Source organism: Paenibacillus sp. J31P190, from assembly GCF_059692075.1.
This window is the reverse complement of the sequence record NZ_JCAUAS010000038.1, coordinates 1-50,212: the sequence shown is the minus strand read 5'-3', so window position 1 is coordinate 50,212 and position 50,212 is coordinate 1. Positions and strand designations below refer to the sequence as shown.

Annotated in this window: 47 protein-coding genes, 1 other RNA gene and 2 riboswitches; of the genes, 32 read left to right on the top strand and 16 right to left on the bottom strand. The window is 46.0% G+C overall.

Features of this window, described 5'->3' with window-relative positions:
• Window positions 1-330 precede the first annotated feature (330 nt).
• The 3 genes from AC58U0_RS34755 to AC58U0_RS34745 are packed head-to-tail and all read left to right on the top strand — an operon-like array spanning window position 331 to window position 3,906.
• Window positions 331-1,002, top strand: coding sequence for an ArsR/SmtB family transcription factor (locus tag AC58U0_RS34755; RefSeq protein WP_497383272.1), 672 nt, complete (start codon window positions 331-333; stop codon window positions 1,000-1,002).
• Complete coding sequence (locus AC58U0_RS34750; RefSeq protein WP_497383271.1) at window positions 981-2,285, top strand: MFS transporter; 1,305 nt, start codon at window positions 981-983, stop codon at window positions 2,283-2,285. Before AC58U0_RS34755 ends, AC58U0_RS34750 begins: the two co-directional genes overlap by 22 nt.
• 49 nt (window positions 2,286-2,334) lie before the next feature.
• Window positions 2,335-3,906, top strand: a complete 1,572-nt coding sequence (locus tag AC58U0_RS34745) for an ABC-F family ATP-binding cassette domain-containing protein (RefSeq protein ID WP_497383270.1) — start codon at window positions 2,335-2,337, stop codon at window positions 3,904-3,906.
• 164 nt (window positions 3,907-4,070) lie between these two features.
• On the opposite strand, the gene AC58U0_RS34740 is transcribed toward AC58U0_RS34745, so the two are convergent.
• Window positions 4,071-4,727 (bottom strand): DUF2306 domain-containing protein, encoded by a 657-nt coding sequence (locus AC58U0_RS34740; RefSeq protein WP_497383269.1) that lies wholly within the window; start codon window positions 4,725-4,727, stop codon window positions 4,071-4,073.
• 229 nt (window positions 4,728-4,956) lie between these two features.
• Between AC58U0_RS34740 and AC58U0_RS34735 the strand changes: the two genes are divergently transcribed.
• From AC58U0_RS34735 to AC58U0_RS34725, 3 genes are all read left to right on the top strand, one after another.
• Window positions 4,957-5,592 (top strand): TetR/AcrR family transcriptional regulator, encoded by a 636-nt coding sequence (locus AC58U0_RS34735; protein ID WP_497383268.1) that lies wholly within the window; start codon window positions 4,957-4,959, stop codon window positions 5,590-5,592.
• Between the two features lie 16 nt (window positions 5,593-5,608).
• The gene (locus tag AC58U0_RS34730; protein WP_497383267.1) at window positions 5,609-6,118 is read left to right on the top strand and encodes a DUF4188 domain-containing protein; all 510 of its coding nucleotides are present in this window, start codon (window positions 5,609-5,611) and stop codon (window positions 6,116-6,118) included.
• Between the two features lie 105 nt (window positions 6,119-6,223).
• Window positions 6,224-6,586 carry a hypothetical protein gene (locus tag AC58U0_RS34725; RefSeq protein WP_497383266.1) on the top strand — a complete coding sequence of 121 codons (363 nt, stop codon included), beginning with the start codon at window positions 6,224-6,226 and terminating at the stop codon, window positions 6,584-6,586.
• A gap of 179 nt (window positions 6,587-6,765) precedes the next feature.
• Here AC58U0_RS34725 and AC58U0_RS34720 read toward each other — a convergent pair whose 3' ends face one another.
• The 3 genes from AC58U0_RS34720 to AC58U0_RS34710 all read right to left on the bottom strand — a co-directional run bounded on the left by AC58U0_RS34720 (window position 6,766) and on the right by AC58U0_RS34710 (window position 10,334).
• Window positions 6,766-7,140 (bottom strand): DUF3817 domain-containing protein, encoded by a 375-nt coding sequence (locus AC58U0_RS34720; protein ID WP_497383264.1) that lies wholly within the window; start codon window positions 7,138-7,140, stop codon window positions 6,766-6,768.
• Between the two features lie 3 nt (window positions 7,141-7,143).
• Window positions 7,144-7,902 carry an exodeoxyribonuclease III gene (locus AC58U0_RS34715; RefSeq protein WP_497383263.1) on the bottom strand — a complete coding sequence of 253 codons (759 nt, stop codon included), beginning with the start codon at window positions 7,900-7,902 and terminating at the stop codon, window positions 7,144-7,146.
• A 1,757-nt stretch (window positions 7,903-9,659) separates the two neighbouring features.
• On the bottom strand, window positions 9,660-10,334 hold the full coding sequence (locus AC58U0_RS34710; RefSeq protein WP_497383261.1) for a putative endonuclease domain-containing protein: 675 nt from the start codon (window positions 10,332-10,334) through the stop codon (window positions 9,660-9,662).
• A gap of 220 nt (window positions 10,335-10,554) precedes the next feature.
• Here AC58U0_RS34710 and cysK point away from each other — a divergent pair, with 220 nt between their 5' ends.
• Window positions 10,555-11,487: a cysteine synthase A gene (cysK, locus tag AC58U0_RS34705; RefSeq protein ID WP_497383260.1), complete on the top strand. Its 933-nt coding sequence runs from the start codon at window positions 10,555-10,557 to the stop codon at window positions 11,485-11,487.
• A gap of 77 nt (window positions 11,488-11,564) precedes the next feature.
• On the opposite strand, the gene AC58U0_RS34700 is transcribed toward cysK, so the two are convergent.
• From AC58U0_RS34700 to AC58U0_RS34690, 3 genes are all read right to left on the bottom strand, one after another.
• Complete coding sequence (locus AC58U0_RS34700; RefSeq protein WP_497383259.1) at window positions 11,565-13,100, bottom strand: MDR family MFS transporter; 1,536 nt, start codon at window positions 13,098-13,100, stop codon at window positions 11,565-11,567.
• A 118-nt stretch (window positions 13,101-13,218) separates the two neighbouring features.
• Window positions 13,219-13,725 carry a hypothetical protein gene (locus AC58U0_RS34695; RefSeq protein WP_497383257.1) on the bottom strand — a complete coding sequence of 169 codons (507 nt, stop codon included), beginning with the start codon at window positions 13,723-13,725 and terminating at the stop codon, window positions 13,219-13,221.
• A gap of 648 nt (window positions 13,726-14,373) precedes the next feature.
• Window positions 14,374-15,156, bottom strand: a complete 783-nt coding sequence (locus AC58U0_RS34690) for a lipase family protein (protein WP_497383255.1) — start codon at window positions 15,154-15,156, stop codon at window positions 14,374-14,376.
• A 149-nt stretch (window positions 15,157-15,305) separates the two neighbouring features.
• Here AC58U0_RS34690 and AC58U0_RS34685 point away from each other — a divergent pair, with 149 nt between their 5' ends.
• The 3 genes from AC58U0_RS34685 to AC58U0_RS34675 all read left to right on the top strand — a co-directional run bounded on the left by AC58U0_RS34685 (window position 15,306) and on the right by AC58U0_RS34675 (window position 19,195).
• Window positions 15,306-17,021, top strand: a complete 1,716-nt coding sequence (locus AC58U0_RS34685; RefSeq protein WP_497383254.1) for an ABC transporter ATP-binding protein — start codon at window positions 15,306-15,308, stop codon at window positions 17,019-17,021.
• Window positions 17,022-17,165: 144 nt separating this feature from the next.
• Window positions 17,166-18,236 carry an ABC transporter permease subunit gene (locus AC58U0_RS34680; RefSeq protein WP_497383253.1) on the top strand — a complete coding sequence of 357 codons (1,071 nt, stop codon included), beginning with the start codon at window positions 17,166-17,168 and terminating at the stop codon, window positions 18,234-18,236.
• A gap of 2 nt (window positions 18,237-18,238) precedes the next feature.
• The gene (locus AC58U0_RS34675) at window positions 18,239-19,195 is read left to right on the top strand and encodes a hypothetical protein (RefSeq protein WP_497383252.1); all 957 of its coding nucleotides are present in this window, start codon (window positions 18,239-18,241) and stop codon (window positions 19,193-19,195) included.
• 57 nt (window positions 19,196-19,252) lie between these two features.
• Here AC58U0_RS34675 and AC58U0_RS34670 read toward each other — a convergent pair whose 3' ends face one another.
• Window positions 19,253-19,831 carry a hypothetical protein gene (locus AC58U0_RS34670; RefSeq protein WP_497383251.1) on the bottom strand — a complete coding sequence of 193 codons (579 nt, stop codon included), beginning with the start codon at window positions 19,829-19,831 and terminating at the stop codon, window positions 19,253-19,255.
• Window positions 19,832-20,028: 197 nt separating this feature from the next.
• On the opposite strand from AC58U0_RS34670, the gene AC58U0_RS34665 reads away from it, so the two are divergent.
• Window positions 20,029-20,922, top strand: coding sequence for a methyltransferase domain-containing protein (locus tag AC58U0_RS34665; RefSeq protein ID WP_497383250.1), 894 nt, complete (start codon window positions 20,029-20,031; stop codon window positions 20,920-20,922).
• Window positions 20,923-21,054: 132 nt separating this feature from the next.
• On the opposite strand, the gene AC58U0_RS34660 is transcribed toward AC58U0_RS34665, so the two are convergent.
• The 6 genes from AC58U0_RS34660 to AC58U0_RS34635 all read right to left on the bottom strand — a co-directional run bounded on the left by AC58U0_RS34660 (window position 21,055) and on the right by AC58U0_RS34635 (window position 26,227).
• Window positions 21,055-21,240, bottom strand: coding sequence for a hypothetical protein (locus AC58U0_RS34660; RefSeq protein ID WP_497383249.1), 186 nt, complete (start codon window positions 21,238-21,240; stop codon window positions 21,055-21,057).
• A 64-nt stretch (window positions 21,241-21,304) separates the two neighbouring features.
• Window positions 21,305-21,538, bottom strand: a complete 234-nt coding sequence (locus AC58U0_RS34655) for a hypothetical protein (RefSeq protein WP_497383248.1) — start codon at window positions 21,536-21,538, stop codon at window positions 21,305-21,307.
• A 304-nt stretch (window positions 21,539-21,842) separates the two neighbouring features.
• Window positions 21,843-22,163 (bottom strand): DMT family transporter, encoded by a 321-nt coding sequence (locus AC58U0_RS34650; protein WP_057304472.1) that lies wholly within the window; start codon window positions 22,161-22,163, stop codon window positions 21,843-21,845.
• An 89-nt stretch (window positions 22,164-22,252) separates the two neighbouring features.
• Window positions 22,253-22,355, bottom strand: a riboswitch (guanidine-I (ykkC/yxkD leader).
• A gap of 123 nt (window positions 22,356-22,478) precedes the next feature.
• Entirely contained in the window at window positions 22,479-22,955 is a 477-nt protein-coding gene (locus AC58U0_RS34645) for a C40 family peptidase (protein WP_047682778.1), read from the bottom strand.
• Between the two features lie 3 nt (window positions 22,956-22,958).
• Window positions 22,959-23,097, bottom strand: a riboswitch (cyclic di-AMP (ydaO/yuaA leader).
• A 165-nt stretch (window positions 23,098-23,262) separates the two neighbouring features.
• Entirely contained in the window at window positions 23,263-24,081 is an 819-nt protein-coding gene (locus AC58U0_RS34640; protein ID WP_497383247.1) for a hypothetical protein, read from the bottom strand.
• A gap of 145 nt (window positions 24,082-24,226) precedes the next feature.
• Window positions 24,227-26,227: a M1 family metallopeptidase gene (locus AC58U0_RS34635; RefSeq protein WP_497383246.1), complete on the bottom strand. Its 2,001-nt coding sequence runs from the start codon at window positions 26,225-26,227 to the stop codon at window positions 24,227-24,229.
• A 146-nt stretch (window positions 26,228-26,373) separates the two neighbouring features.
• Between AC58U0_RS34635 and AC58U0_RS34630 the strand changes: the two genes are divergently transcribed.
• Entirely contained in the window at window positions 26,374-26,901 is a 528-nt protein-coding gene (locus AC58U0_RS34630) for a DUF4871 domain-containing protein (RefSeq protein ID WP_497383245.1), read from the top strand.
• Window positions 26,902-27,025: 124 nt separating this feature from the next.
• Entirely contained in the window at window positions 27,026-27,517 is a 492-nt protein-coding gene (locus AC58U0_RS34625; RefSeq protein ID WP_057304467.1) for a YwhD family protein, read from the top strand.
• Window positions 27,518-27,689: 172 nt separating this feature from the next.
• Here AC58U0_RS34625 and AC58U0_RS34620 read toward each other — a convergent pair whose 3' ends face one another.
• Window positions 27,690-29,792 (bottom strand): transglycosylase domain-containing protein, encoded by a 2,103-nt coding sequence (locus AC58U0_RS34620; RefSeq protein ID WP_497383244.1) that lies wholly within the window; start codon window positions 29,790-29,792, stop codon window positions 27,690-27,692.
• Between the two features lie 284 nt (window positions 29,793-30,076).
• Between AC58U0_RS34620 and speE the strand changes: the two genes are divergently transcribed.
• The 3 genes from speE to argS all read left to right on the top strand — a co-directional run bounded on the left by speE (window position 30,077) and on the right by argS (window position 33,295).
• The gene (gene speE / locus AC58U0_RS34615; protein ID WP_307437700.1) at window positions 30,077-30,904 is read left to right on the top strand and encodes a polyamine aminopropyltransferase; all 828 of its coding nucleotides are present in this window, start codon (window positions 30,077-30,079) and stop codon (window positions 30,902-30,904) included.
• Window positions 30,905-31,205: 301 nt separating this feature from the next.
• Entirely contained in the window at window positions 31,206-31,616 is a 411-nt protein-coding gene (locus tag AC58U0_RS34610) for a YwiB family protein (protein ID WP_497383243.1), read from the top strand.
• Window positions 31,617-31,621: 5 nt separating this feature from the next.
• On the top strand, window positions 31,622-33,295 hold the full coding sequence (gene argS / locus AC58U0_RS34605; RefSeq protein WP_497383242.1) for an arginine--tRNA ligase: 1,674 nt from the start codon (window positions 31,622-31,624) through the stop codon (window positions 33,293-33,295).
• A gap of 372 nt (window positions 33,296-33,667) precedes the next feature.
• On the opposite strand, the gene AC58U0_RS34600 is transcribed toward argS, so the two are convergent.
• Complete coding sequence (locus AC58U0_RS34600; RefSeq protein ID WP_497383241.1) at window positions 33,668-34,831, bottom strand: S8 family peptidase; 1,164 nt, start codon at window positions 34,829-34,831, stop codon at window positions 33,668-33,670.
• 518 nt (window positions 34,832-35,349) lie between these two features.
• Between AC58U0_RS34600 and rpoE the strand changes: the two genes are divergently transcribed.
• The 16 genes from rpoE to AC58U0_RS34520 all read left to right on the top strand — a co-directional run bounded on the left by rpoE (window position 35,350) and on the right by AC58U0_RS34520 (window position 49,920).
• Complete coding sequence (gene rpoE / locus AC58U0_RS34595) at window positions 35,350-35,931, top strand: DNA-directed RNA polymerase subunit delta (RefSeq protein WP_057304463.1); 582 nt, start codon at window positions 35,350-35,352, stop codon at window positions 35,929-35,931.
• 256 nt (window positions 35,932-36,187) lie between these two features.
• The gene (pyrG, locus tag AC58U0_RS34590) at window positions 36,188-37,789 is read left to right on the top strand and encodes a CTP synthase (protein ID WP_497383239.1); all 1,602 of its coding nucleotides are present in this window, start codon (window positions 36,188-36,190) and stop codon (window positions 37,787-37,789) included.
• A 157-nt stretch (window positions 37,790-37,946) separates the two neighbouring features.
• Complete coding sequence (locus tag AC58U0_RS34585) at window positions 37,947-38,339, top strand: response regulator (protein ID WP_057304461.1); 393 nt, start codon at window positions 37,947-37,949, stop codon at window positions 38,337-38,339.
• 130 nt (window positions 38,340-38,469) lie between these two features.
• Complete coding sequence (gene fba, locus AC58U0_RS34580; RefSeq protein ID WP_056831204.1) at window positions 38,470-39,324, top strand: class II fructose-1,6-bisphosphate aldolase; 855 nt, start codon at window positions 38,470-38,472, stop codon at window positions 39,322-39,324.
• Window positions 39,325-39,674: 350 nt separating this feature from the next.
• On the top strand, window positions 39,675-40,934 hold the full coding sequence (gene murA, locus AC58U0_RS34575) for a UDP-N-acetylglucosamine 1-carboxyvinyltransferase (RefSeq protein WP_057304515.1): 1,260 nt from the start codon (window positions 39,675-39,677) through the stop codon (window positions 40,932-40,934).
• A 62-nt stretch (window positions 40,935-40,996) separates the two neighbouring features.
• Window positions 40,997-42,292: a transcription termination factor Rho gene (rho, locus tag AC58U0_RS34570; RefSeq protein WP_060647390.1), complete on the top strand. Its 1,296-nt coding sequence runs from the start codon at window positions 40,997-40,999 to the stop codon at window positions 42,290-42,292.
• A 101-nt stretch (window positions 42,293-42,393) separates the two neighbouring features.
• A complete protein-coding gene (locus AC58U0_RS34565) occupies window positions 42,394-43,668 on the top strand; it encodes a radical SAM family protein (protein WP_497383238.1) in 1,275 nt (424 codons plus the stop codon).
• Between the two features lie 120 nt (window positions 43,669-43,788).
• On the top strand, window positions 43,789-43,986 hold the full coding sequence (rpmE, locus tag AC58U0_RS34560; protein ID WP_029197218.1) for a 50S ribosomal protein L31: 198 nt from the start codon (window positions 43,789-43,791) through the stop codon (window positions 43,984-43,986).
• A 91-nt stretch (window positions 43,987-44,077) separates the two neighbouring features.
• On the top strand, window positions 44,078-44,488 hold the full coding sequence (locus AC58U0_RS34555; RefSeq protein WP_497383237.1) for a hypothetical protein: 411 nt from the start codon (window positions 44,078-44,080) through the stop codon (window positions 44,486-44,488).
• A 56-nt stretch (window positions 44,489-44,544) separates the two neighbouring features.
• Window positions 44,545-44,808, top strand: an RNA gene (ffs, locus tag AC58U0_RS34550) — signal recognition particle sRNA large type.
• Between the two features lie 184 nt (window positions 44,809-44,992).
• Window positions 44,993-46,426 (top strand): ATP-binding protein, encoded by a 1,434-nt coding sequence (locus AC58U0_RS34545; protein ID WP_497383236.1) that lies wholly within the window; start codon window positions 44,993-44,995, stop codon window positions 46,424-46,426.
• A 78-nt stretch (window positions 46,427-46,504) separates the two neighbouring features.
• A complete protein-coding gene (gene dnaX, locus AC58U0_RS34540) occupies window positions 46,505-48,256 on the top strand; it encodes a DNA polymerase III subunit gamma/tau (protein WP_497383235.1) in 1,752 nt (583 codons plus the stop codon).
• A 20-nt stretch (window positions 48,257-48,276) separates the two neighbouring features.
• Window positions 48,277-48,588, top strand: coding sequence for a YbaB/EbfC family nucleoid-associated protein (locus AC58U0_RS34535; RefSeq protein WP_057304513.1), 312 nt, complete (start codon window positions 48,277-48,279; stop codon window positions 48,586-48,588).
• A 43-nt stretch (window positions 48,589-48,631) separates the two neighbouring features.
• Window positions 48,632-49,228, top strand: a complete 597-nt coding sequence (gene recR / locus AC58U0_RS34530) for a recombination mediator RecR (RefSeq protein WP_497383234.1) — start codon at window positions 48,632-48,634, stop codon at window positions 49,226-49,228.
• Window positions 49,229-49,362: 134 nt separating this feature from the next.
• Complete coding sequence (locus tag AC58U0_RS34525) at window positions 49,363-49,650, top strand: DUF2508 family protein (RefSeq protein ID WP_235549288.1); 288 nt, start codon at window positions 49,363-49,365, stop codon at window positions 49,648-49,650.
• 48 nt (window positions 49,651-49,698) lie between these two features.
• Window positions 49,699-49,920: a pro-sigmaK processing inhibitor BofA family protein gene (locus AC58U0_RS34520; protein ID WP_497383273.1), complete on the top strand. Its 222-nt coding sequence runs from the start codon at window positions 49,699-49,701 to the stop codon at window positions 49,918-49,920.
• Window positions 49,921-50,212: the final 292 nt, after the last annotated feature.

Below are 50,212 nucleotides of genomic sequence, written 5' to 3'. Positions count from 1 at the left end.
CTCATTGTAATGTTGTCTCTTCACACTCATGGCGCCGGCACCTCTTCGATTTATTAGATTTATTATCTGCCTGAATCTAAGAGGTGTCCACTTTTTATTCTAAGTCCATTTTCGCGCTTATTTGTTCGAGGCTGTGCGATTAAGCGCGTTTACCGCGCTTACACAGTGCGGACGCGCAGGACGGTCAGCTGAGAAATCGATTTCTGACTTATCAGCCACTATCGACGAGCTTCGGCTCGCGGAATTTTTTAGGATGATTATTTCTTGACGAACACCCTACTCCCATTCTAATATTCAATTAATGAATTGAATATGAAAGGACGAACGATTATGGAATCTGTACCCATCGCAAATACTTCTGCAAAAGAATTTAAGAATGAACTGTTTCAACAATTAGCCCGGGTGGGGAAATGTCTATCAAGCGACAAGCGGCTTGAAGTCTTGAGCTTGCTTGCTCAGGGGCCTAAGTCAGTAGAAAAGATGGCTCAAGTCACGGAGATGAGTGTGGCTAATGTATCCCGCCATCTGCAGGTTTTGCTCGATGCCAGACTAGTGAAGTTCAGCAAGAAAGGTACATATGTCATCTATTCGTTGGCTGACCCTTCCATTGGCGCGTTTTTGTTTGCTTTGTGGCAGATAGGCGAGAGTCAACTTGCGGAGGTTGCGCGGATTAGACAGGAATTTTTACACGAGTACGAGGATATTCGGACGCTATCTTTGGAGGAAGCAAGGACGAAAATGGAAGCCGGAGAGATCATCTTACTCGATGTACGACCGAGAGACGAATATGAGGCCGGTCATCTCTCGGGGGCTATCTCCATACCGATGGAGGAGTTGGAACCTTTTCTTAACAATCTTCCTAGGCTCGTTGAAGTTGTGGTGTATTGCAGAGGCCCCTATTGCATCAGTTCAACACAGGCCGTTGCCAAGTTGCAGCGGGAGGGAATCACGGCATACAAGCTGGAGGGGGGAGAGCATGAATGGCTGAAGGAAGCGAATTGATTAGAGAATACTTTCATTCTCCTGAGAGACAGCAGCAGCTCTATCGGAGATCGCTTATGATCGTGATCATCGCCCAGCTATTCGGCGGAGCGGGGCTCGCGGCAGGGGTCACGGTCGGAGCGCTGCTTGCTCAGGGAATGCTCGGGACGGATAGCTTAGCAGGGGTCCCTTCGGCGCTATTGACGCTGGGCGCGGCCTCGTCGTCACTGTTTGTCGGAAGGCTGTCTCAACGCCTGGGCCGTCGGGTAGGCCTAACCGCGGGTTTTCTTGCTGGAGGGATCGGCGCGATTGGCGTCGTATTCGCAGCCATCGCTGATGACCTTCCGCTTTTGTTCGCTTCAATGCTGATCTATGGCGCCGGCACATCGACTAACTTGCAGGCGCGTTATGCGGGAACTGACTTAGCTCAGCCTAAGCAGCGTGCGAGAGCTGTCAGCCTAGCCATGGTATTCACGACGTTTGGTGCAGTTGCGGGTCCGAACCTGGTGGGGGTCATGGGACGATTCGCGACATCAATTGGCGCCCCTGCTCTGGCGGGTCCGTTTATGCTAGCGGCAGTCGCTTTTATCCTGGCGGGTCTGGTTATATGGGCATTTCTCCGCCCAGATCCGTATATCGTCTCTAAAGCTATCGCTGAAGCGCAACAAGCGAATCCATCTCAAGCGACGGTTAATGCGAATCCATTGGCGACAGCTTCCCGTAACCGGGGAATTATCGTTGGGACGACCGTAATGGTTTTGACGCAGGTCGTGATGGTCGCCATCATGACGATGACGCCGATCCATATGAAGCACCACGGACATGGGTTGAGCGCGGTCGGCATGGTGATCGGCATTCATGTCGCGGCGATGTTTCTGCCTTCCTTGATAACGGGGGTTCTCGTAGACAAGGTCGGGCGTACGTTCATGTCCTGCGCAGCAGGGTTCACGCTGTTGTTGGCGGGACTGCTTGCCGCATGGGCGCCGGCTGATTCGATAAGCTGGCTCATCGTCGCTCTGGCACTGCTTGGACTCGGCTGGAACTTCGGCCTGATCAGCGGCACCGCGCAGATCATCGATGCGACATCCCCGGGCACACGTGCCAAGACACAAGGAACCGTGGATGTCCTGGTATCATTGGCCGGTGCATCTGGCGGAGCATTGTCGGGCATGGTCGTTGCCAATTCCAGCTTTGCCATCCTCTCTCTGGCGGGTGGGTTCCTGTCTCTGCTGCTGATCCCGGTTATGATCTGGTTGCGCAGGGATCGGTCGATAGATCAAAACGAGAAGAGATTAACACAGTGATCTAGTGTTATAATCACGCTAGACTGACGGAGTTAGAAGGGTGATAGACATGAGTGTAATTCGTTTGGAGAACGTTACTAAGAAGTATGAGGAGTCCCTGATCTTTCGCGATATCTATTTTCGCGTGACCCAAGGAGAGCGTATCGGCCTAATCGGGCGGAACGGTGCCGGTAAGTCGACGGTTTTTAAGCTGATTATGGGTAAAGAAGAGCCAACGTCCGGGAAAGTGGAAATAGATCCGCAGGTTAAAGTGGGGTACTTCTCCCAATTCTCGGAAATGCGCGGAAGCCTGTCCGTTCAGCAAGAGCTGGAAATGTGCTTCGAGCAGGTTGTTCTTATTGAACGGGAGCTGCAGGAAGTTGGAGAAAAGCTGGGATTGGTCACCGAAGACAATGAAATGGATCGGCTGTTGACGCGACAGGCGGAGCTATTCGAACAAATGGAGCATTTGGATGGCTGGAACGTATCCGTCGAGATTAATACAGTTCTTACGAAACTGGGGTTCAACGAGAGATCGCGCCATCAACCTATCGATGAATTGTCCGGAGGGTGGAGAAACCGTGCCGCGCTCGCCAAGATGCTAATCGAGCTGCCCGATGTCGTCTTGCTCGACGAACCGACAAATTACTTGGATATGGAAGGTATAGCGTGGTTGGAGCAGTGGTTGTATCGCTTCAAAGGCGCTATGATTCTGGTGTCACATGACAGGCAATTTATTGACAAAGTAGTCACGCGAACGATCGAGATCGAGAACTATCATTTTCAGGAATATGAAGGGAATTACACCGACTATATCCGCAAAAAGAAGATGCGCAAGAAGGAATTGGACCGCCAGTTCGAGTGGGAGGAAGAGCTTCTTCTCATGGAGTCAGAAGCCATTGACAGCCGTGCAAGCAAGAAATCTTCAAAAGACCGTCTGTCCCGCCAATTGGCGGATAACAAAAAGCGGATAGAGCCGCACCCCGTAAATGTTCTAATCACTGATATTTATGAGAAACTGCGCTTTCCGGACAAGCTATGCGAAGTCAAGAAAATCGGGCAGACCTACGAAGATCGGCTGATCTTTCAGAACGTCAGCTTCGACATTCAGAAGGAAGACCGCTTAGTCATCGTTGGCCCCAACGGAAGCGGGAAGTCCACGCTCATTAAGGTGCTTACGGGTCAGGAGAAGCCAGAATCCGGCGAGGTAATCTGGGAGAAGGGCGTCAGCTACGCTTACTTCAACCGGATGTGGGAGGAGCTTAATCCTAAGGATACCGTTAGCCACGCGGTGAATACGTACGGTCTGGGATTGGATGCCCCGCGGAAAAAGGTGAACAAATTTCTAGCCATGCTGCAATTCTCGGAGATGGATCTAAGCAAGTTCATCGGCAACCTATCCGGCGGACAGAAGGCTCGGGTGGCGCTAGCGAAATGCCTTCTCTCCGGTGCCGCTGTCATCATATTGGATGAGCCAACCAACCATCTGGATTTAACGAGCATTCAGGTTATGGAGCAGGCGTTGATCCATTTTCCTGGCGCCGTTATTACGGTAAGCCATGATCGGTTCTTTATTGACAAAATCGGGACGAAAATGCTAACCTTCGACCCGGAATTGGGGATAAGCGAGCAGAATTTATAGGAAAGAGGCTTCTCAATTGGAGCTGGGTCGTAATGAGAAGAAAGACCGCGTCGGTCGCGGGTTTAAGGGTTGTAGCAGGTTGCGATGAGTAGCCTGCTATGGCCCTTTTTGGTTTCTTTGCAAACAAATCTAGTGGGTTGGCTCTTATTGATGTCCGCTCATAACTATCGTACAAACGTCCTGTTGTTCGTACGTTTCTTTTCACCAATGATAAGCTCTGCTAGCAACAAATTAGGTATCCAGGCAATCCATGCGATAACGATAAAAGAATCGTTGGTATCGGTCAATCCTAGAAATACTGCAGCCAGCGGGGTATATATCCGGAGTGTGATTGCCGCGCAACTGAGCGCATAATTACGTACCATCCAGCGGCCGTGGTCGGCCTTGTCGCGATCGACGATGATGCTCTTTAGACTGCGGAAAAGCGTGTAAAGCCATAGGACTGACAGCGATCCGAAGCCAAGTTGCGCGAACCAACCGCCATTCGCATAGAAAGCTAAGTACAAGCCGGTTAGGCCTGCGATTGTAATCATTGTGGAGTACATATAGCCGATCAAACGGTGAATGTTCGGAGCATGGTGGCGAAGCTTTTTGATAAACTGAAGCCAGCCAATTGCAAGTGCTACTCCAGCCGAGATGGCATGAGCCCAGAGGATGTTGTACCACAAATCTGGCAAACTGCCTTTTCCTGTAACGAACGACTGCTTATGGAGCTGATCTGGTGTTCCGTACATGACCAAAGCATAAGCTCCAATTGCCAAAGCAAAAAAAACCAATAGTCCAAATGCCCAAGCGCGAATCGTACTTCGTCGTACTCCCATTATTCATCCCTCGCATTCGGTCTTTTTTATCATTGAGTTGATTCTATCATCAAGGTGATCACCTTCAAAAGCGACTTCAGACGGAGTGAAGACCCCACCCAAGGTCGGGGATGGAGCTGCCGTAAAGCCTTTCTTAGGGGGCATTATACAAATTACTTTACCTTGACAAAATAACTTAACTTATGTTAATTTATTTACTAAAGTTAACTATGGTTACAGGAGATTACTCATGGATCGGTCAGCTATTTCTCTAAGGGAATTAAAAAAGGCTAGAACCAAAGTAGCATTGTATGAAGCCAGTTTGTCACTAATCGGAGACAGGATGTTTCGAGACATGATGCTTGACGATGTTTGCCGAAAAGCGGAAATATCCCGAGTTACGTTCTTTAAGTTTTTTCAGAAAAAGGAAGATTTGCTCGTTTATTTCATGCGTGTTTGGTTAACGGAACGTATCATTGAAATCGAGGCGGAGGGTAAACGCGGATTTTCGGTTATCCAGCATGTGCTCCATAAAGTGGCGGAAGAGGCCCAGGAAAGAGCGGGATTGATGCCAAGCTTGATATCTTTTCTGGCAGAAATGAACATGCATCCTTGCATGCCGGAATTGAGTGAAGCCGAGGTTCATTTGCTGTTTCCCGATCATGAGGAAGTTGGCGCGCAGACACCTGACATGTACAAACTTTTTCATCGTTGCATGACTGAGGCGGAGGCTGAAGGAAAGTTAAGAAAAGAATTTACGGTAGAAACAGCGGTTAAGGTTTTGTTTACGGTGTTTTACGGGGCATTTTTGACCGCTCAACTATATGGTTCCAAGGATATTAAGGGCTTTTATAACACCCATCTACAATTGCTTGAAAATAGGTAAAAGGAGCGATGAATTCATGAGTAAAGTGATTCCAGGCAGATTTACGGCGCAGATGGATGGTTCTTTCGTTGTTTTTATCATTGGGATGAGAGTGAACAAATTGTGGGCTCTACATAAGTGGCTCCCTGTGGCCAAGGCAATGAATCCGATGCTTCAAGAATTGTATCGCAACCCTGAATTAGGTTTTGTAGATGCCAGTTTTCATCTCTCTTGGCGAGGCGTAACCCTTATCCAGTATTGGAAATCGTTTGAGCAATTAGAACACTATGCTAGACATGGTGCAACCCATTTAGAAGCGTGGCGTAATTTTAATAAAAAGGTTGGAACGGACGGCGTTGTCGGGATCTACCATGAAACCTATCTGATTCCTGAAGGAAATTACGAATGTGTGTATAACAACATGCCTATCTCTGGACTTGCAAAAGCTGGACGTCACGTCCCCGCTGTCGGTAAACGAGAAACGGCAAGCAGAAGGCTTGGGCGGGATGGAGAGCCTGCCGTGCCAACGCCTTCTAATCCGGCATAAGTGATTGCAGCTGTGGATGAGTTAAGGTCGCGATCTCTCCAAATAGGTTGGACTTTAAGGATTGTGATAGCTGCCTTCAGGCAGGTTGTTGCAGTTCTTTTTGTCATGGAGGAAATGCTGGGGATATGCACAACGGATAGCAACGGTCGTAAGAACTGCACCAAGGAGCGCGGGCATTGGGAGCACCATGAGGCGATAAACAAAATTAGAACCTCAGACGATGGTTGGCTCTCAGTGAGCGAATCACTGGATGGGGAAATTCGTTTTAACGATCGGTATCCGAACACAACGACGGAGCTTTCCAAATTATTTGGGTTCTCGAGCTTCTCCTGCTTAGCATTTATGGCTATAAATCCGTCAGATCTTATATTCGAAGTCGAAATTCACATCGTAGAACATATGACTATTAGTTTACATCTCTATGTAACAAGTGGGTTCCGTACGAGGATAATCGGTTGCGAATCGTGATGAGAAAAGACCGCTAGCAATTATGGCGCACGGGTTTACGGGCTGTGACAGTTTGCCTTTGGGTAGGCTGCTGCAGCTTTTTTGTTTTATAAATGTCTTGAATTTCAAGACTTGCTGAATAGCAAAAGAACCCCATAAGAGGGGTTCAAAGAAGTGCTATTAAGCAGCTTGAGCATCGTCTAAACCTTCTTTTTCGGGCCAATTGGAAGGCCCTTTTTTAGCTCTAACTCCTCATTATGGATCATTCGATCTTGCTTGATGAAGAGGAACGGGATGAAAATACAGCCAATAATTAGGAGTGCACGGTTCAAGTTCCAACGTCTTTGCACAAAAGCGTGTACCGACGTTAAGATGTAAAGCACGAACATTACGCCGTGAAACATACCGCCGACAGAAACGAGTTGAGGCTGGTCCAAGAAGTATTTAAACGGCATGGCTATAAACAGTAGGAAAAGATAAGAAATACCTTCAATATAGCTTGTTAGACGCAAACGCCCTAAGGAAGAGGTTAGTATAATAATCGCTCCAATCTCGTTTTCAACGTTTGAATTCATTTATCAGGTCAGATCGAGCTCCAATACGACAGGACAATGATCGCTGCCCAATATATCGCAGTCAATTTGTGCATCAATGATTTTAGGACCAAGTCTCGTAGAAGCAAGGAAATAGTCGATTCTCCATCCCACATTCCGCGCTCTTACGCCTGGCATATTAGACCACCACGAATAGACATCAGTTCGATCTGGGTAGAGGTGGCGGAACGTATCAATAAACCCTGCATCCAACAATTCCGTCATTTTGCCGCGTTCCTGGGGGGTAAAGCCTGAATTATTGAGATTCCCTTTCGCATTCTTGATGTCAATTTCATGGTGGGCAACATTCAAATCGCCGCAAACGACAACAGGCTTTTGGGCGTCTAATTGCAAGAGGTAGCTGCGAAAGCGATCTTCCCACTCCACACGATAATCCAGCCTAGAGAGATCACGTTTTGCATTAGGGGTATAGACGGTCACGAGGTAGAAATTATCGAATTCCAACGTAAGTATCCGACCTTCCGGCTCTTCGTTCTCCTCCATACCATATCTCACCGAGAGGGGTTGCATTCTTGTGAAAACGGCGGTGCCGGAATACCCTTTTTTAACCGCATAATTCCAATATTGTGTATAGGCTTCGCCCAGTTCTAGGTTAATTTGCCCTTCCTGCAGCTTCGTCTCTTGAAGACAGAATATATCTGCCTCTTTTTGCCCGAAATAATCAATAAACCCTTTATTAACACATGCTCTCAACCCATTAACGTTCCAGGATACTAGTTTCATGTTCATCATTTCCCCTTGCTGCTTACAGTCATATATAGTTCAGTGTACCATAAGTTCATCCTTGTCTGCGAAGTATGAAGTTCTGGGGAACTTTACTACTCTCACTACCCATGCACACAACTCATACTCACAACTCATGCTCACAACTCATGCTCACAACTCATGCTCACAACTCATGCTCACAACTCACACTCACTACTCAGACTCACAACTCATGCACACTACTCAGACTCACAACTCATGCTCACAACTCATGCACACTACTCATGATCATAACTCATGCACACAACTCATGCTCACAACTCATACTCACAACTCATGCTCATAACTCATACTCACTACTTATACTCACAACTCATACTCACTACTTATACTCACAACTCATGCACACAACTCATACTCATAACTCATACTCACAACTCATACTCACTACTTATACTCACAACTCATGCACACAACTCATACTCATACTCATACTCTTACTCTTACTCATACCCATACCCATACCCATACCCATACTCATATCTACTCACTCTTACTTACTATTTTTACTTACAACTCTTACTATCTCAATTCATTTTCCACATCTCCTTCCATTCACTCTTCCACTTCCGCCATTGGATTAAATACAACAGGTATCTGGTCTCTACACGGAATCTTCCATTTGATTGGACGAAATCCACTCAAATGTTCAGAAATCGAGGTTTTGAGTCAAACTCAGACGTTTCCATTGGAAATCATCCAATGCAACAGCCCATCCCACTCTCAATATTGGAAAAACACTGTATTTAATCCAATGGGAATGAGGATTGTGATGAAAAATGAGGAGTTGAGGAATGAGGAAGGTGGGAGTGAGGACTGGAAAGAAGTTATGCATGAGGAAGTGAGGACGACTTACAACTATTACCAAGTCAATTCATCTCCCACATCTCCCTTCATTCGCCGCCTCCACATCCACCATTGGATTAAATACAACAGAAATCCAATCCCTAATCGGAATCTTCCATTTGATTGGACGAAATCCACTCAAATGTTCAGAAATCGAGGTTTTGAGTCAAACTCAGACGTTTCCATTGGAAATCATCCAATGCAACAGCCCATCCCACTCTCAATATTGGAAAAACGCTGTATTTAATCCAATGGGAATGAGGATTGTGATGAAAAATGAGGAGTTGAGGAATGAGGATCGTGGGAGTGGGGACTGGAATGAAGTTATGCATGAGGAAGTGAGGATGACTTACAACTATTACCAAGTCAATTCATCTCCCACATCTCCCTTCATTCGCTCCTCCACATCCGCCATTGGATAAAATACAACAGAAATCTGATCCCTACACGGAATCTTCCATTTGATTGGACGAAATCCACTCAAATGTTCAGAAATCGAGGTTTTAAGGCATCTACAGACGTTTCTATTGGAAATCATCCAATGCAACAGCCCATCCCACTCTCAATTTTGGAAAACCACTGTATTTAATCCAACGGGAATGAGGTTTGTGATGATGTAGTGTATGAGGAGTTGAGGAATGAAGGTGGGAATGAGGGTTGTGATAAATAAGTGTATGAGGAAGCGTGGAATGAAGATGGGAATGAGAATCGGAATAAAGATGTGTATGAAGAAGTGAGAAATCTAGATGTGTAAGAGAAAGTGGGGATATAGGTAGCTATGAGAAGCATTGAAATCAGAAGTCAAAAGTCAAAAGTCAAAAGTCAGGGAACGGGAGAGAAGGACGGCCATGAATTGCCAAGTCACCCCCCTACATGTGCTCCAAGGAACCCTCTTTCAGTTCATAAAAACGAATGTCCTTCCCTCTAGCGATAGGAGACAGACATCCCTTCTCCACCAGGGAGCGCAACCACTTGCGCGCTGTTCGAAAGTCGACGTCCATATGGTCGATGACATCCTTAGGGCGAATCCACCTGTTTAGCCTCCAAGCTAACCGCAGCACTTCTTTCTCCATGCTAGCGGCTAAAATAGCAGCCGAATTCGTTGTTCCATTTCGGATCATGCAAGGTCCGATAACCATTTGCAGGAGCATCCGGCATACCTCGGGACGATTCTGTATATCATCGAAGGAGAAATGCATCATTTTCCACCCCATAGCGGTTAGAAACGTTTCGCGATTCAGTGAATAACTAAACTTCTCGCGATCCATATCTTTGACATGACTCTGGAAACCGTCACATTCAATACCAAAACGACCAAAGGGTGTTATATAGGCGAAATCGATAAATTGGGATTTGCGATTCCAATCATAAATTTCATACTCCGGATGCAGGTGTTCGAGATGACCAAACAGCGGAAACCAGACATTCTGGAGAAAAAGCTTTTCTGCGTATAAATGTCCCCTAATGAGACGCCCCTTTCTTTCTCCGCTACGGAGAGCAGCATGACAGTCAACGAACGTTTGATGCATAAATTCAAAATTCAATAGCGAAAACCTCCCTTGAAAAAATAAAAAACGCCCTTCGCCAAAAGGCTAAAGGACGTTCTTCGTCTACAGTTATTATACCAAATAAGCATAATATAAGAAAATAGCATACCTAACTATCAGCTTTATTGATTTATTTTTTCGCTCGCCTGCGTGATATACTGTATTTATCCGATTAAGTTCATAGGTTTAATAATAGATGGGAAGGCGAGGTTTTCTTATGACGAAAATTTATAGCAATTTGACAGAGTTAATCGGTAATACGCCGCTGCTAGAGCTCTGGAATTATAATAATCGGCATGGACTTGATGCCAAAGTTGTCGCGAAGTTGGAGTATTTTAACCCGGCTGGCAGTGTAAAAGATCGTATCGGATTCGCTATGATTAAAGATGCTGAAAACTCAGGAAAGATCAATAAAGACACTGTCATTATTGAACCTACCAGCGGAAATACAGGAATCGCTCTTGCTTTTGCGGCAGCTGCACTAGGGTATCGGTTAATCATTATATTGCCTGATTCTTTTAGTATTGAACGTAGGAAATTATTAAAAGCCCTTGGTGCAGAACTCGTTCTCACGCCAGCCTCTGAAGGAATGTTAGGTGCAATTAAAAAAGCAGAGGAATTAGCTGCAAAAATGCCAAACTCATTTATACCGCAGCAATTTAGTAATCCAGCCAATCCGGAGATTCACAGAAGTACCACTGCCGAAGAAATATGGAATGATACAGACGGTAAAGTCGATATTTTCATCGCGGGAGTTGGTACGGGAGGGACGATCACAGGTGTAGGTGAGATACTGAAACGGAGAAATCCATCCGTCCAAGTGATAGCCGTCGAGCCAGCCGATTCACCCGTCTTGTCAGGTGGCAGTCGTGGCGTGCATCATATCCAGGGTATCGGTGCAGGGTTTGTTCCAGATAATTTCCATAGATCAATTGTAGATGAAATATTTATAGTAACCAATGAGGATGCTGTAACGACGGCCCGTGAACTGGCCAAAACGGAAGGTCTGCTGGTCGGCATTTCATCTGGCGCGGCAGCTTACGCAGCAAGAGAAATTGCTAAACGGCCTGAGAATAAAGGGAAGACCATTGTTGTTATTCTGCCAGATACCGGTGAGCGGTACTTGTCTACGAATCTATTTGATGAGTGAAAAGTTAAAACGCAAAAGAAAGGCCAGAAATCCGCGATGGATCTCTGGTCTTTCTGTGCTACACTCGGAGCTTGCTCTTAATGCGATACCGCCGCGAACGTTTCTTTATCTGTTTCTATCACGAGTTTCTCTTTACTCATAGCAAAAGCGGCAGCTAAAGCTAGTACTGCAGGGATAAGTCCCCACGCAAATGTGGCCACGATGGAGGAGGAGAGTCCTTCAGATATTTTCCCAAGCACTTGCTCCGGAATTTGAGTGCGAGTCGCCGGGTCAAGCAGAGCGTGCGGGTCCTTAAAGTCTAGACCCTGCGGCATCGCGGATTGACCACTCCCTGTAAAGGCATCCGATAAATGCCGGGTTAACGAATGGCTTTGAATAATGCCGAAAATGGTGATTCCGATCGTCATGCCGAGTGAGCGAAGGAAATTCAGTGTAGAGCTCGCTGCCCCTCGTTGACTGACAGGTACGGAATGTATAGCAGCGTTACTTAGCACAGAAAATGAAGCGCCAATTCCCAAGCCTACTAATATCATGTAGATAGTGATAAGCAAACGCGATGAATCTGGTGTCAACGTAATTAACAGTGCCATACCTGCCACAAGCAGAATGAGGGTGGAGATGAGGATGGCTCGATATGAAAATTTACTAATGAGGAAGCCCCCAGCGGTAGCTGTAACTACAGTGCCGAGCATCATAGGCAGAAGTACGAGGCCTGAGTTCGTTGCACTTCCTCCAAGAACACCTTGAATGAAGATCGGAATATAGACAGATGCCGTAATGAAGGCGGCTCCACTTAACATCGCGATCGCATTGCTTGCCGAATAGAGGCGATCCCGGAACATCCGGAAGGAGATAATTGGTTCCTCTGCCCGCGTCTCCACATAGAGGAAAATAACCGTGAGAAGCGCAAATCCAGTGAATAAGCTAATGATCTGAACGGAGTTCCACGCGAATTGTTTACCGCCAAGCTCCATGGCGAACATTAGGCAGACGATGGCACCTACAAGCGAGAATGCACCGGCCCAGTCGATACGTTGTTTAGCATGCTGGAGGGATTCCTTATAGAAGATGGCAATCATCAGGAAAGCAATCAGTCCAAGTGGTAAGTTGATATAGAAAATCCATTCCCATTTAATATAGTCCGTCATGTAAGCGCCTAGGAGTGGCCCGAAGATGCTGGACATACCGAAAACTGCTCCAAACAATCCCATTAGCTTGCCTCTGCTTTCCGGCTTAACCGCATCGAACATGATTGTGAAAGCGATGGGTACCAAAGCACCGCCGCCAATGCCTTGTATGGCCCGGTACAAGCTTAACTGGACGATCGAAGTGGCTGTTCCACAAAGGGCGGATCCAAGCATAAACACCAAGATACCAAAGATGAAAAAGCGTTTGCGCCCATACATATCCGATAATTTACCGAAAATCGGCATCCCTGCCATTTCAGCGACCATGTAAGCCGAAGTGACCCAAACGAATTTATCGAGTCCTCCAAGGTCTGCGATAATGGAGCCCATAGCTGTCGCAACGATGGTATTGTCCATCGAAGCCATTAGAATGGCTAGCAGTAATCCAGCTAAAACAATGCCGGTTTGATTGGTTGATTTCGTCATGTGATCATTTCCCTTCTTCAATCATTAATTTGTATAAACCGATTATAAACAAACAACCCTGACAAGAGTCTGTCAGGGTTGAAACCGTGTGAGGAAAAGAATGTTCGCTAGAAGTTGTCTATGAAATCGTCTTATGCTCCGGAAAAAATATTCGGTAAAGTAATATATGAATAGATTGTATAAATAAATAGATTGGTATGGAATAAGTGAGCTGATACCCATGTTTGTAATGAAAAATACCAACGAGTACGCTAAGCCACTCGACACCTATGCCCATAGACGTCCAGAGTAAGATGTAGGGTATCGTGTAAAAACCACGAACACCCCATTTTTTGTAAAAATAAATAAATATATAACCAAATGGTGCATACATCGTATAGGAGAAAATATCAAACAGCTGATAACGGGATTCGTCACCTACATCGTACAAATCAAAAGGTGGGACAGCGATGGTGTGATCAAACATGAGACCAAAAACGACCCCAATCAATAAATTAAACAAGCTCTGAGTTAAGGTGAACTTTTTTGGCAATATCCAAATCGCAAGGGTCCCTACGACAATCATCGCAATGACGAACCATTCATTTCCGTTAAATCGATTATCGTAAATGGTTATGTCGTTCATAGAGTCCTCTCCATTTGCATTAGATGAATTAATAAGCGGCCAAACCAATAAGTTATAATCATTAGTGAGATGATTAGTAGGCAATCATAGAAGATATTCCATCTCTCATAGGTAAATACACCATGGAATCTTAGGAATTGGCCTGTGCCCAAGAGAAAAGAGAATGTATACAGAGAAATGCCTATTTTTGTACTGCGTTTCAAAGTAGTCAGATAGACGTTAGCAAAAGTGAGGAGTGTTATTGAAAAGGTGAAGTCCCTATGTAAAATCATCGAAAGGAATTCAGGAACCTTTTTGCTGAGTTGGAAAACGCCTATAGTGTCACTTAAGATCGTTAATTTGTTAATGTCCACGATGGCTAAGAGCATGTAAAGCAGCACGTTCGTAATGACAGACAACTTATTGGGTAGGAAGGCAAATATATGGATACTAAACCAAACAAAAAGCAAGCAAATGACGAGTATCAAGGCAGGGCTCCTTTGCGACAAAATAATCGAGTAGTGTAAAAAAGATGCAAATAAGTATCGTCTCCTATTTTTACCTTTATTGAGTTGTTTAAACCTCTCTCTTAGGAGGGGACTGCTGACCTCTAGTAAAAAAAGATTGCCTCGTACCCGGCCTTTCTGGTCAGATGGTTGGCAATCTTTTTTAGTTCGGACAAAATCCCGGAGTCTGGGCGTATAACTGCTGCGTGAAGCGGGGATCCAGCTTGGCAAGTTCAGAAAAATAGTTGCTAATCGCATGGTTAGCGGAGACGGAGCCTCCTTGAAAAGTTAATTCGACTCCCTTTTTCACATGAATATAATGGTAAACCTTATCCGTTCGAGGAGATCTATAAATGAAGGGAGGAAGTAACGGGACGATGTCGTTGGTATTATAAATACGGTAGTGAGGCCCTGTCCTGCGGTTGAAAAGACTAGCGAATGCCTGATTTCCAACACGCGGTGAAGCATAAGTATACACGGAGGGATTTTTGAATTTCGTGTTTGTGGAAATATCGGCGGCGCATAAAGCAGCGAGGGCTCCTCCCAAACTATGCCCTGTAATGTACAGCGTTTTCTCCGTGGAAAGTTTGTTTAGAGCAGTCACAATCGATTTGCGGGCTGAACGGTAGATGTCGAGAAATCCTTGGTGTACGAGGCACTGCTCTTTTGTGTAAGGAAACTGGATTTGCCTGGCAATAGCATCGGAGATCCAATCGGATGTCGTATGCGTTCCTCGAAATACGATGACAATTTGTCCGTCGGATTCGGCAATAAAGCCGAACAACTCTTTTTCACTCAGGATGGAAGTCGCCTTGAAGGAAGAAACCATCCGGTAATTGTGTGGCATAATAACGCTTTCGGGACCATTTTGAAATTGGCCATAGCTTTGGCTGCACATAGCTGCTAGAAAGATAGCCGTCTGTGTATCTAATGTGTTGCTGAGCATAAGTCCATTCCTCCATACACACAGGATGCCGTTCTCCTATATATATGAAAATAGTGGACACCTGTCCTCCGACAATCGCCTATTTTCTAGGAGACTTTCAGCAGGCTGATCCTATCAGGTATAATAGGCGAAGGAAGGTGGGGATACATGTGTTAAAACGCTTTTTTTCGTATTATCGGCCCTATAAGCACTTATTTATTTTGGATTTTACCTGTGCGGTCGTGGCTGGGCTCCTAGAATTGGGTTTCCCGCTTGCTGTCAATCAGGTCGTCGATAAATTGCTTCCTGCCGGGAATTGGAAATGGATTCTTTGGGCTTGCGCGGGTTTGCTTGCTGTCTATGGACTCAACACAGTACTAAATTTCATAGTCACGTATTGGGGGCATAAGCTGGGGATTAATATCGAGACGGATATGCGGAAAAAGATGTTCGATCATCTGCAGAAGCTCTCATTTCGGTTCTATGACAATAACAAAACGGGGCAATTGATGTCCCGTATGGCAAACGATCTGCTTGAGATTGGTGAAGTTGCGCATCATGGTCCAGAGGACTTGTTCATTGCGGTAATGACGCTGATCGGTGCACTCCTGCTTATGCTTCATATTAATATGAACTTAGCGCTCTTAACCTTCGTTATCGTCCCATTCTTGCTATGGATAGCGGTGTATTTTAATCAAAAAATGACGAAGACGTTCCGTCGAATGATGGGCGACCTTGCCGATATTAATGCAAGAGTCGAAGACAATATCGGTGGGATTCGTGTCGTTCAAGCTTTTGCGAATGAGTCCTACGAGAAGAAGCTGTTTGAGGATAACAATGGACGGTTCCGGTTGACGAAGCTGCTTTCCTATAAAATCATGGCGTGGAACGTTTCGCTGAGTTACATTTTGATGCGTCTGGTAACAGTTTTTGTCCTTATATGCGGCACATGGTTCGTGATAGATAAGCAGATTTCCTATGGAGAGTTTATTGCTTTCGTACTCTTAACGAACGTTTTTCTGGGTCCCATTCAGAAAATTAATAATGTCATTGAAAGCTATCCGAAGGGAATTGCCGGCTTTAAACGGTATGTTGAAGTCATTGATACGGAGCCTGAGGTAGCTGATCTGCCGAATGCAGTGAAGGTTAGTCATCTAGATGGTCAAATTACCTTCGACTCGGTGTCATTCGGCTACGGGGATGAAGCCCGAGTATTGAATGATATCAGCTTATCTATTCGAGCTGGGGAAACCGTTGCTTTCGTAGGTCCATCGGGTGCCGGGAAGACTACGATCTGTAGCTTGCTGCCTCGATTCTACGATGTGAGTGCGGGCAGCATTTCCATTGATGGCCACGATATTCGCAGCATCCAGCTGGAGTCGCTGCGCCGTCAGATCGGCATCGTGCAGCAGGATGTGTTCCTGTTCTCCGGCACTTTGCGGGAGAACATCGCTTACGGCAAGCTAGGCGCGACGGACGAGGAGATCTGGGAAGCTGCGCGGCGCGCGCAGCTGGCGGGTTACATCCAGTCGCAGCCGAAGGGACTGGATACGGTCGTCGGCGAGCGCGGCGTTAAGCTGTCCGGTGGCCAGAAGCAGCGTCTTGCTATCGCGCGGATGTTTCTGAAGAACCCGCCGATTCTCATCCTCGATGAGGCGACGTCGGCGCTCGACACGGAGACAGAGGCGGCGATTCAGCAGTCGCTGGCTGAGCTGTCGCGTGGCCGCACGACGCTAGTCATTGCCCACCGGCTGGCGACGATCAAGAATGCCGATCGTATCGTCGTCGTGACGGAGCAAGGCATTACCGAGCAGGGCGGACACGAGGAACTCATCGCTGTAGGCGGTGTGTATAGTCGCCTGCATCAAGCGCAGTATAGTTCTTAAACAGGGTTGCAGCAAGCTAGCTTAGGATAGCTTGCTGCAGCCTCTTTTTATTCCCAAAGATAGGATAGAACTTCCAAATGAATCGTGATAAACTATGAAAATAGTTATCTACCAACGGTGAATAATAGAACGAGGTGATGATAGTTGAAGTCGATATTTCGGTGGATATTGCTTGGGTTATTTACACTCGTGTGCATCTTCTTTCTGAGCAACATCCGGAACGCTTTTTTATCTACGCAGCCGGATCAGATTCGGGTTGCCATAGGTCCAGATACGAGCATCCAGAAAATAAGTGAGCAGCTGCCCGGCAGCCAAGTTCTAAATGAAAAGACAGGCTTATTGTCTGTTCCTTATGGGAAGTCATGGGACTATATCGGAAAGACAGTATCGATCAAAGGCATATTTCGTGCGACCACTGTGCCTCTAGAGCATCCCATTATTTCCTGGCGTTATTACGGCTATTCGCTGAAAGACCAAATCAAAGGTTTCGCTCAAGGTGATTTTGGTAAATTCCGCAGTCCTTTCAATAGGAAAGAGGTGGCTGTTCTTGGGGAGCTCCCCAACATGCTTCTTCGCACATGCACTTATTTCATTCCTGGTTTACTGCTCGCGATTGCGCTTAGTGTGCTATTTGCAATGACAGCATCCATATTCCGCCGATTAGGTGCCTTGATGGATGGTGCACATGCCTTGCTTGTTGGCTTACCTGATTTTTTCTTAATCGTTCTCATACAATTGGGGGCGGTCTATGCGACGAAATATTTGGGGCACTTTGTGCTGCTTATTGTTCAAGTCGGTGATAAGACGCCGTTCCTCATCCCATTTCTCACGATCGCACTGATTCCCTCAGTCACCATCTACGGCACCCTTCGCATCGCGATCGCGCGTGAGCTTGGACAGGATTATGTCGTCACCGCGCTAGCCAAAGGGTTAACTCGCAGAGAGGTGCTCGTCTCTCATGTAATGCGAAATGTAATGGCTGATTTGCTGGCGATCTTACCCAAAGCGACCACACTGGCACTCGCCAGTATGGCTGTTGCGGAGGCCATCTGCGGAATCTCCGGTTTGGGAGGCTTTATCGTCTCCCCAGCTTTACAGAGTGTCTCCTCCATGTCGGCTATCTGTATGGCACTTGCGCTAGTTGCTATGGCTTTTCATGTGTTCTATGCATGGCTGCGCAAAAAGTTTATCGTTCGGACAGGGGAGGTGGTTTGACGATGTTGAAACGCTCATCAACGGCTTACTACTGTTCGATTGCACTCATCGTGCTCATCCTGCTTGTGATGATATTCGGCACTTGGCTGATGCCCCATGGGATTTCACCGGATGATAAGATTAATATGCTCCAATATCAAGAGGACGGTAAAACGAGATACAGCATTCCGCCATACGCACCTAACAGTACCTTCCTGCTGGGCACTGATCATAGGGGCTTTGATGTGCTGAGTTTATTGCTGAATGGGTTGAAATATACACTGGGCACGGCGCTAGCGTTAACCTTGTTTCGCTTTGTTTTTGCCCTCCCATGGGGATTGTGGAGCGGGACCACGGGCAAAGGATGGGGCATTCTTCGCTCTATGCAGTGGGTTGTTTCCTCAATGCCTGCGTTTGTATTCTTGTTCCCGCCTATAGCCGGCATGTACTTTGGGCTGCGGCTTGATCAGGGGCTGAAGGCCGACCCGCATTACCAGCTGCTGTTCACGGTTACTTTTGTTAGTCTAGTCACATTCATTGGGGTATTCCCATTAGCCCATCAGGTGGCAGATCGGACACGTTATTATAATGAACGACTATTTATTGAAGCATCACGTTTAATGGGCGGTTCTGTCTACCATCGAACGATGCGACATTTGGTTCCCTGTATGAGAAATGAAATGTTGTTCATCTTCCTTAGCGAATTCATGCAGGTGCTCTTCTTGTTAGGGCAGTTGGCTGTTTTTAACATTGTACTTGGAGGTATTGAGACAATTGGTGATAGTGATGCTGGGTATTCCATAGCCATCACCACATCGGGCGAATGGTTATCGCTAATCGCCTATGGCTCAAGGTACATTCGACTGCATCCATGGATTATTCTGAGTGCAGGCACCAGCTTCGCAGGACTTCTTCTGGCACTGCAGTTTTTCTTGAATCAGCTCAAACGCCGCTATGGCAGTGAACGTCAATTCATGTGAGACAAAAAAGGTCGGCGTTCCATCCTGAGGATGGGCTCCGACCTTTTTCCATATGAATTATCGTCTTAATGAGCTGAGTTGGATGTCCAATCTAGCTGCTACGCCTGCAGGCGCAGCATCACTACGAGGTCCACCGAAGTTAAAAGCGATGATGACGATGTCATTACGACCCTGTCTCAAGAAGCGACGTACGTTGAAGGTACGACCAGTGTTGTAGAATGGAGGGGTATTCTGTGGTGCATCATAGACCACTGGCACACCATTAATGATCACAACAGCATAATTGTCAACCGATAGGAAGAGGGATGCGGCGAGAATGGATCTCCGCTGCGAGAGCGAGAATCGTGTCGAAATGACGGCATTCTCAGCGCTCAGATTGCCGGAGTACCACACATAGTTGGCGTTAGTCACCGGTATCCATGCTGGGTTACGAGGAATGATCTGGGCGTTGAACCAAGAGTTATCGGTTCCGATCGAGATTGTACGCTGGCTGAGGAAGCGGCCTGCCCCTAATCTGTTGTGTTTCTTCAATTGCGCATGGTACATCAGCAGGGCTTTCGTTTTTGGTAAGCCTGAACATCTAGGTAGTCTAACAATTTTGGTTGGTCTGCCTGCGATACGTTGTTTCTTAATCATTTAACCATCTCCTATCAAGTTATAAATATACTTACGAAGTATTCTATGTTTGATAGAGAGATTTGCGTGGGTTACTAGCTGATACAGTCCTAAAAAAGGTAGCCCTAATTTCCGCATGCCGAAAACGTAAATTAAATGTCACTATAACATATAATATATGTTAAAATAATGAAAAAACTTGAGGGGGGATACCTAGCATGGATGACAAAAATGACAAAACCAAAAGACTCTCTGTTTACTTACCGGAGAAAGTAAAGTCGGATCTGGAGAAAATGGCCGATGAAACAGGTTTGTCGATGACACAGCTAATTGTGATGGCCACGCATGGCTTGCTAGCTAACTACTCCGCACAGGGTGGCGCTATTTTCGCTGATTTATTGGCAGCCAGACAACGAATTCTCCACGAAGTGAAGGATAAGCATCAGCTTTTAAACGAAGATAAAGTGAAAATGCAAGAATACTACGGCGCCCGAGCAGAGGAGTATGAACGGATTTATCACCGAGAGGACGCCCAGTTCCAACAAGAGCTCAGTCTTTTGAGCGAAGTGGTGAAGAAGCAAGTGGAGGGTCGCAACGTTCTTGAGGTAGCCTGTGGTACGGGGTATTGGACCGAAATTGCTGGGAGTAAAGCTAATCACATCGTAGGTGTGGATATTCGTCCTGAAGTGCTGCAAATTGCTAAGTCAAAGCCTTGGCCAGCTTCCAATGCAGCATTTGTACAGGGAGATGCGTACCACCTCTCCGAAGTGACAGGGGTTTTCAACTTTGGTCTTGCCAATTTCTGGTTTTCGCATATTCCGAAGAATCGGATCGAGTCATTTCTGCAGAGTTTCCATCAACGTCTAGGCACAGGGGCCCGCGTCTTTATCGCCGATAATGTTTACGTACCCGGAAGAGGCGGAGAGCTGATAACGAATGAACATAGCGAGGATACCTACAAAAGACGTGAGCTGGCTGACGGATCCATGCATGAAATTATCAAAAACTACTACTCGTATGATGAACTGATTGACATTTTTAAGCCTATATCTCAACATTTGCGAATATTTGTGGGAAGCAGCTTTTGGTATGTCAGCTACACAGTTACTTAATCGTGTAGATAGTTTATTGGCAGCAATTAATCACGATATCCATTAGACCAACAAAAAAAGCTTAGTCATGGCAGCCCGCGGCTGCTTTCTGACTAAGTTTTTTCCATATGAAATTCAACATCGCCAATCTAATTATTTATTACTTTCGTTTTCGTTTTGTCGTCTTTTCATTACGTTATTCACTAAATTTTGAGTTGCATCTTGCGTGGATGCAGTTACGTTTTCAATGGCGTTCTGTACATAATTCGTTGCAGATTGCACCCCGTTTTTAAAGATACTCGTTTTGTTTAGATTAACGTTATTTGTATTGTCAGACATCGTTTATACCTCCAATGATAGATTACCTCTTGATCTCATCGTTTTTCATAATCGCGTTTAACTTCTACTCAGCGTCCATATCAGCGGCAGCATCAAAGACGTTTGCCTTCGGCACCTGAGTTATATCTTCCTTTTGCTGCACCCAGTAACCGACGTTACGATACCAGTACTGAAACGAATCGTCCAATTGCTGCTCTCGGTTACGATCCTCGTTAACATCGGAGTCAACTTCTATCTCCTCTCCGAGAAGCCCGCTATTACGATTCTGTTTTCGATTGATATCATCCGATGTATTCATGTTGAATTTCCCTCCTAAACATTCTTATCCTGTTGATCTGACTCAGCAGTTACGTTAGTTCAAATCTGAACCTTACATCATACCGCCCCTCCATCCTTGTATGGATTAATCTGCATTGATAGGGTCCGATTTATTCAAAAAAGCACGGTATAATATCCTGTGAATTGTCATCTCAAAGAGTGAGAATGATGGAACCTTATTTGTTCAAAGGGGGAACAACCGAAATGGGGGTAACATTCACTGCTTCTGTTATGAAAGCACAGGGAAAAAACGCCATTGGAATATGACGCAGTTTTCGGAGTCCCTAATGCCCGGAAGTAAATTTAAGGCCGAGAACGCCAACTAAGATCAGAATCATGAATAAGATCCTTAGTAAACTAATGGGCTCATCGAGAAAAAGGGTGCCGATAATAATTGCACCAACAGCGCCAATTCCAGTCCAAGCCGCGTATGCTGTGCCGATGGGGAGAGTTTTCGTTGCTGCCGCTAGAAAATAGAAACTTACAATCATCCCTGCGATCGTGACGCTGGAAGGAACTAAGCGTGTAAAACCATTAGAAAATTTCAATGAGATCGCCCATACTACCTCAAATACACCTGCAATAACGAGATATAACCATGCCATGATGAATCACTCCTCTTGAATTTGTTATACGTTCCTATTTAGTCGCAAAAAAAGGAAAAAGCCTGGAAGTTATATCGCTAAAGCGATATGACTCCCGGGCTTTTTCCCCTCCGTGACCACAGCGTATTCGCTGAGTGTTTCCCCTCGGACCAGTCTGGCGATGAACGCCACGGAACCCTAGAAAACAATATGCCGCTATTATAGAACGGCTAACATACGATGTCAAGTTACAAGGTTAGTAAATGAATAAAAGCCCTGAAAGCTGCTCTTTCGAGCGGAGCTTGTCCGGGCTTTATTCATGAATCGTGCAAGAAATTACTTGGATTCAGCAGTTAATTGGTTGTAGATATCATCCCACAAAACACGTCGGGCCGATACATACCGCTTCGCGTAATAAGATTGGCTAAGTTTGTTTTTCACGATACCTTCATTGGATGCAGAGTGAATGAATTCACCATCTCCAAGGTAGATACCTACGTGAGAAATACCTTTGCCGCCGCTTGTGTCAAAGAACACAAGATCACCTTTGCGAAGATCTTTTTTGTCAATCCAGTAGCCTTCTTTATTCTGAGATGCTGAGCTATGCGGAAGGTCAATGCCGAATTTGTCGAAAACGTATGCGGTGAAACCAGAGCAATCAAAGCCTCTTGTTGTCGTTCCCGCATCTCTGTACGGAATTCCGAGCAATCCGTCAACCGTTTCATCCAAAGTGGATTGTGACGCAGACACACTTCCTAAACCTACACTCAAAAACAAAACAAGACTAAAAACAAGAGCAACAATCTTTCTCAACTGCTTGTCTCCTTCCGGTGCCTACGAGGTTAGCTGGAGGGTTCGGTTGAAGGTTCCCTATGATCCCTGTCTTGCAAGATCAATTCACCCGGTGTGGTTCCCCCGTTTCCCCAAGAAATGAGGAATTCGGCATGAAATATTTGGTTTTTTGATGCTAGTCCTTGTAATTCGTCATAAACATCGAAATTCCTCCTTTTCTATGCGATTTGCCTTAAAAATATGTAAAATATTTCGGAAAACGCAAAAAAAAGCCCCTTTTGCAAGGGGATGAAACAAGATGAGCTAATTTCAGCTTATTTTATTGTTTTTAACCGTCCATTTTGGCAGATAGAAGCTGATATTGGGAAGTTATGGCCCACATTTGAAAGAAAATGTGGAAAAGCGGAAAGAGCTGATAAATGATTAGCGCTACCAGACCTGCCCATAGGTAAGTTGCTGTGACAGTGACCCCTGCCAATAGTCCCGAGGCGAGCAGGAGGATAAGCGCAAGCCCGATAATAGGAAGCAAACTGCGAACGAATGTGATGACGGTGGACAAAATGCCAAGTTTGGCAGCAATCGCGAATTGCACGTACATAAAAAGAAGATGTATGAGAAAGCCGTAGACGAGCATGCCCAGCAACCAAGGCAGCAATTGAAGAGCTGCTTGCTCATACGAAGCGGTATGTGCGAATTGCCTCTGCGCTTTTGGAAACAGCCATATGAGCGGCAGCAAGGAGAGTGAGATTCGAACGACATATGCAATTAGGAATGGGAGCATGAGCTCCTTGATGCCTCGGAAAAAGCGATAGCCGGCATTTTGCTGGGAATGGGTCAGCGAATAGTAGACGCCGCTATTCAACATTGGGGTGAGCACCATGCGAATAACAAGTAGAGCAGCCAGCCACCAAAGGTAGGAATGGCTAAGATCGGTTTTGACCAGTTGGAACTGTCCTTCAGCTAGAAATAGCTGCAGCGCTTGCTTCGGCTGCTCGCCACCTGGATAGCGGTGCATGAGAGGGACGAGAACACCCTGTACAAGCTTATACAGCAGGATGCCCCAGCCCATCTGATACAGGAACAAGACGATCGTGGCGAAAGGTTGCCGTAAAGCCGCCCTGAAGCCAGACTTGATATAAGTTGCCACAGTTGTCCCTCCTAAGAGTTTTCCGTAGGAAAACTTACTTCGTAAGCATTACCTGAGTTTTGCTTTAGCAAAACTGGCATCGTAAGCATAACCTGAGTTTTCCGTAGGAAAACTTACTTCGTAAGCATAGGATAAGCCTAGCCGCTTACCAGGCGACCCAGCCGAAAATGGCTTGCAGGAATTGAATGAGACCGAGATTCCAACGGATTTTCCACTTCGTATCGACTTGCGTTTGCATAAAATTGTTAATGTGTTTATTTTCCAGCACGAGCGAGTAATTAGGATCAATTCGAACCCAGTCTACAGGAGTCTTGTGGGTTAATTTGAATTCAATACTGCTTTCTTTTCCATCCCATGTTTTATCCAACACTGTGCCGTCAGAGAAATGGAATTGGATCGGCACTTCGGGTGAATTGCCGCCTCGTTTGGAGATGAGTACGGCACTTTCGTAGGACTCTGCCCCTTTGCTGCCCACGGATTTGACGCGAATGCTCTCCACGGTGTAATCCATCATCATGGCGCCGTATACATATTGGTTGAAGAAATCATCCCACTTCGTTTTGGTCACTTCTTCGACAACGTTCTGGAAGTCCTTCGTAGAAGGATGTTTAAATTCCCAACGTAGGAAGTAAGTGCGCATAATTTTATCCATCGTTTTGGTGCCAACCTGCTTCTCAATGGCTTTAAGTACGAGCTTGCCTCGTGTGTACACATTCTCGGCGTATTGATCATGTCCCGCATAAGCCCACGAGTTCTGATTCAGGGTGTGTGGAGATGTAATAAAGCTTGATTCGACAGGTAAATTAGGGGACACCCCGTACTCCGATTCCATGACCTTGTCCTCCGCATAGGAGGTAAAGCCCTCATCCAGCCAAGCTTCTTCGAATTCATTGCTAGCTACCATTCCATAGAAGAACTGATGCCCAATCTCATGAACAACGACACGTTCTAGCTCTAGATCAGGTTTCTTGTCGCTAGCATCCCACGACGTTACCAAAGTCGGATATTCCATACCGCCTACACCGTTGCCTCCTGGGGGAGGTACGACAATCGAAAGGGTCGAATAGGGGTACGGTCCGTACCATTGGCTGTAGCGGGAAAGTGCCTTTTTGGCGGCGTACATATAGCGGTCCTTCAAGTCCTGATGATTGGGATCGAGATAGAGCTTGATCTTGACCCCGGGTATTTGTGCGGTCGAGTAGGGTTCTTCCACATAAACGAAATGAGGCGAAGCCGACCAAGCAAAGTCATGCACATCATCGGCATAAAATTGGTACGTCTTCATCCCGTTGTCGGTCACTGCAGGCTTAACCGGGAAACCGGTAGCTGCTACGATGTAGTTCGCTGGCACTTGAATTTTCACGTCATACATCCCGAAATCGGCATAAAATTCCGAATTTCCATGGTACTGGTGGAGATTCCACCCCGGCTCTGTACGTCCTCTTGTACCAACTCGCTCATAGGCAGCAACTTTAGGGAACCATTGACCGGCCATGACGAAGTCATCCACATAGCCCATTCTTGCGAAGGCGGCAGGCAGCTTGACGAGAAATTCCGTCTTGATTGTGACTTGCTCCCCAGCCCCTACTGGTTTTGGCAGCGGGATTTTGAGCAGCGTATGATCGTCCTTATTGCCGTCATCGGGCTGTACGAACGCCATGCGCATACTGAGATCCTCTCCATCAACCGTTTTCACAGAAATCAATTTCATGCTGCCACTGCTGTCTGCCTTGGCTTCATCTTCTCGCAGCTTACCGCCTGATTCACGCATAAACGTCGATTTCTTTGAGTCAAATGCATTGGGATACAGATGGAGGTAAAGCTCTTGCACAGGAACGGTTCCTGGATTTTCCCAAGTCAACGTTTGCTGCCCATTGAGCTGCCTCGTTTCGGGCGTGTAAGCAACGCTCATGTGATACTCCGCAATACGATAGCTAAGCGCTGTTGGTGCTTGCTTCTCTAATGACTTGCCGCTATCAGCAGGCTGCATGTCCGGCGCCGGAGCAGACTTTTCATCCTTAGAGACGACTGGAACGGCTAATTTACTTGCAGATGGGAGCAAATTTTCAGACAGCAGGACAGCGCCTGCTGCAAGGAGCATGACAACGAACCATTGAACCTTGCGGTTTTTGAATAGAACACTCATGATATCCACCCCGCCTAAACAAGCATCTACAGCATGTATATGTAGACAACCTAGGGAATATTTCTGAGCTTGGAAAAGAATTGTTAGAAGAGGGGGAACGAAGCGGCTCATCAATGAGTCTATAAGGTATAAGGGGTGTGGAATCGATGATTAAATTCAGAAAAGTGATCGTTGTTTTGGGCTGCTTCGTTGGGTTGATTGTTCTCATGACTGTGCTTTCTCAATTTTCTTGGTTTCCTAAAGCGGTTAAGGTACAATCTCCGGAACAGCTTACGTCGGCTGCGGAGCTTGATAAGGCCAAGGTAAGCCCCCTTTTTCAAAGTGGCAGCTTTCATTTGCAAGGTGAGAAAGGAAAGATCGGCCTCCTGAGCCCAGGTGGTTATAAGGTCAATACGCCTAACAAGTATATGTGGCACATATGGAAGCAAGGCGAGTCTCTGCAAGGGAAGAAATTCCGCGTTGAAGCCGTAAGTGTTGCAACCGGAGAGAAACGGCAGGTTCTACTGCAGGATAATGCTCTAGTCGGGGAAATGAATTGGCCGGGAGCGGTACCGATGAATGGGGCTGATGCTGGTTTCCCTGTACTGATGAGGTTTGATGACGCGGGGGTTTGGCGTTTGAATGCTTCTATAGATGAAAGGGCTGTAGGCAGTATCACGGTGGAAGTGAAGTAGCAGAAGCTGCAAACATCAACCGACTCCCACACTAACAGTAACCAGCCCTTGTTCTGGAGGATGACTTTAGCTACAATGAGAGCAAAGCGTCATTTTAACATTACGAAGACTGGAAGGTGCCCTCATGGAAGCGGATAAAAAGAAGCTGGCCTTAAATATAGTAAGTTCCAAAGTGAACCATAAAGGATTCGGTGCCGGAGCAATCGACCTAAGCAACGTATCTGGTGTCATTATTGACGGGGATGAAGCCTATCTAGACGAAGGTACACTTCATGCCAAAAGTAAGATCGAAAAGGGTATCAAATTCTCAACGAACAAAGAAGATGTGCCGAACGGCCGTAAAGCTTGGATCATTTGGGTGGCAGTAGACCGTACCGAAGAAGGAGCCTACTACGCTGGAATGACGGCGTGCGAAATGTTGATTGACACAGAAGCTCGCAGAGGGTGGAAAATTCTAGCCGAGCACGTGAACAAGATGGATGCTGCAATGAAGCGTAAATTCATCTTCGACGGCTTGGATGACAAGGAGCGGGCGCTGCTCAAAAATCAGCTGATCGCGCACAATGAGGAATGGTGGAATCGCTCGGATCAAGCATTGAAAGATGCGCTTTCCTAAGCGATCAAACGTGCAAATCGAGATTATGAACATTATGTGTCATCCATTGTTACGTTTGGGTGAACCGAGTATACTAGACCCTAGTGTATGTTACCTCATATACTAGGACAGCAAGAAGGCAGACTAAGACGCGCTTAGTTCTGCCTTTTTGTGTTCCCTGAAAACAGGCGGATCAGTCGTTCCACCAGCGTTTAATATCATTCCACCAAGAGCCGTTTTGACCTTTGGGGGTGCTCTTTGGATCATCGTTCGAAGCTGGCTTCGCGGGTTTGCCTGTGCAGAATGTTGTCGGCTCCGTGCCGACCAGGAAAGCCTCCATGTGTGAGTTCGGACAGTCCTCATTGGACAGCTTGCCGCTTACCGGATCAATATAGACACTGGTTACCCCTTCGGGAATCGGGAACAGCTTCGGCGGTATCGCCTCTAAGGTTTGTTCCGTGAATTCCGCAAAAATGGGAGAAGCCAAATGAGACTCTACCGTGGAAATGTCCCTACTCTTATCATAGCCAACCCATACGGCGGTTGCGAGCTCTGGTGTGAAGCCGACCAACCATGCATCAGTGTCGGTTGTACCGGTTTTGCCGGCTATCGGACGCTTAATCGTACTGGCTACGCGGTTGCCGGTGCCGCCCTCTTCGAACACGCTCTCCATCAGATTCGTCATCACATAAGCGACGGCCGGATCAAGCACAGGCTCCGCTTTCGGTGCCGCTTCATATAAAATTTGACCATTCGCATCCTCTATACGCACGATCGCCGTCGTCTCCTGATGAACGCCTTGATTCGCAATTGTACCGAAGGCTGACGCCATTTCGAGAGGGCTTACTGGGAAGGACCCCAGTGCCAGCGACGGCAGCGGCTTCATCGGAGATGCAATGCCCAGCTTGCGGGCCAGATCGATCACCTTCGCAGGACCGACATCCAGAATCGTATGTACCGCATAAATGTTATCCGACTTCGAGATCGCCTGCCGCATATCAATATTTGCATTGGCATACTGATCGTTAAAGTTTCTGGGTGTGTATCGTTGACGGCCTTCATCGTAGGTGAACACCGTCGGTTCACTTTTTACCTGCGTTACAGGTGTATAGCCATTTTGGAGAGCGACCATATAAACAATGGGTTTAAAAGAGGACCCCGGCTGTCGTGTATTCGAGAGTGCACGGTTGAACTGATTCTCGGAATAGTCGCGACCGCCGACCATCGCTTTGATTTCTCCTGTCCTTGGGTCAATTGCCACCAGGGCGGCTTGAAGGTCTGTTTTACCCGTGAGTTGCTTGGTGATCACACTCTCAGCGATCTGTTGTGCATTTTTATCGAGCGTCGTGTAAATGCGAATGCCGCCTTCATCAAACTGCTCCTCGGGTATGCCCAGCTTATCCGTTGCCAGTGCTCGTACATAATCTCGGAAATAGGGGGCTGCGGCTGGCTTCTTCTTCGTAAGCGGCTGAATCGTCAGCTTCTCTTTGCCTGCGGCGTCAGCGGCGCTTTGTGTAATGAAGCCGCTGCGCACCATCGTCTGCAGCACCACTTTTTGCCGATCCATCGCATTCTTCAGATCATAATACGGTGAGTAGTAGCGTGGCCCTTTAGGGACACCGGCGATCATCGCGCTTTCCGCCAACGTTAATTCACTGGCATGCTTGCCGAAGAAAAGCTCGGAAGCCGTTTCAATCCCATACGTTGAATGACCGTAATAAATCTGATTCAAATAATTCGCTAGAATTTCATCCTTCGTCAGCTGCATTTCCATTTGCACAGCGAACACAGTTTCTTTGATTTTACGCGACCAAGTCCGATCATGATTTAAATATAAATTCCGAGCTAATTGCTGAGTGATCGTTCCTGCACCTTGCACCTTAGCCATGGCTTGTACATTGACAACAGCTGCCCTTGCTACTGCTTTCACATCTACGCCGAAATGATCATAGAAATGCTGATCCTCCACAGCGAGCGTAGCTTTAATGAGATAAGGCGATATTTCGTTCAATGAGACGACCTGTCGATTTTGACCCGAATAAAAGGTGTCGATCAGTTCGCCGTGTGTATCATACATTTGGGAGGTTTGCAGCATTTTGGTGACGGGCAGTGTTTGAGCACGCAAATAGACGAGAAAGCCAGCGGCCACGATAAGGAGCAGAACGCAGGAAGTGAATAGGAATGAGAACATTTTCTTGATACGACGCATCCAGCGCATAGACGCAGGTACCTCTTTATCCCTAGGTGCTTGTGGTGAGCCTGTGGATGGCTGACGATGGTTCTCGTTCTCGGACATCTCTTCTTACCTCCTTTCTTCATGCTCTAAGGCATTACTATCCAGTATGGAAAAGCATGGCAGTCCGTATTCAACGAATTGTAAATATTTTTTATTAAATGTCCAAAAACCCTAGGAAAATATTGCATTTTGGGGGTAATGAACTATAATACAATTTGTGCGTATGGACGGATTGGAAATTACAGTACCCCTTCGCATGACTTTTCCAACTGGTGGAACACTGTTAGAGACAATGAATGTCAGGATTTATTCATCCCAATATAGCAGCGAAAGAAGGTATAAACATGGAACTGTGGTACACAGAGAAACAAACCGATAGCTTCGGCATTACAGCAAAAGTAAAAGAGACATACGTGAGAGAACAAACGGATTTCCAAGACCTTTCGATGATCGAAACCGAAGAATGGGGAACAATGCTTACCCTGGACGGAATGGTTATGACAACAGTCAGAGACGAATTCGTCTATCATGAAATGGTTGCGCACCCTGCGCTTGTTACCCACCCGAACCCAGAGAACGTGCTTGTAGTAGGCGGCGGCGACGGCGGAGTAATTCGTGAAATCATGAAGCACCCGAAAGTGAAAAAGGCTGTTCTTGTTGATATCGACGGTAAAGTGATCGAGTACTCCAAAAAGTACCTGCCAACCATTGCCGGCGAGCTGGATAACCCACGTGTAGAAGTTATTGTTAACGATGGCTACATGCACATTCACGATCACAAAAATACCTACGATGTTATCATGGTCGATTCCACTGAACCTGTTGGTCCAGCTGTAGAGCTGTTCTCCAAAGGCTTCTACCAAGGTATCTTTGATGCGTTAAAAGAAGACGGGATCTTCGTTGCACAAACAGATAACCCTTGGTTCAAAGCAGACCTGATCCAAACGGTTAACCGGGATGTTAAAGAGATCTTCCCAATCGTACGTGTGTACAGTGCGAACATTCCTACGTACCCAAGCGGTCTCTGGACCTTCACAATGGGCAGCAAGAAGCATGATCCACTGCAAGTTGAGGAAGCAGCAATCCCAGAATTCCCAACGAAGTACTACACACCGCGCCTGCATAGAGCGGCGTTTGTACTGCCTAAATTTGTTGAAGATTTGATTAAATAATGAAACTGAACCGCTGGTTGTTTCTGTGATTGTCACGGGAACGCTGGCGGTTTTTGTTTTGGCTACTGTTAATGACGCGTCCTCCTCCGCTGTCAACTGTCAAACGTCGATAACCCGTTGTCTGAATTCCCGACGCTCCCTCTCTGCTCTCCGCCCCTGCCACTCGACGATAACCCAGCTATGTACGCTGATCTCCCGTAATACATTGAATTTAGCGAACCTTTCATATAAACTAATAGCTAACTTGCCTTATCTGACATAAGGTGCAAACAGGTACTGCAGAATAGGAGAATGACGGACCATGACGGCTAAGCAACGCGTGCGGATCCGAATTGAAAGTCGAAGCGGGAGCGAGACAACCGTGCAGAAAGCGCGAGGGGATCTTTATCGTAAAGGCAATCACACGTACATCCGCTATGAAGAAGAGCCGAACGAGCTTGGACGAACAGTGACGCTCATTAAGCTGGAAGACAATCAGATACGAATCGTCCGCCAAGGGGACGTGCAAGCAGAGCAAACATTTCTGCTCGGCGAGAAGAGGATTGGCTTTTATCAAACACCTCAAGGTAGATTGGAACTCGAAATCGAGACACATGAGCTGACCTCGGAAGCCGTACATGGCATCGGTATCACAAGGTGGAGCTATGATTTATATGCATCAGGCACTCATGCGGGAACATACAGGATCAAGTTGTTAATTCAGGAGGAGTAAGACGAATGGATGTACTAAACGAAGTAAAAGCCGTAGTTAAACAAGCCATTATAGAAGCAGTTACAGCTGCAGGTATCGTGGACGCGGCGCAAATACCGGAGATTATTCTAGAGGTCCCGAAAGAGAAGACGCACGGGGATTTCGCAACGAATGTCGCGATGCAGTTGACCCGAATTGCTAAGCAGAACCCAAGACAAATTGCCGAGCAAATTATCGCTAACCTGCAAAAGGGTAAAGCCAATATCGCAGAAGCGGAAATTGCGGGGCCGGGTTTTATCAATTTTAAAATGAACAAAGTGTACCTTTACCCGGTTATTGAAAATGTTCAAAAAATGGGTGATCGGTACGGTGCGACGAACGTCGGTCAAGGACTTAAAGTGCAAGTGGAATTCGTAAGCGCGAATCCAACGGGTTCTCTGCATTTAGGACATGCTCGTGGAGCGGCAGTGGGGGACGTGCTGTGCAACGTACTTGATCTGGCGGGATACGACGTATCCCGAGAGTACTACATCAATGATGCCGGCAACCAAGTGGTCAATTTGGCCAAATCAATCGAAGCCCGCTATCTGCAGGCGCTCGGACAAGAAGCGGAGATGCCGGAAGACGGTTACTTCGGTGAAGATATCAAAGGCTTTGCCGCGGATCTTGCTGCGGAAGAGGGCGATCGCCTTCTTAGCTTGCCAGAAGATGAGCGCCGTGCCTATTTCCGTACCTATGGGCTCAAAAAAGAACTCGACAAAATCAAACGCGATTTGGGTCGCTTTGGTGTTCATTTCGACAACTGGTTCTCCGAGACGTCAATTTATGAAGATAACCTCATTCCACCCGTACTCCAAGAGCTGCGGGATAATGGACACATATACGAAGAAGAGGGCGCGACTTGGTTAAATACAACACCACTGGGTGACGACAAGAATCGCGTACTGATTAAGAATGACGGCTCCTTTACTTACCTTACACCGGATATTGCCTACCACCGCAATAAATTTGGGCGCGGCTTTGAGCGTTTGATTAATATTTGGGGCGCGGATCATCATGGCTACATTCCACGGATGAAAGCGGCTATGACGGCGCTTGGTTTTGAATCGGATCGCCTCGTTGTGTTAATTGCCCAAATGGTGAGTCTTTTCCAAAATGGTGAAAAGGTCAAGATGTCCAAACGGACTGGCAAAGCAGTCACGATGGAGGATCTCATGGACGAAGTCGGTGTAGACCCGATTCGTTATTTCTTCGCGATGCGCAGCATGGACTCGCATTTGGACTTTGACATGGATTTGGCGGTTTCTCAGTCCAATGAGAACCCTGTGTTCTATGTGCAGTACGCACATGCGCGGATTTGCAGCATCTTCCGTCAGGCGGAAGAGCAGAACATCCAGGTGCTGCCGCTTGCGCAGGTAGACCTTAGCCAGCTTACGTCGGAAGCTGAGTTCGACTTGCTGCGCAAGATGGGCGAGCTTCCGGAGGAAATCGCCATTGCGGCTGATCAATATGCGCCGCATCGGCTCATCCGCTATGTCTATGAACTGGCAAGCCAGTTCCATAGCTATTACAGAGGCCACTATGTCATCACGGATGACGCGGCTTTGACCCAGGCACGCCTCGCCTTGCTCGGCGCGCTTCGCATTACCTTAGCCAACACGCTTCGCGTAGTCGGCGTATCCGCACCAGAGAGGATGTAGCATCTGCTCCACAAACCGAAGGGACGATCCCCATGTCTACTCAGACATGAGTGATCGTCCCTTTTTTTGTTTATACCAAAAGTATAAGTCTGGTGGACTTAACAAACGTTTCCCACCACGATGACGATTTTGGCTTTTGTTAGGACCCTTATTCCTGGCATGCGAATGGGATTGTTGTATAACGTACAACAAATTCCCTTGTATTTCGCTCCAAGCAAAGAAATGTTGTATTCCGTGCAACAAAATAGCTGGCATTTCATCCAAAGTGGCCATTTTTGGACGAAAATGTTGTATTTTGTGCAATATTCGCGTGAATACAGCAGATTAAAATGGCTAAAGTTGTATTTTTTACAACTTTTACACCAATCGGTCTCAGCCCTGTCGCGCCGCCCGGATCGCGCGCCGAGCGTTCAAATGCCCGGGCTTCCAGCGCGTGGTGCTCTCTCGCTTGTTAATACCAATCGCGCAGCGCCGCAGCGCACTTTTAATCTGCGGCGGCGACATCGGCTTGATCGATAACATCAAGGCGATGACGCCGCTGACATGGGCAGTGGCCATCGAAGTGCCACTTAGCTCGTTGTATTTGCCGTTAAGCCAGGACGAGTAGACCCGCTCGCCTGGTGCGTAGATATCGATTTGCTTCCCGCGGTTGCTGAAGGGAGCGATTTTACCTAACCGGGTTGTGGCTCCAACGGAGACGACCTGGGGGAAACGGGCGGGGTAATCGACCGATTTCTTTTTGCCGTCATTGCCGGACGAAGCCACGATGACTTTACCTCTATAAAACGCGTTCATGACAGCTTGCTCGAGAGAACGGTTGTATGATTTCATACCGAAGCTCATATTGATAATATCGAGGTCGTTATGAACACACCAATCGATGCCTGCAATAATGTCTGAGACATAGGCGCTTCCAGCATGGTCAAATGCTTTTACCGGATGAACAATGGCTCTAGGAGCTACACCGACAATCCCTGAATGGCGGCCAGCTGCCGCGATGGTTCCAGCGATATGTGTGCCATGTCCATTGTCATCATAGGGCAGCATGCTGCGGTTTAATAAATTGATGCCCCGTGATATCGAATTGCGTAAGTCAGGATGATTGTAGTCGATTCCGGTATCGATGACCCCGATCCGAATATTCTGACCTACCGATTTGTTCCAGACCTCAGGCGCGCCTACTTGATCGATGCCCCATGGTATCGTGTGAGAGCCCGATAAATTGCTTGATCGTTTGGAGGTAATTTTGTTGCCCATCGCGTGGTGAACGGTTATTTTGGTATCCTCTACGATGTTCGGCACACCGGAGATACCTCTGAGCTTAGTATCGGGACGAAGCGTGCAGGAGAAGGCGTGAATGATACTTAGATCGCGGACCTTGGAGAGGTTTACGAACTGAGACTTCATTCTTTTCAATGCTGATTTGCATGCGTAGTAGTCCTTAGCCGATGAGAAATGGATGATATGCTTCTTGCCAGAATGCTTGGTGAGACCGATTTCCTCATGAAGCAAATGAAGAAAGGTGGCTATATCCATCGTGCCATCCCCCCATGACAGCTTAGAATCGAATCTCCCCTATCTTATGTACAGGTCACCCTGTATGACCGTGTTCTCGCCTTTATAGAAATAAATGGGTGCGAAGCCGTGTCAGATGCGTAGGTTTTACATAGGATAAATAGAGAGGCGCGGGCAGGAGTGTCTCTTTCTCAGGTAGTGGAAACGGCCGTGATTCAATCACACCGCTTCCTTAGGATACAGTCGCAAGCGGAGGGGGACCTTCGCTTGTATTCATTTCAGGGGAACGCTTTCTTCCCTGCGAAGGGGTGTAAAGGGCATCTGCTCGAAAGGTTTCTAAGTTGAAACGAAAGTATAAATTTTATACGCATGATCCGCCTAAATTTGACAAACACGCTCGTCCTCAGGACGACGAAAATAGTTTATCCTTAGGGATAGTTGCATTTTTAGAAAAAATAGGTTTTACTTAATGAAGATATTGGATAAGGTAGATAGAAGAACTGAAGATGACGATCACGATCGAAAAGGATGTGCCTTAGATGAGTAGCGAATACACACTCAAAATCACCACAGAGCAAGCACGCGAAATGCCCATGGTGGATTTGGCGTTTGAATTACTGAAGTCGGCGAATACGCCGTTTTACTATCGTGACCTGATGGCTGAAATTGCTAAAATAAAAGGGCTGTCCGAGCAGCATGTTATGCAAGTGATTGCCCAACTATATACGGAAATCAACATCGATGGACGTTTTGCTTGCGTGGGTACGAACCTATGGGGTTTGAAACGCTGGTATCCTGTCGAGAAATCAGACGATGCGGTTGGAAACGCGAAGCGTCCAAGAATCATTAACGACGAAGATGACGATCTGGATGAAGACATCTACGCTGAAGAAGAAGATACATACGCAGAAGAAGATGAGTACGATACATTTGGTACCGAAACCGAAGAGGAAGAGGCGGAAGAGGATACTGAATTCTTCGAAGATGAAGAGATCGAAGAGGATCTTGGTGAAGCGGGTATTGAAGAAACAGACGAAGATAGTGAAGATGATTTAGATGAGGATTCCGATGAGGAAGACGAGGAAGACGATTTGGATGAAGAGGCTGAAGACGGCAAATAACTTGTCTTGACAGCCCCTATCTGTTCAGAGTAAACTATTGCATGGGCTTTAAAAGAATCTTAACATGTCGCTCAAGCGTTCAAAAAGTGCCCCGTCACTACGGGTGTCACTTTTTTTGTTTTTTTTAGTGTTTTTTTTGTGTTTTTTCACTTTATTTTCATGAAAACCCTCATTTAGCAGAAGCTAATGCTTACAAAGTCATTCTTCTGGCAAAAGATATTTCAAAACCATACTAAAACTCTAGGAGGCGTACATAGTGACAAAATACATTTTCGTTACGGGAGGCGTAGTTTCATCCCTTGGCAAAGGAATTACAGCAGCGTCCTTAGGGAGATTGCTCAAAAACAGAGGTTTGAAAGTTACTATTCAAAAATTTGACCCGTACATTAACGTGGATCCGGGAACTATGAGTCCTTACCAGCACGGTGAAGTGTTCGTAACCGACGATGGGGCAGAAACGGATTTGGACTTAGGTCATTATGAGCGTTTTATTGATATTAACCTTTCCAAAAGTTCCAACGTAACCTCAGGTAAAGTATACTCCTCCGTCATTACCAAAGAGCGCAGAGGCGAATATCTGGGCGGCACGGTACAAGTAATCCCGCACATTACGAATGAAATCAAAGAGCGTGTGATTCGCGCTGGTCGTGAAGCTGGGTCCGATGTCGTAATTACCGAAATTGGTGGTACGGTAGGAGATATCGAAAGCTTGCCTTTCCTAGAAGCCATACGTCAAATGAAAAATGATATCGGCCGCGAGAATGTCATGTATATTCACGTTACGCTGATTCCTTATATTAAAGCAGCTGGTGAAGTGAAGACGAAACCTACACAGCACAGTGTAAAAGAACTGCGCGGGCTGGGCATTCAACCTCACGTTATCGTTTGCCGTACGGAACATTCCCTAACCGAAGATATGAAGCGTAAGTTAGCTTTATTCTGTGATATCGATCCTGCAGCTGTCATCGAGTGTAAGGATGCAGAAACCTTGTACGAAGTTCCGATGATGCTTCGCGAGCAAGGGCTTGACGATTATGTTGTTAATCACCTGAAACTACGTACGAACGAGCCAGATATGAAGGAATGGGAAAGCCTTGTTCGTAAAGTTAAATCATTGACGAAGAAGACCGAAATAGCGATCGTAGGGAAATACGTTGCACTGCATGACGCTTACCTAAGTATTGTAGAAGCACTAGGTCATGCCGGCATCGATAATGACTCCGAAATTGATATCCGTTGGGTAAATGCAGAAGATATTTTTGAGCATAACGTCCATCAGCTTCTTTCCGGTGTTCAAGGTATTCTTGTACCTGGCGGATTTGGTGATCGCGGTATTGAAGGTAAAGTGGAAGCGATCCGATATGCCCGTGAAAAGGAGATTCCATTCTTTGGGATTTGCTTAGGTATGCAGGTTGCTGTTATTGAATATGCGCGTTCCGTTACAGGCTTGGATGGCGCGAACAGCTCTGAGATTAATCCTACAACGGCTTATCCAGTCATCGATCTACTGCCAGAGCAGAAGGATATCGAGAATTTAGGCGGTACAATGCGTCTAGGCTTATATCCTTGCAAGGTTGTTCCGGGCTCTCTTGCTGAGCAGTGTTATAATGATGAGCTGATCTATGAGAGACATCGTCACCGGTATGAATTTAACAATGAATACCGCGAATTGATTGAATCTGCTGGTTTGCGCATTTCCGGTACGTCACCGGACGGTCGATTGGTTGAGATGGTCGAGCTTCCAGGTCACCCTTGGTTCCTTGCTGTTCAATTCCATCCGGAATTTACATCGCGTCCGAATCGTCCGCAGCCGCTTTTCCGTGAATTCGTGAAAGCCGCTCAGCTCATCGCCCGTTAATTCTTGCTTTATACGGTTGTCCCTCCAGATAACCAACTTATTTGTAAAACTTTTCAATTAGTTTTTTCCCTCAGAAGGAAATCGAAAATGAATAGCGAATAACTTTAGAAACATAAACAGGGAGTTTGTTATTCGTTTTCGGGAGGGAAATAGGCTGATGAAGAAAAAGGTATTGATTGTCGACGATCAAAATGGAATTCGCGTACTACTCATGGAGGTATTCAGTAACGAAGGGTACGATACCTATCAGGCTTCGAATGGCAAATTGGCCTTGGAAATCGTGAAAAACTCTTCGCCTGATCTTATACTACTGGATATGAAAATTCCTGGTATGGACGGTCTGGATATTTTGAAACATGTTAAAGCCATTGATGTATCGATCAAAGTCATTATGATGACAGCTTATGGCGAGCTCGATATGATTAAAGAAGCAACGGATTTGGGTGCGATTATGCACTTTACGAAGCCTTTTGATATTGATGAATTGCGTATGGCGGTTAATATGCAGCTTAATAATGAATCAAGCAGCGGTTTTGCAGTGGGATCCTAGTCATAGGGTCTTTTTTGTTTCTGAAAAAACGAGGGCTTGGTTATCATTTGAAAAGTTATGTGCTATAATAACTCAGGTATGACAAAGAGCGGTATGCGCATCTACTATAGGTTCTAGGAGGAAGAGAAACATGGCATTGGTTTCAATGAATGAATTTTTACCTAAAGCAAAAGCGAACAAATTCGCGGTGGGTCAATTTAATATGAACAACCTTGAATTCGCTCAAGCGATTGTGGAAGCTGCAATCGAATTAAAATCCCCGTTCATTTATGGTGTTAGCGAAGGCGCACTAAAATATATGGGTATTGAGTTTACAGTAGCAATTGCTGAAGCTGCAGCTAAAAAATCCGGTCTGCCGATTGCTCTACACTTAGATCATGGCAGTTCCTTTGAAGTAGCAATGAAATGTATCCGTGCGGGATTCAGCTCCGTTATGTTCGATGGTTCCCACTATTCTTTCGAAGAAAACATTCGTTTGACGAAAGAAGTTGTAAAAGCAGCTCGTGCAATGGGCGTATCCGTTGAGGGTGAGCTTGGAACAATTGGCGGCGTTGAGGACGACATCTCTGTTGATGAAGAGCACGCTAACCTTGCAAAACCAGAAGAAGCTATCCGTTTCTACGAAGAAACAGGTGTTGACTGTCTGGCTATCGCTGTAGGTACTGCACATGGTATGTACGCAGGCGAGCCTAACATTCACTTTGATATTATCGAAGCGGTTTCCAAAGCGATTCCAGTTCCTGTTGTTCTTCACGGTGGATCTGGCGTTCCTGACGAAATGATTCGTAAATCTATCGCGGCAGGCGTTGGCAAAATCAACGTTAACACAGAGAACCAAGTGGCTTGTACAGAGAATATCCGCGCAGCTCTGAACAAAGATGCTAAAATTTATGATCCTCGTAAATATCTCACCCCGGCTCGTAATGCTATGATCGAAGTAGTAAAATCCAAAATTCAATTGTTCGGAAGCAGCAACCAAGCTTAATTCCAATTGTATAGACAGGGTAGGAAATGCAGTAAGGCACAGACGGAGGATAGACGAAAGAATGTCGTCCGTCTGTGTCATTACGAGCGTTTCCTTCTTCTATTTTTTTGTGCTTATGTTCTCCGAGAGAACCGTGGCTGTTTTAGTTTGTAAATGGTCGCTTTTTTGTATGGATTTATAAGTAAATATTAATTTTATATGCTCGTTCGCTTGATTTTTGACGATCGCTAGTCTTAAAGGGCGAGGTGGAGTCGAATATCTTTGGTAAAGTTTGTGTGCGCTTAGGTTGTATTTGGTTGCTTTGATTTACTACTTAGTAAGTAGGCACCTGGTTTAGGGGGAGAATCATGTTGGAAAAATTAATGGTGGTCGGGGGACGTCCACTACGGGGAACAGTTCAAATTAGCGGGGCTAAGAATAGTGCGGTTGCACTCATTCCAGCCGCTGTACTTGCTGAAACATCGGTTACTTTGGATAATCTGCCTCATCTGAGTGATGTGGCTATATATACAGAAATTTTGACGGATTTAGGGGCTACCATTGACTGGAACGAAGATCGGATGACGATCGACCCAAGTCGGATGAAATCACTTCCTATGCCGAATGGCAAAGTAAAGAAGCTTAGAGCATCCTACTATTTAATGGGAGCGCTGCTCGGAAGATTTGGAGAGGCGACGATTGGTCTGCCGGGTGGCTGTAACTTCGAACCACGTCCGATTGATTTGCATATTAAAGGTTTTGAAGCTTTAGGTGCTGAGGTAAGCAATGAGAATGGCGCCTTAAAGATACGCGCCAAAGAACTGCGCGGTGCCAAAATATACTTAGATATGGCGAGTGTTGGAGCGACGATTAACATCATGCTGGCTGCCTCTCGCGCTAAAGGCGTTACGATTATCGAAAATGCGGCCAAAGAGCCTGAAATCATAGATGTGGCAACACTTTTAAACTCAATGGGTGCCAAAATTAAGGGCGCTGGAACAGAGACTATTCGTATCGAAGGCGTAACTGAGATGCATGGTTGCCGCCATTCCATTATTCCTGACCGTATTCAAGCAGGTACGTACATGATTGCTGCAGCGGCTACACGCGGCGATGTGACCGTCGACAATGTCATTCCTAAACATATGGAGGCTCTGACGGCAAAGCTTCAGGAAATGGGCGTACATATCTACGAAATGGATGAGTCCATTCGTGTTGTCGGTCAGCCTGAATACGAAAGTGTTGATGTGAAAGCTTTAATTTACCCAGGGTTTGCGACGGATCTACAGTCTCCAATGGCAAGCTTACTTTGCCAAGCTAAAGGAGTTAGTATATTAACGGACCACGTTTATAGTAATCGTTTCAAGCATATTCCTGAGCTAGTGCGTATGGGAGCAAAGATGAAGGTCGAAGGGCGCTCAGCCATTATTGAGGGCTCACAGCTCAGTTCCGCCAAAGTGAGAGCAACGGATTTGAGAGCAGGAGCTTCTCTTGTGCTTGCGGGCCTTAGCGTAAGAACAGGTGGCATCACAGAAGTATCCGGGGTTGAGTTTATTGATCGTGGTTATGAGAACTTGGTATTTAACTTATCTTCACTGGGTGCCGAGGTTTGGCGTGAGAGTGAGGAATAAAGTACCAAGTAACAGGCAATGCTAGAATCCAATTGAAAATTTAATAGTTTGGTGGTTGAAACATGAGCATGCAGCTTGCTGAGCTTGAAGTACTCAAGCTTACTGAATTATATAAACTAGCTAAGAAACATCAGATCCAATACTACGGTACGCTGAAGAAAAAAGAACTCATCTTTGCAATTTTACGTGCACAAGCTGCTGAGAGTGGTCTAATGTTCATGCAGGGTGTTCTTGAGATCCTTCAGGAAGGCTTTGGATTCTTGCGTCCAATTAATTACCTTCCAAGCTCAGAGGACATTTATATTTCCGCTTCCCAGATTCGCAAATTTGATTTGCGGTCCGGGGACATTGTATCGGGCAAATGTCGCCCGCCCAAAGAGAATGAGCGCTATTTCGGGCTTCTTCAAGTTGAAGCGGTGAATGGAGAGAAGCCGGAAACGGCAGCGGAACGACTTCATTTCCCTGCATTGACGCCTCTTTATCCAGACACGCGGATTACACTCGAAACAGAGCCTAACAAGATTTCCATGCGTATTATGGATTTACTTGCCCCTGTTGGGTTAGGCCAACGCGGTCTGATAGTAGCACCTCCTAAAGCTGGGAAAACATTGCTGCTGAAAGAAATTGCGAATAGCATTTCCACGAATTATCCAGAAATTGAACTTTTCGTTCTGCTTATCGATGAGCGACCGGAGGAAGTTACCGATATGCAGCGTTCCGTCAAAGGCGAAGTAGTTGCTTCTACCTTCGATGAGCTTCCAGAAAATCATATTAAAGTCGCTGAGCTAGTTCTAGAGCGTGCGATGCGTCTAGTTGAACATAAGAAAGATGTTGTTATTCTCATGGACAGTATTACGCGGTTGGCTAGAGCCTATAACCTTGTGGTTCCTGCTTCTGGCCGGACATTAACGGGTGGTATAGACCCTGCTGCCTTTCATCGGCCTAAACGTTTCTTCGGGGCCGCCCGTAATATTGAAGAAGGCGGCAGCTTAACAATTCTTGCTACTGCACTCGTAGAAACAGGCTCGCGTATGGATGACGTCATTTATGAAGAGTTTAAAGGTACAGGTAATCTAGAGCTTCATCTGGATCGTAAAATGGCTGAACGCCGTATCTTCCCTGCGATTGATATTCGTAAGTCGGGCACTCGCCGCGAAGAAGCACTTCTGGGTAAAGATGAACTCGAGAAGGTATGGGCGCTTCGCAGAGGGATGAATGATTCGCATGAATATACAGAATCCTTCATTAAGAAGCTTGCCGATACGAAGACGAATCAAGAGTTTTTGGACTCTTTGGCTTCCCCTTCAGCGGGATCTACAGGTGTTAACAAAGGTAAAGTCAAAAATTCAGCTTCTTAAGCTTCAAATAATAATCTGCTTCGTATCAATCATGACAAACACGGTCGTCCTTAAGGACGACTTATGTCGTTTATCCGTGACGAACAAAGAGGAGTACCGTTATGAACTTGGTTTATTCAGATTCACAAGGAAACGTTTTTGATCATCCTGATTTCTTGGCACTTGGTCGAAACGCTGAAATGATAACAGAAATTTTGGAAGAAGAGTTAATTCCTCTGCCTGAGGGATCAACATTGGTCAGTCTTCCGTTTACACGTCCGGTAGGCATTGATGCCGCAACAGGTGATATGAAGCTGGTTGAGGGAGATTATCACGCTGTTGGAGCCTTACTGCCGCAAGGCTTTACTAGGCTCCTGCTCCCTGGCTATGTGAAATCAGACAAGTCTAAGGCGCTGCCCTTGTTCGGATATACGGCTGTCGTGTGGAAAGATGACGGTTTCTATGTTGCCGCTCGATTGACAGATAATCCTTATTATTGGAATCCGGTTCATTGTGACCCAACTGAGCTTGAGGTAGAGGTCAAACGATTGGTTGCTAAGTACCCGGACAATCGGTTATATGCGCATTTGTCCAACTGTGCACTGGGTTATGAATGTTTGACAGCCTCGAATACGTTCCTTCAACGATGGGAGGGTGCCGTTCCGGTCTCCTATTCCTGCAACGCAGGATGCTTCGGCTGTATTTCGGAGCAACCAGATGAGAGTGGCTTCGTAGCGCCTCAGACTCGTATGAACTTCAAGCCTAAGGTCGAAGAGATCACTCAGATCATGCTTGAGCATCTGCGGACGCCTGAGAGTATTATCTCCTTCGGACAGGGCTGTGAAGGGGAACCTAGCACGCAGGCTGTGATTATAATCGATGCTATCAAGCAAGTGCGTGAGCAAACGAAGATGGGCTATATTAACATCAACACTAATGCAGGGCTCACGGATCATATCCGCGGCATTGTTGATGCTGGGCTTGATCTCATGCGGGTTAGTACGATTAGCGCGCTGGATGATCATTACAACGCCTACTATAAGCCAAGAGCTTACACGCTCAAGAATGTTGAGAAGTCTCTCCGCTACGCCACGGATAAAGGAGTTATAACTTCGATCAACTATCTCGTATTTCCAGGTGTAACCGATCGTGAAGAAGAGATCGAAGCGATGATCGAATTCGTACGAAGAACCGGATTGAAATTGATTCAATTGCGCAACCTGAATATTGATCCCGAGAGTTACCTTGGCATTATCCCCAAAGCAAAAGGTGAACTGCTTGGGATGAAGCAAATGATTGAGATTTTCGAACAAGAACTTCCCGATGTGGTGCTGGGTTCCTACTCGCATACACCAAAGTTCTATACGAGTGATCGAACGGTCACTACAGTGCTCTAAAAGGAAGTCATCGACAGTCTTTTTCCATTGCATCAAGACTTCCGAATATGATACAATGCATAAGTACGTCCATTAACTCTGTTTCAGCAAATGATTCAGGGCGGAAAGAGGTGAACCATCATGAAAGCAGGTATTCATCCTACTTATCATGCAACCACAGTGACTTGCGCTTGTGGTAACGTGTTCGAAACGGGTTCTATTAAGCAAAATCTTCGTGTTGAGATTTGCTCTAATTGCCATCCTTTCTACACAGGTAAACAAAAGTTTATCGATGTAGGCGGCCGTGTCGACAAGTTCAAAAAGAAATACGGAATCTAATTGGCATCAATTACTTTGCTGCCAATCAGCATAAGACAACCTCCCTTGGTCATCCTAAGCTTAGGCTTAGAGTCCAATGGGAGGTGTTTTTATGTTTAGGGGTCTGCTTAGATTTACGGTTGCCGGCCTGCTCATCACAAGCTTAGTTGGCTGTGGAATTAGTTCAGGTAACAAGAACCCACTGTCCGAGGATCCGAATTATAAAGCACAACATTACAAGCAAGACGGGTACCTAGGGCTTACCAGTGTCAATCCGAACGACCCGCTTAATCCTACGTATCATCACTACGAGGATGATTCGAACTTAATGAAGGCAGTGCTTTCACAGCTGCAAGGTATTGAGAAAACCAATATCTCCATTAACGGACCGACCGCTAAGGTGAAAATAAAACCAAGACCATCTTTGACAGCTGCGCAAGTGGAGGAGCTTCGCTCACAAGCTCAAATGGCGCTGAACACCAACATGCCGCGCTACAATGTAATCGTAAAAATGGTTCCTTAACAGGTAGATTTTGCCCTCGGTTGCTATTTGTAATTGAATCAGCTATACTAATTTTACCGTGCTAGATGGGGAGGTAGCGGTGCCCTGTAACTCGCAATCCGCTGTAGCGAGGTTGAATTCCTGTTAGCGGTACTGTGATGTGAGGTCTGGCTTTTACACGTGGTGTTGAGAGTCGGGTCCTTCGCAATGAATGCTCATGAACCCGGTCAGGTCTGGAAGGAAGCAGCCGTAAGTGAGATGTTTCATGTGCCGAGGGGTTGCCTGATTTGAGCCAACGGTAAGAGTTCGCTTGTATCACTTTATCAATAACAGGTGCACGGTTTTAATAATTATATGTGAACTTTCATAATGACACCTAACAAAACGCCAGTATCTATGGCGTTTTTTCTTTTTTTCAAGGGAAGGAAAAATCTTACTCTAGAGAGAATGGTTATAACATGTAGATTCATGTAAACGTTTGCGCATTTTGCGATTGAATAGAGAGAAAGTGAAGGTGTTGCTGAAATGTCCATTCATGACCCTCAAGATTACATGGTATCCATCGATGAAATGAGGAAGCTATTCAACCATAGCATACAAACGGGGATGCTCGTTGTTGATGAGGATGGCAAGATCATTTTAGCAACAGATCAAGTTTTGAAATACTCGGGCTATTCAGCTGAGGAAATTACGCATATCTCATTCCCTCAACTTTTTAAAGTGAGGGCATCTTTGCGTGAGCTGTACGAATTTTACTTTAAGAACGATTCCAGTCCAGGGGAGTGGCCCCATGGATTCCTAGTAGGCAAGAATGGTGAAACGATGTTTTATCAGTTCTCGATGCTGAAGCTTATGCGCGGCGAGAAGTATATGTATCTCTTGACCATGAAGCATCAGGATAGCTCGCAGTTAAGCTTGCTGCAGAGATTCTCGGACGCTTTTTTGAAAGATATTAATTTGGGTGTTTTATTGATTAGTGTGAATTTTACGCTTGTTGATGTCAGTGATCGAGCATGTCAGATTCTAGGAATGGATCGGGAGCATATTCTTAATAAGTCGTTAGATGAGATCTTTGCTACCATTCCCAGCCAGCATAAGCTTGTCCAACGAACGATTTTGAATGGTGCTGTAGTCCGCAATCATGCGGTTTCTTGGACGAATAATGAAGAGCGGTTTGAGCTGCTGTTGGATTCGAATGTGCTCAAAGATAATCAAGGTAACATTGTAGGGGCTTATGTCATCTTCAAAGATGTCACGAATATGCGTTCGTTGGAAGAAATGGTTCAAAGAAGTGACAGGCTTGCAATGATCGGGCAAATTGCTGCTGGCACAGCTCATGAAATTCGGAATCCACTAACTTCAATTAAGGGGTTTCTTCAGGTGCTTCGGCGCACTTTTGAAGTGAAAGGGATGGAGAGAGAGCAGAGTTTCACGGTAGTCATGCTGGAGGAAATCAATCGAATCAACGAGTTGGTAAATGAATTTCTGCTGCTGAGTAAGCCGAAGCATGTTTCCTATGAGAGGATCGATGTGACTGAAGTGCTGCGAGGGATTTTGCCTATTATCAATAATGAAGCTATCTTGTACGATGTGAATCTCCAATATGAGGCCTCGTATCATTTGCCGGAAGTGATTGCGGATAAAGAGCTGCTCAAGCAGGTATTCTTAAATGTTTGTAAAAATGGCATCGAAGCTATGTCGGATGGAGGGGTTTTAACGATTTCAGAGAAAGTAGACACGGTGGAACGAAATGTCTGCATTGACATTCATGACACAGGTACTGGCATACCAATGTTCGTGATTGACAAAATTTTTGATCCATTCTTCACAACCAAGGACACGGGTACCGGATTAGGTCTTTCGGTGTGCCAACGAATTATTCACGATATGGGGGGGACGATACGAGTTTCCTCCAAGGGCTTTGGAACGACGTTTACGATATCGATTCCTTATACTTGATCATCTATTTCATCCCTAGGTGCGTTATAGTATAATGGATTCAGTCATTCCATGCAGGGATTATTGGAGAGGAACACTATGGCACATATCGCTCTGTACCGAACGTGGAGGTCTCAGACGTTTCGTGAAGTTGTCGGTCAGAAACATATCACGCAGACGCTGCAGAATTCTTTGCGAGAAAATCGCCTTACTCATGCTTATTTGTTCAACGGACCTCGAGGAACAGGTAAGACTAGTACGGCCAAAATATTAGCCAAGGCAATCAATTGCTTAAATGGTCCGTCGGAAGAGCCGTGTAACGCTTGTTCAGCATGTGAACGAATCACCGAAGGTGCTGTTATGGACGTTGTCGAAATCGATGCTGCCTCCAATCGCGGTGTAGAAGAGATTCGGGATATTCGTGATAAAGTGAAGTATGCCCCTACAGAAGTAAGGCAGAAGGTGTACATCATCGATGAAGTGCACATGCTCACGACCGAAGCCTTTAATGCCCTTTTGAAGACGCTAGAGGAGCCTCCGGCGCATGTCATGTTTATTTTGGCAACAACGGAACCGCATAAAATACCGGCGACGATTATTTCCCGCTGTCAACGCTTTGATTTTCGGAGAGTTTCGATGGAAGATCAGGTTCAGCGGCTGCAGTATATTTGCGATCAGGAGCAGATCTCGGTTAGCGAGGAAGCTCTCCATTATATAGCGAGACTATCGGATGGAGGGATGCGGGATGCGCTCAGCCTGCTGGATCAGGCCGCTTCCTTTGCGACTGGTGAAGTTCAGCTCTCAGACATTTTGTCTATCACCGGCGGTGTAGCTTCCGATCAATTCAAGAAGCTCGTTCTTTACATCAAAGAAAAGAATCTTGGAGCCGCGCTCGAGCTCATCGATACTTTCATGCAGGAAGGCAAGAGCGCTGACAAATGTATTGAGAATTTGATTAATTACTTCCGTGATTTACTCATGGTTCGCATGGTACCTAATTCACCTGTGATTAGTGAACGTGTTTTTGATATGGGTGAACTAAGGGAAGTAGCGAGTCACTTCTCACCGAGTGAAATGATGGCTATGATTGAGACGTTGAATCATTACCAAAGCGAAATGAAATACTCTGTACAGCCTCAGACCCTGTTAGAAATAGCGATTATGAAAATTAGCGGTGGTCACAGAGGAGCAGAGAGCAGTTCGACTGTCAATATCGCGGCGGAAGCTGGAGGGCGTCTGCCTCAAGGTGATCTTTTAGCCCAAATGACCCAGAAACTTCAACAACTTGAAGAACAGATAGCTTCACTGGTAAAATCGGGAGTAACGGGTGCAGCAGCCGATCCCAATGCGAGGCAAGCCGCCTCGGCCAAAGCGCCGGTGGCCTCAGCTCCTTCGAAGAAGTCGGGCATCAAGCTGGATGGTTACTTGAAAGCCGCGGAGAGTGCAGAAACCAAAGCTGCTCTCATGAAGTGGAGTCAAGTGCTAGGCGATGTCAAAGAAAAGAAGATTACCGTACATGCTTGGTTCGTTAATGGTGATCTGGTGTCTATGCTTGATGATGTCGTACTCGTTGCTTTCAAGAATGAGATGCATCGCAATACAACGGAAAAGCCAGAAAACAAGGTCATTATCGAGCAAGTGCTAACTACGGTGCTTGGCAAACCTATGCGTTTACTTACGATTATGCGCAAAGAATGGGACGACGCTAAGAATGATGCGGCTAGCAGCGCTCCAGAAGTAATGGAGCTTGTCGCTGATGGCGATGGCAACGGAACAGCTGTCAAAGAAGAATGGATTTCGGAAGCGATCCAATTATTTGGCGAAGAGCTAGTGACAATTAAAGAAGACTAAATATGAAGGAGCTACCTACGATGAATAACATGAACCAAATGATGAAACAAGTAAAGAAAATGCAAGAACAAATGATGAAAGCTCAAGAAGAACTAGGTACCAAAATGATTGAAGGTACAGCAGGCGGCGGTGTCGTTACTGTTATTATTAACGGACACAAAAAAGTGCAAAGCATTACAATTAAGCCCGAAGCTGTTGATCCGGAAGATGTTGAAATGCTGCAAGATCTCGTGCTTACGGCAGTAAACGATGCAATGTCCAAAGCAGAAGAAATTGCTAACAAAGATATGGGCAAATTCACAGGCGGTATGAATATTCCTGGATTGTTCTAAGACAACCAAGTGTAACGATTCTGATTAATGAAGGAGTCTTCCTTTGTATTACCCCGAACCGATAGCCAAGTTAATCGATGCTTTCTCCCGTCTGCCTGGGGTAGGCCCCAAAACGGCAGGCCGCCTGGCTTTTCACGTCCTACGTATGAAAGAAGAAGAAGTGATTGACTTCGCGAAGGCGCTCGTCAATGTGAAACGGAACCTTCACTACTGCTCCGTCTGTTGTAACATTACAGATGTGGATCCCTGCCGTATCTGCCAAGATAAGAGTAGGGACAGCTCCGTTATATGTGTCGTACAAGAGCCTAAGGATTTGGTCGCTTTGGAACGCACCAAAGAATTCGAAGGGTATTATCACGTGCTGCATGGCGCGATTTCCCCGATGGAGGGAATTGGACCGGATCAAATTCATATCGCTGAATTACTCAAACGTTTGGGTGATGAAACGGTGCAGGAATTGATTTTAGCTACCAATCCCAATATTGAGGGAGAAGCTACAGCTATGTACTTGTCCAGATTAATCAAGCCATTCGGTCTCCGAGTTACGCGTATCGCGCATGGGCTGCCAGTGGGCGGAGATTTGGAGTATGCCGATGAGGTGACTCTGACCAAAGCCATGGAAGGGCGCAGGGAATTATAAATAAGCTGCATCATAATCAGGGAGCTGCAAAGCTCTCTTTTTTGCTGCCCAAAAAAGTATCTTGAAGTTCTAAAATCACCTTTTCTCCCATATGGATAAATCAATCCGGTTATATGAGGAATGGAGGTTTGCTTGTGCGACCAGCTTTATTAGGAAAGTACGGGATGAAGAGCCCAAATACGAAAAGCGCTCAAGAAGAACTGAAAAAGGACAAGCAGATGCTGATCCAAGAGATACGTACAGCCCATGAAACTTGGGTTGCTGCTCAAGCACACTTTGAGTTTGCTTTGGACAAGGATCAAATTGATTATGCCATCTATGCGATGGAAGCTGCAGAAAAAAGATTTGAAATGCTTATCAAACAAGCCAAAAAGCTAGGTGTAAGTCTAATTGACAGTGACCGGTTAATGGAGGTGAAGTAGGTGTATCTTAAATATGTCATATGGGGGGTACTCATACTCTCATCTCTTATGCTAGTGTTCCTGATATTTCGCAGTCGCGGCGGAGGGAGGGTATTATCCGCACTGGGGTTGAATGTTGTTGTTGCAGCATTTCTCTTATATACGTTGAACTTATTGAGTACGTATACACAATTTGAACTCCCTATAAATACAGTCACTCTAGGGACGGTTACTGTACTAGGGATTCCCGGGGTCTTACTTCTAGTAGGCTTAAAACTGGCTTTGATCTAGATGGAAAATCATTCAAGCAAATCATGTGTTGACTCGGTCGCAGCATCTGTGGTATCTTATAAAAGTTGCCGCTGAGACATGCGGGGATAAAGAAGTAACTTAAGAAAAACAAGTTGCAAATGAATTGTTAGTGTGTTATATTGATCTTCCGGCTTTCGAAAGAAAGTAGGACGAACAGTACAATTGATCTTTGAAAACTGAACAACGAGTGAGTAAGCACGAACGAGAAATCGTTCAAAAAAGAGATTGCAAAATCTCGCTAGCAACGCAAATGAGCAATTAAGCTTTCAAA

Coding starts and splice junctions, on each gene's coding strand:
- AC58U0_RS34650 (WP_057304472.1), bottom strand. CDS start 22,163: ATGGCATGGTTATATCTCGTTATTGCAGGTGTATTTGAGGTAGTATGG.
- AC58U0_RS34520 (WP_497383273.1), top strand. CDS start 49,699: ATGCTAGTGTTCCTGATATTTCGCAGTCGCGGCGGAGGGAGGGTATTA.
- fba (WP_056831204.1), top strand. CDS start 38,470: ATGGCATTGGTTTCAATGAATGAATTTTTACCTAAAGCAAAAGCGAAC.
- AC58U0_RS34755 (WP_497383272.1), top strand. CDS start 331: ATGGAATCTGTACCCATCGCAAATACTTCTGCAAAAGAATTTAAGAAT.
- AC58U0_RS34635 (WP_497383246.1), bottom strand. CDS start 26,227: ATGAGTGTTCTATTCAAAAACCGCAAGGTTCAATGGTTCGTTGTCATG.
- AC58U0_RS34695 (WP_497383257.1), bottom strand. CDS start 13,725: ATGAACGACATAACCATTTACGATAATCGATTTAACGGAAATGAATGG.
- AC58U0_RS34745 (WP_497383270.1), top strand. CDS start 2,335: ATGAGTGTAATTCGTTTGGAGAACGTTACTAAGAAGTATGAGGAGTCC.
- AC58U0_RS34670 (WP_497383251.1), bottom strand. CDS start 19,831: ATGATTAAGAAACAACGTATCGCAGGCAGACCAACCAAAATTGTTAGA.
- AC58U0_RS34630 (WP_497383245.1), top strand. CDS start 26,374: ATGATTAAATTCAGAAAAGTGATCGTTGTTTTGGGCTGCTTCGTTGGG.
- speE (WP_307437700.1), top strand. CDS start 30,077: ATGGAACTGTGGTACACAGAGAAACAAACCGATAGCTTCGGCATTACA.
- AC58U0_RS34565 (WP_497383238.1), top strand. CDS start 42,394: ATGAACTTGGTTTATTCAGATTCACAAGGAAACGTTTTTGATCATCCT.
- AC58U0_RS34675 (WP_497383252.1), top strand. CDS start 18,239: ATGTTGAAACGCTCATCAACGGCTTACTACTGTTCGATTGCACTCATC.
- argS (WP_497383242.1), top strand. CDS start 31,622: ATGGATGTACTAAACGAAGTAAAAGCCGTAGTTAAACAAGCCATTATA.
- AC58U0_RS34600 (WP_497383241.1), bottom strand. CDS start 34,831: ATGGATATAGCCACCTTTCTTCATTTGCTTCATGAGGAAATCGGTCTC.
- AC58U0_RS34625 (WP_057304467.1), top strand. CDS start 27,026: ATGGAAGCGGATAAAAAGAAGCTGGCCTTAAATATAGTAAGTTCCAAA.
- AC58U0_RS34750 (WP_497383271.1), top strand. CDS start 981: ATGGCTGAAGGAAGCGAATTGATTAGAGAATACTTTCATTCTCCTGAG.
- AC58U0_RS34720 (WP_497383264.1), bottom strand. CDS start 7,140: ATGAATTCAAACGTTGAAAACGAGATTGGAGCGATTATTATACTAACC.
- AC58U0_RS34610 (WP_497383243.1), top strand. CDS start 31,206: ATGACGGCTAAGCAACGCGTGCGGATCCGAATTGAAAGTCGAAGCGGG.
- AC58U0_RS34555 (WP_497383237.1), top strand. CDS start 44,078: ATGTTTAGGGGTCTGCTTAGATTTACGGTTGCCGGCCTGCTCATCACA.
- rpmE (WP_029197218.1), top strand. CDS start 43,789: ATGAAAGCAGGTATTCATCCTACTTATCATGCAACCACAGTGACTTGC.
- rpoE (WP_057304463.1), top strand. CDS start 35,350: ATGAGTAGCGAATACACACTCAAAATCACCACAGAGCAAGCACGCGAA.
- AC58U0_RS34585 (WP_057304461.1), top strand. CDS start 37,947: ATGAAGAAAAAGGTATTGATTGTCGACGATCAAAATGGAATTCGCGTA.
- AC58U0_RS34620 (WP_497383244.1), bottom strand. CDS start 29,792: ATGTCCGAGAACGAGAACCATCGTCAGCCATCCACAGGCTCACCACAA.
- dnaX (WP_497383235.1), top strand. CDS start 46,505: ATGGCACATATCGCTCTGTACCGAACGTGGAGGTCTCAGACGTTTCGT.
- AC58U0_RS34725 (WP_497383266.1), top strand. CDS start 6,224: ATGGAGGAAATGCTGGGGATATGCACAACGGATAGCAACGGTCGTAAG.
- AC58U0_RS34700 (WP_497383259.1), bottom strand. CDS start 13,100: ATGACGAAATCAACCAATCAAACCGGCATTGTTTTAGCTGGATTACTG.
- AC58U0_RS34690 (WP_497383255.1), bottom strand. CDS start 15,156: ATGCTCAGCAACACATTAGATACACAGACGGCTATCTTTCTAGCAGCT.
- AC58U0_RS34660 (WP_497383249.1), bottom strand. CDS start 21,240: ATGTCTGACAATACAAATAACGTTAATCTAAACAAAACGAGTATCTTT.
- AC58U0_RS34535 (WP_057304513.1), top strand. CDS start 48,277: ATGAATAACATGAACCAAATGATGAAACAAGTAAAGAAAATGCAAGAA.
- AC58U0_RS34545 (WP_497383236.1), top strand. CDS start 44,993: ATGTCCATTCATGACCCTCAAGATTACATGGTATCCATCGATGAAATG.
- cysK (WP_497383260.1), top strand. CDS start 10,555: ATGACGAAAATTTATAGCAATTTGACAGAGTTAATCGGTAATACGCCG.
- rho (WP_060647390.1), top strand. CDS start 40,997: ATGAGCATGCAGCTTGCTGAGCTTGAAGTACTCAAGCTTACTGAATTA.
- AC58U0_RS34740 (WP_497383269.1), bottom strand. CDS start 4,727: ATGGGAGTACGACGAAGTACGATTCGCGCTTGGGCATTTGGACTATTG.
- AC58U0_RS34715 (WP_497383263.1), bottom strand. CDS start 7,902: ATGAAACTAGTATCCTGGAACGTTAATGGGTTGAGAGCATGTGTTAAT.
- AC58U0_RS34655 (WP_497383248.1), bottom strand. CDS start 21,538: ATGAATACATCGGATGATATCAATCGAAAACAGAATCGTAATAGCGGG.
- AC58U0_RS34665 (WP_497383250.1), top strand. CDS start 20,029: ATGGATGACAAAAATGACAAAACCAAAAGACTCTCTGTTTACTTACCG.
- AC58U0_RS34730 (WP_497383267.1), top strand. CDS start 5,609: ATGAGTAAAGTGATTCCAGGCAGATTTACGGCGCAGATGGATGGTTCT.
- AC58U0_RS34735 (WP_497383268.1), top strand. CDS start 4,957: ATGGATCGGTCAGCTATTTCTCTAAGGGAATTAAAAAAGGCTAGAACC.